Source organism: Pseudomonas sp. Marseille-QA0332, assembly GCF_054950175.1.
Genome location: NZ_CM143106.1, coordinates 3,202,489 through 3,259,925, shown reverse-complemented (window position 1 = coordinate 3,259,925; position 57,437 = coordinate 3,202,489). Strand labels below are relative to the sequence as shown.

General features: G+C 60.5%; 49 protein-coding genes, 1 tRNA gene and 3 pseudogenes (2 of these 53 only partly in view). 42 read left to right on the top strand and 11 right to left on the bottom strand.

Features of this window, described 5'->3' with window-relative positions; all coding sequences use genetic code 11:
- Positions 1-31 carry the 5' end (the start) of a TIGR02449 family protein gene (locus ACY8GK_RS15090; RefSeq protein WP_196180898.1) on the bottom strand. It extends 179 nt beyond the left edge of the window, so the window shows 31 of its 210 coding nt (coding positions 1-31); it begins with the start codon at positions 29-31; its stop codon lies off the left edge, out of view.
- A 153-nt stretch (positions 32-184) separates the two neighbouring features.
- Here ACY8GK_RS15090 and ACY8GK_RS15085 point away from each other — a divergent pair, with 153 nt between their 5' ends.
- From ACY8GK_RS15085 to gcvH, 9 genes and pseudogenes are all read left to right on the top strand, one after another.
- Positions 185-739 (top strand): YecA/YgfB family protein, encoded by a 555-nt coding sequence (locus ACY8GK_RS15085; RefSeq protein WP_196180896.1) that lies wholly within the window; start codon positions 185-187, stop codon positions 737-739.
- Positions 740-761: 22 nt separating this feature from the next.
- A complete protein-coding gene (gene pepP / locus ACY8GK_RS15080; protein ID WP_196180894.1) occupies positions 762-2,096 on the top strand; it encodes a Xaa-Pro aminopeptidase in 1,335 nt (444 codons plus the stop codon).
- Positions 2,093-3,292: a 2-octaprenyl-6-methoxyphenyl hydroxylase gene (gene ubiH / locus ACY8GK_RS15075; RefSeq protein ID WP_462401555.1), complete on the top strand. Its 1,200-nt coding sequence runs from the start codon at positions 2,093-2,095 to the stop codon at positions 3,290-3,292. Before pepP ends, ubiH begins: the two co-directional genes overlap by 4 nt.
- Positions 3,293-3,329: 37 nt before the next feature.
- Positions 3,330-3,497: pseudogene (locus tag ACY8GK_RS15070) on the top strand (tetrameric acyl-CoA thioesterase); the annotation flags it as partial.
- Between the two features lie 9 nt (positions 3,498-3,506).
- Entirely contained in the window at positions 3,507-4,745 is a 1,239-nt protein-coding gene (locus ACY8GK_RS15065; protein WP_462403028.1) for a 2-octaprenyl-3-methyl-6-methoxy-1,4-benzoquinol hydroxylase, read from the top strand.
- Positions 4,746-4,826: 81 nt separating this feature from the next.
- Positions 4,827-5,828 (top strand): extracellular solute-binding protein, encoded by a 1,002-nt coding sequence (locus ACY8GK_RS15060; RefSeq protein WP_462401554.1) that lies wholly within the window; start codon positions 4,827-4,829, stop codon positions 5,826-5,828.
- Positions 5,829-5,971: 143 nt separating this feature from the next.
- The gene (locus tag ACY8GK_RS15055; RefSeq protein ID WP_462403027.1) at positions 5,972-7,585 is read left to right on the top strand and encodes an ABC transporter permease; all 1,614 of its coding nucleotides are present in this window, start codon (positions 5,972-5,974) and stop codon (positions 7,583-7,585) included.
- Positions 7,586-7,708: 123 nt separating this feature from the next.
- Complete coding sequence (gcvT, locus tag ACY8GK_RS15050; RefSeq protein ID WP_196180888.1) at positions 7,709-8,791, top strand: glycine cleavage system aminomethyltransferase GcvT; 1,083 nt, start codon at positions 7,709-7,711, stop codon at positions 8,789-8,791.
- A 47-nt stretch (positions 8,792-8,838) separates the two neighbouring features.
- Positions 8,839-9,222, top strand: coding sequence for a glycine cleavage system protein GcvH (gcvH, locus tag ACY8GK_RS15045; RefSeq protein WP_462401553.1), 384 nt, complete (start codon positions 8,839-8,841; stop codon positions 9,220-9,222).
- Between the two features lie 269 nt (positions 9,223-9,491).
- On the opposite strand, the gene ACY8GK_RS15040 is transcribed toward gcvH, so the two are convergent.
- Complete coding sequence (locus tag ACY8GK_RS15040) at positions 9,492-10,454, bottom strand: LysR family transcriptional regulator (protein WP_462401552.1); 963 nt, start codon at positions 10,452-10,454, stop codon at positions 9,492-9,494.
- Between the two features lie 119 nt (positions 10,455-10,573).
- On the opposite strand from ACY8GK_RS15040, the gene ACY8GK_RS15035 reads away from it, so the two are divergent.
- Positions 10,574-11,821: an FAD-dependent monooxygenase gene (locus tag ACY8GK_RS15035; protein WP_462401551.1), complete on the top strand. Its 1,248-nt coding sequence runs from the start codon at positions 10,574-10,576 to the stop codon at positions 11,819-11,821.
- Positions 11,822-11,954: 133 nt separating this feature from the next.
- Here the strand turns inward: ACY8GK_RS15035 and ACY8GK_RS15030 are convergent.
- From ACY8GK_RS15030 to ACY8GK_RS15020, 3 genes and pseudogenes are all read right to left on the bottom strand, one after another.
- Positions 11,955-12,350: pseudogene (locus tag ACY8GK_RS15030) on the bottom strand (IS5 family transposase); the annotation flags it as partial.
- A gap of 7 nt (positions 12,351-12,357) precedes the next feature.
- On the bottom strand, positions 12,358-13,335 hold the full coding sequence (locus ACY8GK_RS15025; protein WP_462401550.1) for a D-2-hydroxyacid dehydrogenase: 978 nt from the start codon (positions 13,333-13,335) through the stop codon (positions 12,358-12,360).
- 62 nt (positions 13,336-13,397) lie between these two features.
- Entirely contained in the window at positions 13,398-14,588 is a 1,191-nt protein-coding gene (locus tag ACY8GK_RS15020) for a mandelate racemase/muconate lactonizing enzyme family protein (RefSeq protein ID WP_462401549.1), read from the bottom strand.
- Between the two features lie 93 nt (positions 14,589-14,681).
- Between ACY8GK_RS15020 and ACY8GK_RS15015 the strand changes: the two genes are divergently transcribed.
- From ACY8GK_RS15015 to ACY8GK_RS14970, 10 genes and pseudogenes are all read left to right on the top strand, one after another.
- Positions 14,682-15,395, top strand: a complete 714-nt coding sequence (locus ACY8GK_RS15015) for a GntR family transcriptional regulator (RefSeq protein WP_462401548.1) — start codon at positions 14,682-14,684, stop codon at positions 15,393-15,395.
- A gap of 71 nt (positions 15,396-15,466) precedes the next feature.
- The gene (locus tag ACY8GK_RS15010) at positions 15,467-16,669 is read left to right on the top strand and encodes a mandelate racemase/muconate lactonizing enzyme family protein (RefSeq protein ID WP_462401547.1); all 1,203 of its coding nucleotides are present in this window, start codon (positions 15,467-15,469) and stop codon (positions 16,667-16,669) included.
- A gap of 155 nt (positions 16,670-16,824) precedes the next feature.
- Complete coding sequence (locus tag ACY8GK_RS15005; protein WP_462401546.1) at positions 16,825-18,105, top strand: MFS transporter; 1,281 nt, start codon at positions 16,825-16,827, stop codon at positions 18,103-18,105.
- 77 nt (positions 18,106-18,182) lie between these two features.
- Positions 18,183-18,497 carry a carboxymuconolactone decarboxylase family protein gene (locus ACY8GK_RS15000; protein WP_462401545.1) on the top strand — a complete coding sequence of 105 codons (315 nt, stop codon included), beginning with the start codon at positions 18,183-18,185 and terminating at the stop codon, positions 18,495-18,497.
- Positions 18,498-18,649: 152 nt separating this feature from the next.
- Complete coding sequence (locus ACY8GK_RS14995; RefSeq protein WP_462401544.1) at positions 18,650-19,966, top strand: OprD family porin; 1,317 nt, start codon at positions 18,650-18,652, stop codon at positions 19,964-19,966.
- 324 nt (positions 19,967-20,290) lie between these two features.
- A pseudogene (locus ACY8GK_RS14990) lies at positions 20,291-21,486 on the top strand (IS256 family transposase).
- Positions 21,487-21,563: 77 nt separating this feature from the next.
- The gene (locus ACY8GK_RS14985) at positions 21,564-21,821 is read left to right on the top strand and encodes a nuclear transport factor 2 family protein (protein ID WP_196180881.1); all 258 of its coding nucleotides are present in this window, start codon (positions 21,564-21,566) and stop codon (positions 21,819-21,821) included.
- A 345-nt stretch (positions 21,822-22,166) separates the two neighbouring features.
- On the top strand, positions 22,167-22,694 hold the full coding sequence (locus ACY8GK_RS14980; protein ID WP_196180879.1) for a sigma-70 family RNA polymerase sigma factor: 528 nt from the start codon (positions 22,167-22,169) through the stop codon (positions 22,692-22,694).
- Positions 22,691-23,623: a FecR domain-containing protein gene (locus ACY8GK_RS14975; RefSeq protein ID WP_462401543.1), complete on the top strand. Its 933-nt coding sequence runs from the start codon at positions 22,691-22,693 to the stop codon at positions 23,621-23,623. Before ACY8GK_RS14980 ends, ACY8GK_RS14975 begins: the two co-directional genes overlap by 4 nt.
- Before the next feature lie 96 nt (positions 23,624-23,719).
- Positions 23,720-26,188 (top strand): TonB-dependent siderophore receptor, encoded by a 2,469-nt coding sequence (locus tag ACY8GK_RS14970; protein ID WP_462401542.1) that lies wholly within the window; start codon positions 23,720-23,722, stop codon positions 26,186-26,188.
- 210 nt (positions 26,189-26,398) lie between these two features.
- Here the strand turns inward: ACY8GK_RS14970 and ACY8GK_RS14965 are convergent, their stop codons facing one another.
- The 3 genes from ACY8GK_RS14965 to ACY8GK_RS14955 all read right to left on the bottom strand — a co-directional run bounded on the left by ACY8GK_RS14965 (position 26,399) and on the right by ACY8GK_RS14955 (position 29,089).
- Positions 26,399-27,259 (bottom strand): tyrosine-type recombinase/integrase, encoded by an 861-nt coding sequence (locus tag ACY8GK_RS14965; RefSeq protein ID WP_462401541.1) that lies wholly within the window; start codon positions 27,257-27,259, stop codon positions 26,399-26,401.
- Positions 27,260-27,488: 229 nt separating this feature from the next.
- Positions 27,489-27,565: transfer RNA gene (locus ACY8GK_RS14960), tRNA-Arg, on the bottom strand.
- A gap of 147 nt (positions 27,566-27,712) precedes the next feature.
- On the bottom strand, positions 27,713-29,089 hold the full coding sequence (locus tag ACY8GK_RS14955) for a glutamine synthetase family protein (RefSeq protein ID WP_462401540.1): 1,377 nt from the start codon (positions 29,087-29,089) through the stop codon (positions 27,713-27,715).
- Between the two features lie 663 nt (positions 29,090-29,752).
- Here ACY8GK_RS14955 and ACY8GK_RS14950 point away from each other — a divergent pair.
- The 15 genes from ACY8GK_RS14950 (at position 29,753) to ACY8GK_RS14880 (ending at position 47,685) form a co-directional block, all read left to right on the top strand.
- Positions 29,753-31,111, top strand: coding sequence for a glutamine synthetase family protein (locus ACY8GK_RS14950; protein ID WP_196180869.1), 1,359 nt, complete (start codon positions 29,753-29,755; stop codon positions 31,109-31,111).
- 45 nt (positions 31,112-31,156) lie between these two features.
- A complete protein-coding gene (locus ACY8GK_RS14945) occupies positions 31,157-32,518 on the top strand; it encodes an aspartate aminotransferase family protein (protein ID WP_196180867.1) in 1,362 nt (453 codons plus the stop codon).
- A 170-nt stretch (positions 32,519-32,688) separates the two neighbouring features.
- On the top strand, positions 32,689-33,786 hold the full coding sequence (locus ACY8GK_RS14940) for a polyamine ABC transporter substrate-binding protein (protein ID WP_196180865.1): 1,098 nt from the start codon (positions 32,689-32,691) through the stop codon (positions 33,784-33,786).
- 159 nt (positions 33,787-33,945) lie between these two features.
- Positions 33,946-35,040 (top strand): polyamine ABC transporter substrate-binding protein, encoded by a 1,095-nt coding sequence (locus ACY8GK_RS14935; protein WP_196180863.1) that lies wholly within the window; start codon positions 33,946-33,948, stop codon positions 35,038-35,040.
- A gap of 58 nt (positions 35,041-35,098) precedes the next feature.
- The gene (gene potA, locus ACY8GK_RS14930; protein WP_196180860.1) at positions 35,099-36,241 is read left to right on the top strand and encodes a polyamine ABC transporter ATP-binding protein; all 1,143 of its coding nucleotides are present in this window, start codon (positions 35,099-35,101) and stop codon (positions 36,239-36,241) included.
- Complete coding sequence (locus ACY8GK_RS14925; RefSeq protein ID WP_196180858.1) at positions 36,238-37,158, top strand: ABC transporter permease subunit; 921 nt, start codon at positions 36,238-36,240, stop codon at positions 37,156-37,158. The genes potA and ACY8GK_RS14925 overlap by 4 nt, the downstream gene beginning before the upstream one ends.
- Entirely contained in the window at positions 37,155-38,045 is an 891-nt protein-coding gene (locus ACY8GK_RS14920) for an ABC transporter permease subunit (protein WP_196180856.1), read from the top strand. The genes ACY8GK_RS14925 and ACY8GK_RS14920 overlap by 4 nt, the downstream gene beginning before the upstream one ends.
- Before the next feature lie 169 nt (positions 38,046-38,214).
- The gene (locus tag ACY8GK_RS14915) at positions 38,215-39,315 is read left to right on the top strand and encodes an efflux RND transporter periplasmic adaptor subunit (protein ID WP_462401539.1); all 1,101 of its coding nucleotides are present in this window, start codon (positions 38,215-38,217) and stop codon (positions 39,313-39,315) included.
- Entirely contained in the window at positions 39,312-40,388 is a 1,077-nt protein-coding gene (locus ACY8GK_RS14910; RefSeq protein WP_462401538.1) for an efflux RND transporter periplasmic adaptor subunit, read from the top strand. Before ACY8GK_RS14915 ends, ACY8GK_RS14910 begins: the two co-directional genes overlap by 4 nt.
- Entirely contained in the window at positions 40,385-43,423 is a 3,039-nt protein-coding gene (locus tag ACY8GK_RS14905) for an efflux RND transporter permease subunit (RefSeq protein WP_462401537.1), read from the top strand. Before ACY8GK_RS14910 ends, ACY8GK_RS14905 begins: the two co-directional genes overlap by 4 nt.
- Before the next feature lie 240 nt (positions 43,424-43,663).
- Positions 43,664-43,846 carry a sulfur starvation response protein OscA gene (gene oscA / locus ACY8GK_RS14900; protein ID WP_196180850.1) on the top strand — a complete coding sequence of 61 codons (183 nt, stop codon included), beginning with the start codon at positions 43,664-43,666 and terminating at the stop codon, positions 43,844-43,846.
- 46 nt (positions 43,847-43,892) lie between these two features.
- The gene (locus ACY8GK_RS14895) at positions 43,893-44,900 is read left to right on the top strand and encodes a sulfate ABC transporter substrate-binding protein (RefSeq protein WP_462401536.1); all 1,008 of its coding nucleotides are present in this window, start codon (positions 43,893-43,895) and stop codon (positions 44,898-44,900) included.
- Positions 44,901-44,986: 86 nt separating this feature from the next.
- On the top strand, positions 44,987-45,805 hold the full coding sequence (gene cysT, locus ACY8GK_RS14890; RefSeq protein WP_196180848.1) for a sulfate ABC transporter permease subunit CysT: 819 nt from the start codon (positions 44,987-44,989) through the stop codon (positions 45,803-45,805).
- Positions 45,806-45,819: 14 nt separating this feature from the next.
- Positions 45,820-46,692: a sulfate ABC transporter permease subunit CysW gene (gene cysW / locus ACY8GK_RS14885; protein ID WP_196180847.1), complete on the top strand. Its 873-nt coding sequence runs from the start codon at positions 45,820-45,822 to the stop codon at positions 46,690-46,692.
- Positions 46,693-46,695: 3 nt separating this feature from the next.
- Entirely contained in the window at positions 46,696-47,685 is a 990-nt protein-coding gene (locus ACY8GK_RS14880; protein WP_196180846.1) for a sulfate/molybdate ABC transporter ATP-binding protein, read from the top strand.
- A gap of 148 nt (positions 47,686-47,833) precedes the next feature.
- Here the strand turns inward: ACY8GK_RS14880 and ACY8GK_RS14875 are convergent, their stop codons facing one another.
- Positions 47,834-48,499, bottom strand: a complete 666-nt coding sequence (locus tag ACY8GK_RS14875; RefSeq protein WP_462401535.1) for a hypothetical protein — start codon at positions 48,497-48,499, stop codon at positions 47,834-47,836.
- Entirely contained in the window at positions 48,486-49,952 is a 1,467-nt protein-coding gene (locus ACY8GK_RS14870; RefSeq protein WP_230376186.1) for a M48 family metallopeptidase, read from the bottom strand. The genes ACY8GK_RS14875 and ACY8GK_RS14870 overlap by 14 nt, the downstream gene beginning before the upstream one ends.
- A gap of 456 nt (positions 49,953-50,408) precedes the next feature.
- Between ACY8GK_RS14870 and ACY8GK_RS14865 the strand changes: the two genes are divergently transcribed.
- From ACY8GK_RS14865 to bipL, 7 genes are all read left to right on the top strand, one after another.
- Positions 50,409-50,990 (top strand): alpha/beta hydrolase, encoded by a 582-nt coding sequence (locus tag ACY8GK_RS14865; RefSeq protein WP_196180844.1) that lies wholly within the window; start codon positions 50,409-50,411, stop codon positions 50,988-50,990.
- A 63-nt stretch (positions 50,991-51,053) separates the two neighbouring features.
- Positions 51,054-51,989 (top strand): sigma 54-interacting transcriptional regulator, encoded by a 936-nt coding sequence (locus ACY8GK_RS14860; RefSeq protein ID WP_196180843.1) that lies wholly within the window; start codon positions 51,054-51,056, stop codon positions 51,987-51,989.
- Between the two features lie 164 nt (positions 51,990-52,153).
- Positions 52,154-52,939, top strand: a complete 786-nt coding sequence (locus ACY8GK_RS14855) for a MetQ/NlpA family ABC transporter substrate-binding protein (protein ID WP_196180842.1) — start codon at positions 52,154-52,156, stop codon at positions 52,937-52,939.
- A 396-nt stretch (positions 52,940-53,335) separates the two neighbouring features.
- On the top strand, positions 53,336-54,745 hold the full coding sequence (locus tag ACY8GK_RS14850) for a PAAR domain-containing protein (RefSeq protein ID WP_462401534.1): 1,410 nt from the start codon (positions 53,336-53,338) through the stop codon (positions 54,743-54,745).
- Positions 54,738-55,124 (top strand): hypothetical protein, encoded by a 387-nt coding sequence (locus ACY8GK_RS14845; RefSeq protein ID WP_196180838.1) that lies wholly within the window; start codon positions 54,738-54,740, stop codon positions 55,122-55,124. The genes ACY8GK_RS14850 and ACY8GK_RS14845 overlap by 8 nt, the downstream gene beginning before the upstream one ends.
- A 441-nt stretch (positions 55,125-55,565) precedes the next feature.
- Complete coding sequence (locus ACY8GK_RS14840) at positions 55,566-56,132, top strand: sugar O-acetyltransferase (RefSeq protein ID WP_196180837.1); 567 nt, start codon at positions 55,566-55,568, stop codon at positions 56,130-56,132.
- Between the two features lie 80 nt (positions 56,133-56,212).
- Positions 56,213-57,157, top strand: coding sequence for a phospholipase BipL (bipL, locus tag ACY8GK_RS14835; RefSeq protein ID WP_462403026.1), 945 nt, complete (start codon positions 56,213-56,215; stop codon positions 57,155-57,157).
- On the opposite strand, the gene ACY8GK_RS14830 is transcribed toward bipL, so the two are convergent.
- Positions 57,158-57,437, bottom strand: partial view of a hypothetical protein gene (locus tag ACY8GK_RS14830; RefSeq protein WP_462401533.1) — the final stretch only. 473 nt of this gene lie beyond the right edge of the window; 280 of the gene's 753 nt are visible here — the last part of the coding sequence; its start codon lies beyond the right edge, outside the window — the gene reads right to left on this strand; it ends in the stop codon at positions 57,158-57,160.

The following is a 57,437-nucleotide window of genomic DNA, read 5'->3' as shown; positions in this document are numbered from 1 at the left end:
TCATCAGCGCTTGCAGGTCGTTCTCTTGCATGGGATGCACTCGCTCCGCTCCGTCGGTCACTTGCTGGCGATGATGCCCCGGCTCGAGCAAGGACGGCCAGTGCCGATGGTCTTGGCGCGCCTGCCGGTGCTAGGATACGAGGTCTCCATTCTAGTCATTGCGCCGCCTGGCGCCTAGCTGCCCATGCCCAATACCCAATCGCCCTATACCGCCTTCGCCGCCTTGCTCAGCAGCAACGGCCACCCCGTCTCCCCCGCCGAACTGCACGGCTTGCTGCTTGGCCGCAGTTGTGCCGGCGCCGGCTTCGATGCCCAGGCCTGGCTCGCCGATGCGGCCGGCCTGCTCGAAAGCGAGCCGGGCGACAGCGTACGCAACGCCCTGGTCGGACTGCAGGAAATGGTCAAGGCCGAGCTGACCGGCGACGACATCACCCTGGTCTTGCTGCTGCCCGGCGATGACGTGCCGCTTGCCGAGCGAGCCACGGCGCTTGGCCAGTGGTGCCAGGGTTTCACCGCCGGTTTCGGGCTCAATGCCGGCGGCAAGGAACTGAGCGCAGAGGCCAAGGAAGTGCTTCAGGACCTGGTGGCCATCTCCCAGGTCCAGGACGCTCTGGAAGAGTCGGAAGACGGCGAAAGCGACTACATGGAAGTCATGGAATACCTGCGGGTGGCCCCGCTGCTGCTGTATTCCGAACTGGCCAAGCCGGTCGAGCCTGAGCCCAAGCCATCGCTGCACTGATACCTCGAGGGTCCCTTTGTCCATGAGCCACATACCCAAGGCCGAATACGCGCGTCGGCGCAAGGCGCTGATGGCGCAGATGGTCCCCAACAGCATCGCGATCCTGCCAGCTGCCGCGCTGGCAATCCGCAACCGCGATGTCGAGCATGTCTACCGGCAGGACAGCGACTTCCAGTACCTGAGCGGTTTTCCCGAGCCCGAGGCGGTGATCGCGCTCATTCCAGGGCGCGAGCATGGCGAGTATGTGCTGTTCTGCCGCGAGCGCAACGCCGAGCGCGAACAATGGGAAGGCCTGCGCGCGGGGCAGGAAGGCGCGGTGCGCGAATATGGCGCCGACGATGCCTTTCCGATCGCCGATATCGACGAAATCCTGCCGGGCCTGATCGAAGGGCGCGAGCGAGTCTACAGCGCCATGGGCAGCAATCCGGAATTCGATCGCCGGTTGATGGACTGGATCAACGTGATCCGCTCCAAGGCTCGGCTCGGAGCGCAACCTCCCAATGAGTTCGTCGCGCTGGATCATCTGTTGCACGACATGCGCCTGTACAAGTCGGCCGCGGAAGTGAAAGTCATGCGCGAGGCCGCGGCGATTTCCGCCCGCGCCCACGTGCGGGCCATGCAAGCGTGCCGTGCCGGCCTGCGCGAATACAGCCTGGAAGCCGAGCTGGACTACGAGTTCCGCAAGGGAGGGGCGAAGATGCCGGCCTACGGATCGATCGTCGCTGCCGGGCGCAATGCCTGCATCCTGCATTACCAGCAGAACGACGCTCTGCTCAAGGACGGCGACCTGGTGCTGATCGACGCTGGCTGCGAGATCGACTGCTATGCCAGCGACATCACCCGGACCTTCCCGGTCAGTGGGCGCTTCTCTGCCGAGCAGAGGGCCATCTACGAGCTGGTCCTCGACGCCCAGCAGGCCGCGCTCGCCCAGATCGCCCCTGGCCGGCACTGGAACCATGCTCATGAGGCGACCGTCCAGGTCATCACCGAGGGGCTGGTGCGTCTTGGGATCCTCAAGGGCGAGGTGCAGGCGCTGATCGACAGCGAGGCCTACCGACCGTTCTACATGCATCGAGCTGGCCACTGGCTGGGCATGGACGTGCATGACGTGGGCGAATACAAGGTCGGCGGTCAATGGCGGGTGCTCGAGCCCGGCATGGCGATGACCGTGGAACCGGGCATCTACATCGCGGCGGACAACCCGTCCGTGGCCAGGAAGTGGCGAGGCATCGGTGTGCGTATCGAGGATGACGTGGTCGTGACCCGGCAAGGTTGTGAAGTCCTCACCCGCGGCGTGCCCAAGGCCGTCGACGAGATCGAGGCGCTGATGGCCCAGGCGCGCGAGGCGCTGGCATGAGTCGGGTGCAACTGGCAATCATCGGGGGTGGCCTGGTCGGCGCCAGCCTGGCCCTGGCGCTACAGGCCGGTGCGAAGGCCCGCGGCTGGAAAATCGTGCTGATCGAGCCGTTCGCGCCAGGGGACAGCTTTCAGCCCAGCTACGATGCGCGCTCCTCGGCGCTGTCCTTCGGTACCCGGCAGATCTACGAGCGACTGGGTGTCTGGCAGGCGGTCGGTCGACGCGCCGAGCCGATCACGCAGATCCAGGTGTCCGATCGGGGGCGCTTCGGTTCGACGCGCCTGGACGCACTGGAGGAAGGGGTTCCGGCGCTCGGCTATGTGGTCGAGAATGCCTGGCTAGGCCAGTGCCTGTGGAAAAGCCTGGATCCGGACGTGGTCAGCTGGCGCTGTCCCGCCGAGGTCACGACCCTGCAGCCGGTCGAGGATGGCTATCGGCTGCAATTGAACGACGACACCAGTGTCGAGTGCGACTTGGCAGTGCTGGCCGATGGCGGACGTTCCAGCCTGCGCGAGCAATTGGGCATCCATGTCCGCCAGCGGCCTTATGACCAGAGCGCGCTGATCGCTAACATCACACCAGGCGAGGCCCATCGGGGCCAAGCGTTCGAGCGTTTCACCGAGCAGGGCCCGATGGCCTTGCTGCCGCTGCCGGACAACCGCTGCGCGCTGGTCTGGACGCGGCTGGGCAACGATGCCAGGCGCCTGTTGGAACTGGACGAGCGCGGCTTCCTGCGGGAACTGCAGCAGGTATTCGGCTACCGCCTGGGCGCCTTGCGCCAGGTAGGCGTGCGTCACCTCTACCCGTTGGCGCTGGTCGAGGCCCAGGAGCAGGTGCGTCCTCACCTGGTGGTGCTGGGCAATGCTGCGCACAGCCTGCATCCGATTGCCGGGCAGGGCTTCAACCTTTCATTGCGCGACGTGCAATCGCTGGCCGAAGCCCTGCTGGGCGGTCCGCAGGTTCCAGGCGATCTTCAGACGCTGCTGGGCTACCATCAGCGCCAACGTCTGGACCAGGCCCTGACCATCGGCTTTTCCGACCAGGTCACTCGTCTGTTCGGCAGCACCCAGCCGCTTCTGGCAGCCGGGCGCAACCTTGGTCTGCTGGGGCTCGACCTGCTGCCGCCGGCCAAGCGCTGGTTCGCGCGCCAGGCGATGGGGCTGGGCGTCCGGGCAGACCTGCGGGGCAAGGCGTGAACCATCCGTGCAAGCTTGCGCGCCGGGCGCGCCTGGGTTCCACGTGGACGATGCCTTGCTGGAGGAGATTCGCCGGCAGACAGCCTGCGGCAGGAAGTACCTCCCCCGCCTGCAGGTCGATGTCGTCGATGAGACCGGCGAGCCAGTGGCTCGCATAGACAAAACCCTATATGTGCGGCTCAAGCCGCGAGCGAGGCAGGCGTAAGGCATGGAAATGCGCGCAGATCTGGTGATAGTCGGTGCCGGCATGGTCGGCAGTGCCCTGGCCTTGGCCCTGCGTCACAGCGGGCTGGAGATCCTTCTGCTCGATGGCGGGCCGTTGAAGGTGAGCCCTTTCGACAGCGCGGCGCCTTTCGAGCCGCGCGTCAGCGCCTTGTCGGCCGCCAGCCAGCGGATTCTGCACAGGCTTGGGGCCTGGGCGGGGATCGACAGGCGGCGCAGCTGCCCTTATGCCGACATGCAAGTCTGGGATGGCAGCGGTACCGGGCAGATCCACTTTTCCGCCGCCAGCGTGCAGGCCGATGTGCTGGGCCATATCGTAGAGAACCGGGTCGTGCAGGACAGCTTGCTCGAGTGCCTGCTCGACAGCGATGTGGGTTTGCTGGCCGATGCCCGGCTGGAGCAGATGCGCCGCTCCGCTGACGACTGGCTGCTGACCTTGGCTGATGGCCGCCGCGTCCGCACGCCCCTGGTGATCGCGGCCGATGGAGCCCGTTCGGCCGTGCGCCGCCTGACCGGCTGCGAAACCCGTGAGTGGGACTACCTGCACGAGGCGATCGTGACCAGCGTGCGTTGCACCGAGCCGCACCATGCCACGGCCTGGCAACGCTTCACCGACGAAGGACCACTGGCGTTCCTGCCCTTGTCGCCGGCAGGCAACGAGCACTGGTGCTCGATCGTCTGGTCGATCACCCCAGAACATGCGCGCCAGGTCATGGCGCTCGATGATGCAGGGTTCTGCAAGGCCTTGGAACGAGCCTTCGAGGGTCGCCTAGGCGAGATCCTGCACGCCGACCGGCGTCTGTGCGTGCCGCTGCGCCAGCGACATGCCAAGCGCTATGTCGACGAAGGGCTGGCACTGATCGGCGATGCCGCTCATACCATCCATCCTCTGGCTGGGCAGGGCGTCAATCTGGGCCTGCTCGATGCCGCCGTGCTGGCCGAAGAACTGGAGCGGGCCGGCTCGCGTGGCGAGCGTCTGGCCGATGAGCGTGTGCTGAGCCGCTACGAGCGGCGGCGCATGCCGCACAATCTGGCCCTGATGGCTGCCATGGAGGGCTTCGAGCGTCTGTTCCAGGCCGAGCCACTGGCGTTGCGCTGGTTGCGCAACACCGGCCTGAGGTGGGTCGACCAGATGCCCCAAGCCAAGGCCATGTTCGTCCGCCAGGCCCTTGGGCTGAGCGGCGACCTGCCTGCGCTGGCGCGTCCCGAGACTTGTCGCAACATCCAGTAACGGCTTGCACGGGTCGAATGCTTTGTCGAGCAAATGTGATTGACTACGATTTGCGATTCTGTGAATCGATGAGGAATCACCATGTTGTCGCGCAAGTCCCTGCTGGCCGCCCTGGTTCTGACCCTGTTCGGCGGTGCCGTCCAGGCGGATGACGAAGTGGTGGTGTATTCCTCGCGCATCGACGAGCTGATCAAGCCGGTATTCGATGCCTACACCGCCCAGACCGGCGTCAAGGTGAAGTTCATCACCGACAAGGAAGCCCCGCTGATGCAGCGCATCAAGGCCGAGGGGGAGAACGGCGTTGCCGACCTGCTGCTGACCGTAGATGCCGGCAACCTCTGGCAGGCCGAGCAGATGGGCATCCTCCAGCCGATCCAGTCGCAAGTGATCGACCGCAACATCCCGCCGCAATATCGCGCAACGTCCCATGCCTGGACCGGCCTGAGCCTACGCGCACGTACCATCGCCTACTCTACCGAGCGCGTGCGGCCCGAGGAGCTGAGCACCTACGAGGCCCTGGCCGACAAGCACTGGGAAGGGCGCCTGTGCCTGCGCACCGGCAAGAAGGTCTACAACCAGTCGCTGACGGCGACGCTCATCGAGAACCATGGCGAGCAGAAGACCGAAGAGATCATCAAGGGCTGGGTCGACAACCTCTCCACGGACGTGTTCTCCGACGATACCGCCGTGCTCCAGGCCATCGAGGCCGGCCAGTGCGATGTCGGGGTGGTGAACACCTACTACTACGGCCGCCTGCACAAGGCGCAGCCGGACCTGCCGATCAAGCTGTTCTGGCCGAACCAGGCCGACCGTGGCGTGCATGTGAACCTGTCCGGCATCGGCCTGACCCGGCATGCCCCGCATCCGCAAGCGGCCATCGCGCTGGTCGAATGGATGACTGGCGAACGGGCGCAGAAACTGTTTGCCGAGATCAACCAGGAATTCCCGGCCAATCCACAGGTCAAGCCATCCGGGGAAGTTGCTGCCTGGGGCAGCTTCAAGGCGGACGATATTCCCGTGGAAGTCGCTGGCAAGCGCCAGGCCGAAGCGATTCGCCTGATGGACCGTGCCGGCTGGAACTGAGCCAGGCAGGCCCGCTGTCGCCACGCCTGGCAGTGCATGCCAGGCGTGGCGCGTACTCGAGTATGCCGCTCTGCACCGCGTAGTGCTTCGTGCGCGTCCCTCCTGCCATCATCATTGCTGATCGAGATATCGTCTTGTCCCACATGCCGCAACGCCGCTGGTACCTGCCTGTCTGTCTGGCCAGCGCCCTGGTGCTCCTGCCGCTGGGTGTCCTGCTGCTGTCCTGGCAAGCCATCGATGTGCAGATCTGGTCGCATTTGCTCGAGACACAGATGGGCCGGCTGCTTGGCAACACCTTGACCCTGGTGCTCGGTGTTGGCATCGGCGTCACGCTGCTGGGCGTAAGCCTGGCCTGGCTAGTGAGCCTGTGCGAATTTCCTGGTCGACGCTGGCTCGACTGGGCCCTGATGCTGCCGTTCGCCGTCCCGGCCTATGTGCTGGCGTTCGTCTTCGTCGGGTTGCTGGATTTCGCAGGCCCGGTGCAGAGCGCCCTGCGCGAAGCGTTCGGGCCGATGCGCCTGCCAAGGGTACGCTCGACCGGTGGCGTCATCATCGTGCTGGTGCTGGTGTTCTACCCCTATGTCTACCTGCTTGCGCGCAGCGCTTTCCTGGCCCAGGGCAAGGGCCTCATGGAAGCGGCCAGGGTGCTGGGCCTGACACCCCTGCAAGCCTTCTGGCGCGTGGCGCTGCCAATGGCGCGCCCAGCCATCGGCGCCGGCGTGGCGTTGGCCTTGATGGAGACGCTGGCCGACTTCGGCGCCGTGGCGGTCTTCAACTTCGATACCTTCACCACGGCGATCTACAAGACCTGGTACGGATTCTTCAGCCTTGCCAGCGCGACCCAGCTTGCCAGCCTGCTGCTGCTGGCGGTGATGCTGGTGCTCTACGGCGAACGTCGGGCCCGTGGCGCCGTGCATGGCGCCAGCGAACGTCACCGCGAGCAGGCGCTCTACCGGCTGCGCGGAATCAAGGCCTGTGCAGCCAGTGGCTGGTGTACGCTGGTGTTCGCCTGTGCGTTCGTGATCCCGGTGGCGCAACTGCTGGCGTGGTTCTGGAAGCGCGGCAGGCACGACCTGGACGAACGTTACGTCGGCCTGGTCCTGCATACGCTGTATCTCGGTGCCATGGCCGCGCTGATCACCGTCTGTGTCGCCCTCGTGCTGGCTTTCGCCCGTCGTCAGGCCCCCACTCGGGGGATTCGCGCAGGTGTCGGCCTGGCCAACCTCGGCTATGCCTTGCCCGGTTCGGTCCTGGCCGTGGCGCTCATGCTGGCTTTCAGCTATCTCGATAACCACTGGGTCATACCCGTGTCCAGATGGTTGGGTGGCGCTGGGCAACCCCTGTTGCTGGGCAGCCTGACAGCCTTGCTGCTGGCCTACCTGGTGCGGTTCATCGCCGTCGCCTACGGGCCTCTGGAAAGCAGCCTGCAGCGCATCCGACCGTCGCTGCCACAAGCCGCCCGGAGCCTCGGCGTCGCTGGTCCGGGATTGTTTTTGAAGGTGTATCTGCCTCTCTTGCTGCCGGGGGTCCTTAGCGCGGCCCTGCTGGTATTCGTCGACGTGCTCAAGGAAATGCCTGCTACCTTGCTGATGCGGCCCTTCGGCTGGGACACCTTGGCCGTCCGGGTCTTCGAGATGACCAGCGAAGGGGAATGGGCGCGGGCCTCGCTGCCCGCCCTGACGCTGATCGTAGTCGGCCTGCTGCCGGTCATCGGGCTGATACGTCGCTCCGCGCGACGGCCGGGTCCTAGTCCATGAGGATGCCAGTCCGCGCCCTTGCGGCTACAATGCGCGGCATTCGCAGCGGCGGGTCCTGCAAGATCAGGTGACGGCATCGGCCGAACACCGCCGCAGCTTCGCCACGCCCGGAAGGAGAAACCCATGGGACAGCGCACGCCTTTGTATGACCTTCATCTGGCGTTCGGCGCCAAGATGGTCGATTTTGGCGGTTGGGACATGCCCTTGCACTATGGCTCGCAGGTCGAGGAACACAATCAGGTGCGCAGCGACTGCGGCGTATTCGATGTGTCCCACATGACGGTCATCGATATCGACGGCGAGGACGCGACGCCTTGGCTACGGTACCTGCTGGCCAATGACGTCCGGCGCCTGGAGCGCCCTGGCAAGGCCCTCTACAGCCCCATGCTCAACGAGCGTGGCGGCGTCATCGACGACTTGATCGTCTACCGCAACGAAGCAGGCTATCGCCTGGTAGCCAACGCCGCGACACGCGGCAAGGTCGTGGCTTGGTTGAGAAAGCGCAGCGTCGGCTTCCAGGTGGGTATCAGGATGCGTCCAGATCTGGCGATCCTCGCCGTGCAGGGCCCGCATGCCCGGGCCAAGGTGGCTGAGCTGGTGAGTGCCTCGCGGGCCACGATAATCCATGAACTGCGTCCATTCGAAGCGGCCGCGGACGGTGACTGGCTCATCGCCCGCACCGGGTATACCGGGGAAGACGGTCTGGAAATCATGCTTCCAGGTAGCGAGGCCCCGCAACTGTTCAACGACCTGGTCGGCGCGGGCATCGCCCCCAGCGGTCTCGGCGCTCGCGATACGTTGCGCCTGGAAGCCGGTATGAACCTCTATGGCCAGGACATCGACGAAGAACACAGCCCGCTGACCTCGAACATGGGCTGGAGTGTGGCCTGGGAGCCTGCCGAGCGTGATTTCATCGGCCGTAGCGGTTTGCTTGCCGAGATCGAGCACGGCGTGCAGGGCAAGCTGGTCGGCCTGGTCCTGGAAGAGCGTGGCGTACTGCGTGCGCACCAGGTGGTTCGGGTCGCCGGGGTTGGCGAAGGAGAGATCACCAGTGGTAGTTTCTCGCCTACGCTGAGCAAGTCGATTGCCTTGGCGCGCGTGCCGATGGCCGCGGGTGATCGCGCAGAAGTGGAAATTCGTGGCAAGTGGTACCCGGTGCGCGTGGTCAGGCCGACTTTCGTGCGCCATGGCAAGACCCTGATCTGAACCTATTCCGGCGGGCCAACCGCTGAGTCAAACGAGGAAGTAGAGACATGAGCGATATCCCCGCCGAATTGCGATTTGCCGAAAGCCATGAATGGGCGCGTCTGGAAAGCGACGGCACCGTCACCGTCGGTATCAGCGACCATGCCCAGGAAGCGTTGGGCGACGTGGTGTTCGTCGAGCTGGCGGAAGTGGGCAAGGTGTTCGCCGCTGGTGACCAGGCCGGCGTGGTCGAGTCGGTCAAGGCCGCCTCGGATATCTATGCTCCGGTCGGTGGCGAAGTGATCGCCGTCAACGAGGCACTGGCCGACGCACCGGAACAGCTCAACGAAGAGCCATACGGCGCCTGGATCTTCAAGCTCAAGCCTGCCGATGCCACGGAGCTCGGCAAGCTGCTGGATGCGGCAGGCTACAAGGCAGCGATCGGCGAGTAAGCTGATCGGACCACAGGCTCCCCGGTTCGCTGGGGAGCTCCATCTGTACCTTGGTGCCTCAGGCCGATGTAGAAGCGGCCCATCGCGGCCGGCCCGGCGCCTCAGTCGCCTGGCCGTGTGCTCAGCCAAGTACAGCGGGAGGGCCATTGCGTTTTGTGGCTTGCTTGAGGCTGAGCGGCAATTTTCAGCCATCGCGCCAACGAGGGCGCAAAGCGGAGCCTACCGCTGGCCATGGTTTTTGCTATCTCTCTGTGTACCTCTGTCTAGTGTCAGGTGCGGTCACTTCGATCCTGGACCGTCCCACAAGGTCTCGGTTCCATGGGCGGATTAACCGATCCAGCCAACCGTACTTGTATCAGTTCCAGCAGCGCGCGGACACGCGCAGTCACGGAGTGGCGATGGCTATAGGCTCCCAGCAGTTGCAGTGGCGCGGGGCACAGGTCCAGTGGTACCTCCTGCAATCGGCCCGTAGCAAGATCTTCCTGGCAGGGATAAGCCGCCACGATCGCGAAGCCGATGCCTTGCCGTGCGCCTGCCACGGCAAGTTCTCCGCTGTTGACGCGGTAGCGGCTGCGGACCGGCACCTTGACGATTTGACCCGAAGCGTCCTGAAACTGCCAGGGCTGGCCCTTCAGCGCACTGAGGGTAGTGATGCAGGGCAGAGATTTCAGTTCGCGTACATGGCGTGGCATGCCGGTTCTGGCCAGCAAGGAGGGGGCGGCAACCACGATGCTGGGCAGTGTGGCGAGTTCGCGGGTGATGAAAGCACTGTCCTCCTGATCGCCCCGGTGGAAGATGATGGAAAGGTCGACGTCCTCTCGAAGTATCTCCAGCCCGGTCATCCGAGTATCACATTCGAGCTCGATGCCTGGATGGAGGCTACAGAACTCGGCGAGGATGGGAGCCAGCAGCCTTGGTGCCTCCCCAGGCATGCACATCTTCAGAGGACCACACAGTTCGCGCTGTACCGCGCCCAACTCTTCCTGCGTGGCGAGCAGCGCGTCGAGCAGGGGCTTCGCTCGTTCGTAGAGTAGTCGACCGGCCTCCGTCATACGCAGGTGACGGGTGCTTCGCTCCAGCAGGCGTGTGCCGAGTTTGCGCTCCAGAGCGGCAACGTGGCGGCTGACGTTGGAGGACGGCATGGCCAAGAGACGCGATGCGCCAGCAAAGCTCTGCTCATCAACAACTGCCGCATAGACACGGACGGTATTCAGATCGAGTGCGTCGCGCATCGATTATCCCGTTTGAGATATGAAAACGTCCCATTTTTGCATGCTAGTTCTCCGTAGTGGCGAAATTTAAGATGCGCTTTTGCTCGATGTGACGCGGTGGGCCATGTGCCGGACACTGGATGAACAAGGAGAGCTTCAGCGTGGAAATTGGAATACTTGGCGGCGGCATTGCGGGCCTGAGCGTAGCACTAGCATTGCGCAAGCAGGGTTACCACCCTCGGGTCTATGAGTGCCGTGCGGTGCCGGCAACCATAGGGGCCGGCGTGACGCTCTGGCCCAATGCCAGCTTTGTGCTGGAAGAACTGGGACTGCTGCAAGACATTCAGGTCATTGGTGGCCGACCGTTGGCAATACGCCGCCAGGATGCTGCGGGAAATGCACTGGGGGGCCTCGATATCGGTGTGCTGGACCGGACGATGGGATACCCAACCTATACGGTGCTGCGCAGGCACTTGCTGGAGGTGTTGCTGGACCATGCGGCACGGGCGGGAATTCCGGTGGAGTTCGGGCGCCGGGCGGTGGCCATCGAGCTGGATGCTCACGGTAGGGCCGTGGCCCATTTTGAAAATGGTACGAGCATCCGCCCGGATCTGCTCATTGGCGCCGACGGCCGCATGGAGTCAGTGGCGCGCAAGTTTGTCGCGGGCGACAACACGCCAATCTATCAAGGCTTTGTGAACTGGGTCGGCGTGGCGCAGGGGCCTAATGCGCTGGTAGACGATATTTCGATTCAGGACTTCTGGGGCGCGGGCGAGCGCTTTGGTTGCGTGGCGATTCGACCGGAACTGGTATATTGGGCTGCGGCGCAGGCACGGCCCCTCAGTGAGGCCACCCCCACTGCAAATATGCACAAGGAGGTCGAGAAGCTGTTCGCGCAATGGCCTGGGCCGGTCTCACGCATCATCCGTGCCACGCCTGAGAATGCCATCCGGCTGATTGCGGTGCATGGCCTCGAGCCGCTGCATACATGGAGTCGGGCGAATGTCCTGCTGGTGGGAGATGCCGCACACGCGCCGTTACCGACGTCGGGGCAAGGAGCCTGCCAGGCGCTGGAGGATGCGTGGCATTTGGCGCGGTGTCTTGATGGCGCAAGTGGAGGCTTGGAAGAGATCTTCCAGGCGTTTGCGAAAATTCGCGCCCCCAAAACCGCAAGGCTGGCAGAACAGGGCCGGGTCATCGCACGCGGGTTGTTCGCAACGGATTCTGAAACCTGCCGCATCCGCAACGAGAGGGCCAAGGCCTCCGATCCCGTGCGTGACGTGCAGGTCTTGGCAGCCGGATGGGGACAGGGTTTACCGATGCCTGGTGGCGCTGACAGCACGTCATTGAACGAAGACGGCTTTGGCAGCCTGTACCGCACTGAATGAGGTGTGCTGGATTGCGCACGAATTGAAAGTCATGTCCCCAATGACGAAGCCGAGCGGCTGGTTGAGCTTACAGGCGCTGGACGCGGTTCATCGGGTCTTGAAATCATCCAGGAATTCATCAAGCCATTCGCCGGAGCTTGGTTGTCAGGCCGTCGCGGCTGCGGCCTAGAGCGTGATCGGCAGGCTCGTCAGGCCCTTTTTTTCCGAGCGCCAGATGAGGCTCGGGCTGCGCGTACTGCGGTTGAGACAATCAACTAGGTTTGCAGATCGATCAAGCCTTGCCCATTCAATCTCAGGGGTAAGTGTTGGTGCATCTGATCGAACGTCCCCTGATTTCGCCAGCCGCGAAACCGTTGAGACACTGTTGACCATGGGCCGAAACGCTCTGGCATGTCTCGCCACGTAGCGCCCGAGCAGAGCACCCAGAGCACGCCATCGAGCATCAGGCGGTCGCTCAGGCGTGACCGCCCTCGACCATGAGTTTCGAGAACAGATCGGAGACGACGTAAAGGCAACATCTAAACAAAATATTTGATTCAACTTAATACCAGGTGATTCAACGCCAAGCCGTTTCGAAGTCGTAATATATTATCAACCACAATATCGCGTATCTTGAACGGTACTAGGTCAGGTAGTGCGCCAGCAACATGCGGAGTAATAATCAAATTAGGAGCGTTCCAAAGCTCTGAGTCGGGAGGAAGGGGCTCAGGCATGGTTACATCAAGGGCGGCAGCACTTATCGCGCCCTTGTGGAGCGCTTGCTCTAAGTCGACAAGATTCACGGTATCCCCTCTACCTACATTAATAAATAAAGCGTCTGAACGGAACCGATCAAAGAGCTCCGCATCGAATATATTGATAGTTTTAGGAGCTGAAGGGAGAGTCGTAACAACAATGTGAGCCCGACTTACCGCACGCGAGAGATCTTCAAGGCTAACCACCTCTTTTACCAGCGAAGAAACGCGCGCCGAATTCGAAACTGCAATCACATGCATACTAAAGGCGCGAGCCAACTTGGCAATGCATTTTCCAATTCGACCATAGCCAACGATCAAAAGTGTTTTCCCGAACAGTGTAGTGCATCTTGCCGTGTAATCGCGACGCCAAAGTTTCTCCTGCTGTTGCTGGTACGCTTCAAAACTCCGGCGCGAGAGCTGTAGCATCATCGCTAACGAGTGCTCAGCTACGGCTTCGGACCAGGCATCAGGTGCGTTACAAACCGAAACACCAGCGGGAACACCATACCGCTGTATGTTTTCAAAGCCGGATGAAGTGAGCTGGACCAGCTGTAGCCGGCTGGACGATTTAACGCACAATGCTACATGTGCAGAGTAGTGTGGCCCTGTAATGACGAGAACGTCGGCGTCTGGGATGCAAAACTCAAGATCATCGATACTGTCGGCAGGGACAACTTTAAACTCATTTGCATCCAGATCGTTAGTCACATGAGATCTCGCCAGGTCTCCAAAAAATACGATCTTCATTAATAAAGCCTTATATTGTTTTTTGGTCATGTACTCTGCGGTTTAAAACGAGGCGCATGCATCAAGCTCAACCGCAGAGTGTTAGATTCAGCTTAGTTTAATTTTACGCTGGCTTTCGTCATTTTAGCTTCCGCATCATTTCTGATTGTCATGCCAAACCCTGGCTCCGTCGGGACGGCAAATTTTCCATTTACTGGCTGAAGCTCTTGTTCAAACAGCGCTTTGTTGCTGCGACGCAACGCGTAGGCATGATGCTCATGAATTTCAAAGTTCGGAATGCTCGCCTCGAACTGCAATCCAACTGCAGTTGCCAAAGGCGAACCACAAACATGTGCCTGGACGCCTACATCGAAAGTATGAGCGAGATGAGCAACTCTGTAAGCTTCAGCCACGCCCCCCACCAAGCCCACATCAGGCTGAATCATGTCAATAGACCCAGCTTCCAGATAGGGCAGATAGCCCCAGCGTGTGTAGAGGCGCTCGCCCGTAGCCACGGGGATAGACGACTTCTGGGCGGTTTTTATATGTGCATGAGCGTTATTATTATGCGTTGGCTCCTCCATGAAAAGTATGCCAAGATCTTTAACCATCTCGGCAAGCTGAAGCGCGCCTGCAGTCGAGGTAAGAGAATGCAGTTCCAGAATGATATCCACATCCGGGCCTAGGCCTTCACGCACTGCCTCCATTCGAGACCGGAAAAGCTTCCGTCGCTCCGGAGTGAAGATGCCACGCAGACCAGTCGCGCGACCACCGTCCTTGTCGATTTGGATAGGGTCAACCTTTACACAATCGAACCCGAGCGATTTAACCTGAGCGGCGACATCACGATACTGAGACGGATCACTCAGCCATTGAGCTTCTTCACCCCAGCCGAGATGTAACTGACTGGCATAACAGCGCAGCGGTTCTGGGGTGGCACATCCGAACAACCTATGAACAGGCTGGCCAAGCGCCCTGCCTTTGATGTCCCAAAGCGCTGTGTCAAGCGCGCTCATAGCTCCGAAGATGACCGGGCCACCCGCCTCAGCCCAGAAGGTTCGGCGCAGCATGTTCTCCCAAATAGTGTCCGATAGGAAGGGATCGTGCCCTAGCAGAAAACGCTCAGCCAGCGTCAGCACCATTGGCGCGCATGCGGGTGCACCGGTGCCGTATGCCATGCCTACCTCGCCAAGCCCAGTGATCCCATCATCGGTGTGAACGCGCACCAGGACTGGCCTCCAGGACGCGAAGCCATCCTGTCCGGAAAGATCAGCTTCCATCACCTCAACCTTTGTTACTTTCATCGCTAGCTCCAATCGGTTTGACTTGTGCATTGTGTACCGGTATACATTACACCATCAGCTTAGCGGCTACCCTTTCGAGGCGACAAGAAAAAAATGAAGAAATATGTGCGACAGTCCACTGCAGCCCAGGCCGCAGACGCGCTCCGAGATTCCATTGTCTTCGGCGATTTGGAAATGGGGGCTCCGTTGTCAGAGGCCACCCTCGCAGAGCAGTTCGGGATCAGCAGAACGCCGATCAGAGAAGCACTGCGAGAGCTTGCGCAGGAAGGTCTTGTACAGCTGCAGCCTTATCTGGGCGCCGCAGTATTTGTGCTGACAGAGTCAGAAATGAAAAATATGCTGACCTTCCGAGAAATGCTTGAAACCACTGCTTTGAGTCAGGCGATCGAGCTGAACAAAGCGAGCCTGATTGCCGACTTAAACTCGGTGGTATCCAGAATGAGGCTAGCCGTGGAAAATCACGATCCTCGGACATACCTTGCCTTGGACACTGAGTTTCATGATGTGATCATTGCAGCTTCGGAGAACTCATACCTCATAGATGCTTATTCGCTTATTTCGTCACAACTCTCCGTGCTGCGCACCAAGATCGCTAAAAACCCAGAGCGATTGCAGAACAGTCTCCGCAGCCACGTTGAGCTACTCGATACACTACAGTCAGGGGATTCCAATAGCTCATTGGCTGTACTTATCAAGCATATGTCTAGCGCTAAAAAAGCTTTTAATGACAATGCATCGCTTGTTAGCGCGCCTGTAAAAATCGGTAAGGTCAAACGAATTTTCAAAAAGGAATCCACTCAGTCATAATTCCTTGTGGTATCCGGCTGAGAAATGCCAATAGCACATACTTGCTCCTAAAACCAGACTAGAGACCTAAAATGAAGATAATAAAAGTCGAAATTTTTGACTGCGAAGTGAATCGTCGAGATCCCTCGATGACGCAGTTCAACCCGGTTTTGCTAAGAATTCACACTGACGAAGGTATAACCGGTCTCGGTGAGGTAGGGTTAGCGTATGGGGCAGGTGCTAAAGCAGCAGTTGGGATCTTGAGGGATCTAGTTCCATATGTAATCGGCAAAGATCCAATGCAGGTCGAAGCGATATGGGAACTCTTGTTTAGAGCCACGTACTGGGGAGCAGGCGGTGGTCCCGTGATATATGGGGGTATTAGCGCAATCGATATCGCACTGTGGGATATCCGCGGCAAAGCCATGGGTCAGCCTATCTACCAATTGCTTGGTGGTAAGACTAACGACAATTTGCGCACCTACGCGAGTCAGTTGCAGTATGGTTGGGGTGACAGCTATCAGCGTAACACACGCCCCGAGCAATATGCTGAAAGCGCACTCGTCGCGATAAATGAAGGCTTCGATGCACTTAAACTAGATCCACTGCAAATAAGCCGTGATGGTAAAAAAACAGGCGCTGAAAATCTTAATTTAAAAAACTATGGTCTTCTCAGGCACGAAGACCTTGAAATGGGGGCGGAGCGAATTGCTGCAATTCGTGAAGCAGTAGGGCCAAACGTTGATATTATTTGTGAAATCCACTCTCTTCTCGGGACGAACTCGGCAATACAATTCGCAAAAAAAATAGAGCCATATAATATCTTCTTCTACGAAGAACCCGTAAATCCTCTTAATCCTGTTAACTTTGAGAAAATTTCGGAAAAGACTTCAATTCCACTTGCGACCGGTGAACGCTCATACACGCGGTGGGGCTATCGGGAGTTCTTTGAGAAGCGTTCGCTTTCGGTGATTCAACCTGATCTGTGTTTAGTAGGTGGAATCACCGAAGGGAAAAAGATTTGCGACATCGCTCATCTCTATGATGCTACCGTACAAGTTCATGTTTGCGGAGGACCCGTCTCTACCGCCGCCGCTCTGCACGTGGAATCGGTAATACCTAATTTCATAATCCACGAGCATCACACATACGCGCTTAAGAAATGTATTCGTGAACTCTGCATTAATGACTACCAACCGATAGACGGCAAGTTCAAGGTCCCTGACGCGCCTGGCCTTGGTCAAGAGCTTAACGATGAAGTTGTCACTGAATACCTGGCATATACTATTAAATAGCAACATCAAATCTTGCTCTGAGCGCCATCTTTGAATGCGCCTGAGCAACAGAAGCTTAAAGTAATAATTAAAACAAACAAAGCAATCGCATCGAAGTCTTCAAGCGCACAATAATAACTAAGCGCGCGGGCGTCACTCGCGCGCATGGAGGCCCTATGAATACAAGAGTAGTTGATGGCGTCGCGTGCCTAAAACCAACTCGGCAGCGCCATGTTTTGTCGTTTATTCTGCTGGCAGTTTTGTTCTTCTCCTACATTGATCGAGTCAATGTATCAATCTTAGTAGTGGACCCTGCATTTCTCACGGATATGGGTATTGCCGATCAAGCTGTCCAAAAAGGCATGCTGATGACAATATTTCTCATAGCCTATGGCTTAGGTAACGTGATTTTAAGTCCTCTTGGTGATCTGTTAGGCGCCCGCAAGGCTATGGCCCTTTCAATCATCGGCTGGGGAGTCGCGTTGTGTATCGGTGGTTTTGCGTTGACCTTCACAGTGATGCTTCTCTCGCGCTTTATCCTGGGGCTGTTTGAGGGTATTCATTTTCCGATGCAAAGTAAGTATGTCAAAGAATGGTATCCATTAAGCGAACGAGGCAGAGCTAACGCAATGTGGCAGGCAGGTCTATCTGTTGCTCCAGCAATCTCAATGCCTCTTGTTGCGTTGATAATTCATTCTGGCGGGTGGAGAGCCAGTTTCTTCACTCTGGCGCTCTTTGGCCTCATTCCGTTAGTGCTCATTTGGTTCTTTACAACTGACACTCCCCGCCAACATAAACGAGTCAATAGCCAAGAACTTGAACACATCGAGAACGGGCTTGCGGTTGACTATGCTACCGCGGAGCCTCAAAGCTTTATTGAGCGCGTCAAATCTTTCGGCTCTAATTATCAGTATTGGATGATGGTAGGTTATTACTGCCTCCATTCATCAATTTTTTGGGGCGCTATAACGTGGCTACCATCCTACTTGAAAGAAGCTAGAGGCTTTAGCTGGGCTGAGATGGGCATGCTGGCATCCTTGCCCTATATCCTTTCGTTCATCGCTAAGTTTATATCTGGGTATCTTTGCGATAAGAGCGGCCGTAGAGCGCCGTACATTTTTGCATCTATGATCGTCGTGGTCTGCGGGGTCTACCTCGGTGCTAGTTTAACGAATCCTTATGCGTCGGCGATTAGCCTTTCGTTAGGAATCGGTGCGCTGGGCTTTGCCTACCCTCCCGTATGGACGCTCATACAAGATATGATCCCGAGTAACGCAATTGGTACCGGTACGGGCTTGCTTAACGGCTTGGCCAACGGCTTTTCCGCCCTGTCTCCTTTACTTATAGGCCTTATTATTTCTTTTGGGGGCGGATATAACTACGGGCTTTACATGCTGATGTCCTTCGCCGCCCTGGCCGGATGCTTGATGCTGGTTCTGTGGTCAAAGGGTCGATAATTATAAAGCTTTCACCAACCCCCGTAAGTTTAATCAAATATAGCGAAGGTGCTAAAATGTTAGATTGGGCTCCGTACATGAACAGCGTTAAAAACCATGTAGGCGAATATGCCGGGCTCGCTCCAGAGACGTTTCAAGGCTTTAGAGCGCTAAGCAACGTTCCTCCAAAATACCTTGACCTTAAGTTCCATGAGCTGATCGCGTTGTCAGTGGCCATTACCACTCGATGCGATGGCTGCATCGGGAGCCATGTCCAAGCGGCACTTAAACATGGCGCTACCAAAGAAGAGATCGCGGAGGCGCTTAGCGTCGCGATTGCCCTAAATGCCGGCGCGGCGATGGTTCACACAGCAAAAGTTTTCGAAGCGATCTCAGCTTTCGAATCGAAGTAATGTTTCAGGCCGCAGGGGACTAACCCTCCCCGTGCGGTTCTCTACTGACTCTGAACGTAACGCTTTCAATCTCAATAATAAATACGCTTTACCTTGGATTTAACAATAAATACAAAGGCTTATAGCCAATCCTTAAACGCCAGGACTCATCCATGAAGCACGCCACTCCGATCTTCTTGCTCTGTGCATTAGCTCCCCAAGCCCACAGCTCAACATTTATTGATAACAGTAATGCGAGCTTAAAACTCCGAAACTTTTATTTCAACACTGACAATCGCAACAGTGGAAGTTCTTCTGCGAATTATGTTGAGGAGTGGGGTCAAGGCTTTCAGTTTGAATTTTCTTCTGGGTTTACTGAAGGAATCGTAGGTGTGGGAATAGATGCGCTCGGCCTAGCTGGAGTCCGGCTAGACTCTGGTCGTGGTCGCCATGGTAATCCTAACAGCACATCATACGGGGGGGCGCTATTTCCCACAGATGGTGACGGACGTGCCGAAAATGAGTTTTCTCATTTAGGACTGACAGCAAAAGCGAAAATCGCAGCTACGGAACTCAAATACGGGACTTTAATGCCCAAGCTTCCGGTCATCTCATATAATGATGGAAGGCTACTCCCGCAAACCTACGAAGGGGTGGAAATAACATCTAAAGAGATCCATAACGCGACTATTGTTGGAGGACAAGTCAAGCGTTCAAAGGGACGCAATTCCTCTAACAGCTATCCCCTGTCAATCGCGGGCGCCAACAACCCTAATGGCGGAAAGTTTAGTAACAAATTTTATTACGCAGGTATAGATTACAAGTGGAATGGCAATCTGCTGATTCAATATTATTATGGGGAACTGGATCAGTTCTACAAGCAAAACTTTGTTGGCCTCAACTACAAGCATTCTATAGCTGGCGGAATCCTCACCACAGACCTACGTTCTTTTTACAGTTCCGCTGTCGGTGCTAACGATCGTGATCCAAGGTATTTCACAAGTGGCTGGTACGGTAACACTTCAACAGGTAAAGTCGATAATAGACTCTCCAGTGTGCTGTTAACTTACACAAATGCTGGGCATACGTTTGGCACAGGTTATCAGATCTCTCAAGGTAAAAGCGACTTTCCTTGGCTAAACCAAGGAGACGGGTCCACAAGCTATCTAATCACGGATATGCAAATCCAGAAGTTTGCTCGCGCAGGTGAGCGTACTTGGCAAGCCCGATATTCATTTGACCTAGCGGCAGTAGGATTGCCAGGGGCGAACTTCGGACTAGTCTATTTGAAGGGTAGTGATATCGATTCAAAGATATCGGATAGAAAAGAGTGGGAAAGGGATTTTACCCTGTCTTACACAATACAGTCTGGCCCTGTCAAAGGTCTGGGCCTTACTTGGAAAAACGCCACTTGGCGTAACAATATTCCGGGGGCTAATGATCAGGATGAAAACCGTTTAATCTTGAGTTACACCATCCCCCTTTTATGAATGTTGAGTCAAATGCTGTTGCGCGCCTCCTCCCTCCGAGCACTACGTCGCGGTGCGAACAGGAGGAGCCGCCGCTTGCAGATCCATCAGTCGACTCGTCTTATGTAGGAGAAATAAGGCTGATAGATCTGCTTGCCTGCTACACATATAGTCAGCTTGTGTACGCCGTCGCGTTGGCTTTACGCCGATCTGGTGTAAGGATCGTGTCCCGGGAAGTGGTGTAACTGAACCAGCCGAAGGCGCCCTGCGGGCGAAAGAGGATGGTCATCGTGGTTCTTGGCTAACGTTGAGTTTGCGGACTTAACCTTCACCAGAGAAACCACGATGACCAAGCCCACTATCGCATTGACCGAGTTGGTTGAGAAAGGGGCAGATGCTGATCTGCTCAAGCAAATGATCCAGTTCGTTGCCCAGCGCATGATGGAGTTCGATGTCGAAGGCCTGTGCAGTGCCGGCTTCGATGTCAAAAGCCCAGACCGGACAAACAGCCGCAACGACTACCGTGATCGCCTGTGGCAAACCCGCGCCGGCAATGTCGGCCTGAAGATCCCCAAGCTGCGCCAAGGCAGCTACTTTCCTGGCTTCCTCGAACCTCGACGCACCGCCGAGAAGGCCATGGCGGCGGTCATTCAGGAGGCCTACATCCAAGGCGTTTCTACACGCTCGGTCGACGAGCTGGTCAAGGCCATGGGCATGACCGGCATTTCCAAAAGCCAGGTGTCACGGTTGGCAGTCGAGATCGATGAACGCGTTCACGCGTTCCTTGATCGCCCGCTTGAAGGTGACTGGCCCTATCTCTGGATTAATGCCACCTACGTCAAGTGCGGGAGGCCGGGCGCATCGTCTCGGTCGCCGTAATAATCGCCGTGGCCGTGAACACTGACGGTGGCCGGGAAGTCCTGGGCATGCGGGTTGGGCCATCGGAGGCCGAGCCGTTCTGGACAGACTTCCTGCGTAGCCTCATGCGACGTGGATTGCGGGGCGTGAAACTGGTCATCTCCGACGCCCACGAAGGTCTGAAGGCGGTCGTTTCCAAGGTCTTCAATGCAACCTGGCAACGCTGTCGCGTGCACTTCATGCGAAACGCCATGGCCCACGTCGGCAAAGGTCAGCGCACCATGGTCGCGGCGCTGCTACGTACGGTTTTCGCCCAAGACAGCCGTGCCGAATGCCATCAGCAATGGCGTTTGGTCGCTGATCAGCTGCGCGAAAAATATCCCAAGATCGCGACGCTCATGGATGGCTGTGAGGATGAAGTATTGGCGCACATGGCATTTCCAAAGGCACACCGCCAGCAGTTGCACAGCACCAACCCACTCGAACGGCTCAACGCCGAGATCAAACGCCGCACCGATGTTGTAGGGATTTTTCCCAACGATCCGGCCATCACGCGTCTGGTAGGCGCGATGCTGCTGGAGCAGAACGACGAGTGGTGCCTGCAACGACGTTACATGCAGTTGGAGGCCTTTGAAGCAGTCAGCGATAATCCACAGGCCAAGCTGTCGGCCGTGATCAACTAAACGGTAAACTCAGTGGGCAGAGCCATGATGAGTTACACCACTTCCTGGGACACGATCCACGGAGAAACTGGCGAAAGATGCCGCATATGCATTACTGGATGTCCAGTCCCATGATTTGCATCGATAGGGAAATGGCCACAGCTTCCGTTGCCGCAAATTGCCTATTTCACGATGTTGAGAAAGGGCCGATACAAGTCAGTGGTCGTTATCATCACCAGTTTGAGCGCCGCCAAGGAGTATGGCGATTTCTGTCCCGGCGTTTCGAACTGCACTTTCTTACGCCGCTGGTGAATTGGCAGCCGGTTGCTGGTTTCGAAAAGTTCGAGCGGGTCTGATTAGACGTTTAGGGATTCAACGGTGTGGCGCTCTGCCAAGCGAGGAGGTTAGCGCCCGCTTGGCAAGGGCGGCAGGCCACGGAGCCTGTATCGTCAGTACGATGCGGAGTATCGAGACACCGATTGACCAGATTTCCATCAAAAATAGCAATTACGATCACCGCCCAAGTGCTGAGCCGATTAATGTCTTTAGCTGGGATGGTGGGAACTCAAAGCTCTCCAAGGCCTGGATCGTCCCTAGGGAGTAGAAATCAACGTGTAGGCGAGTTCTTTCGCATTTTTTCATTGGTGGTTACAATCGAGATCAATTCTTATCCGCATTGACTGAGATCAAGGAGTCCATGGATGCCTGATGTATCGCTGCCGCCAGCTTCGCTTGCCAGTGACATACATGGTCTCTACCGTGATCACAGCCAGTGGTTGCTGGGCTGGCTACGCAGACGGTTGGGCGATAGGGAACGTGCGGCCGACATCACCCAAGATACCTTCGTGCGCTTGATCAGCAGCGCAATGAACCGTGTACCACGAGAGCCACGTAGCTACCTCGCGACGGTTGCCAAGCGACTGATGATCGACCAGTTACGACGACACCAGCTTGAGCAAGAGTATCAAGAGTACTTGGCTAATGAGCCGCAAGCGCAGGCGTGCTCCCCGGAGCACCGCCTGATCATTCTCGAGACGCTGATGCAGCTGGATGCGATGCTCGACGGCCTGGGGAGCAAAGTACGCCAGGCGTTCTTCTACGTTCAGCTCGACGGCATGAGCTACGCCGAAGTTTCAGCACGCCTTCAGGTATCCGTCAGCTCGGTGACCAAGTACATGGCAAAAGCTACCGAACAGTGCCTGTTCTTCGAGCTGGACGCTGAAGCGTGAGCTTGTCGGATCGCCACCTGGCACTGCGTGCGGCAGCCCAGTGGCATGCCGGGCTAGGTGCCGCGCCGGAGTGCTTGGAGACTCGAAGGCAACAACAGGACTGGCTTCGACTCGACCCGCTGCATCAGTGGGCATGGGCAAGGGTCGAACGGTTACAGGTCAGCTTGAATAACGTGCCCGGTACGCTGGCTCGGCAAACCTTGAGCGGTACCCCGAGTATCATGGGGCGACGCACAATCCTCAGCGGGATGTTGCTTGGCCTGTGCACGGTGCCCCTGCTCGGTGGCGCCTATCTGCAGTCGAACGAGTGGTTTGCCGACCTTCGCACTCGTGTAGGTGAACGTCGAAATGTGACCCTGGCGGACGGCACCCAACTGTCTCTGAATACGGCTTCCGCGGTAGACATCCGCTACGACGCACGACAACGACTGATCGTATTGCACGCCGGCGAAATCCTGATCGAAACCGCAGCCGACGCACGTCCTTTGCTGGTACGCAGCCCACAGGGGGAGATGCGCGCCTTGGGCACCCGCTTCAATGTCCGCCTGTTTGCCCAGCACACCCGGCTGACAGTGCTGGAACACGCTGTGGCGGTACAAAACGCGAGTGTCGCCGGCCCGGTCATCGTCGATGCCGGCCTGGAAATGGACTTCGATGACGGGCCGCTGGGCGCCCCACGGCCTGCCGACATCAGCCAAAGTGAATGGAGCCAAGGCCGCTTGGTAGTAGACGGGTGGCGACTTGACCGCACCTTGCGGGAGCTAGAGCGTTATCGGCCCGGCTTCATACGGTGCACTGACGCGGTGGCAGGGGTGAGGGTTTCCGGGGTCTTCCCGCTGGACGATACGGACCGGACCTTGCAGGTCATCGCCCAGGCGCTGAAGCTGAAAATGGAGACACGCACCCGTTTTTGGGTTCGTTTTTCGTAGGCCGCACAAAAATAATCACAATGTCATTGTAGGTTTTCATAACTCGTCCGTGCTCTCTCTTCAAACCGCCTGCTAATGGCACTTGAAGGAGTAGTCATGCCCCGCCTCGCCCAAGCCGCTAACCCGCAAAAACGATCACTGCCCAGTTTAGTGCTCGGTGTTGCAGTCGTTGTCCAAACAGGGTTCATTCAGCCGCTTGTCTTCAGCGCCAGCCAGGCGCATGCCGAACAACCGACTCAGACCTACCTTATTGCCCCCGGCCCTCTGGGCGCGGCATTGAACCAGTTCGCACGCGCCTCCGGGGTCGTGCTGTCGTTCGAGACCGCGTTGACCGATGGCAGCCAGACGTCAGGCTTGCAGGGGCCCTACAGTGTGGAGCAAGGTTTTGCCGTGCTGCTCCAGGGAACAGGGCTCGAAGTACTGAAATCTGGCGACAACTATCTATTGACGAAAAAAGTCGGTACTGATTCCGCGTTGCAACTTGGTGCAACCAACGTCAGTGCCAATGAGCTGGTGGGCGCTTCGGAAGGGACTGGTTCCTACACCACAGGTTCGGCGCAGACAGCCACCAAGCTGCCGTTATCCCTGCGCGAGACGCCGCAGTCGGTCACGGTGATGACACGCCAGCGTCTCGATGATCAGGACATCGATGACATCAACGATGTGGTACAGAACACGCCGGGCCTGACCCTTCGTCGCACCGGGCCGAACCGCTCTTCGTACTATGCCCGCGGTTTCGCCCTGGACAACATCATGTACGACGGCCTGCCCACTAGCCTGGACAGCTCGCAGGTATCCCAGGACCTGCTGTCGGCCGATATGGCCATGTACGACCGTGTCGAAGTGGTGCGCGGCGCTACTGGCCTGACGCAAGGGGCTGGCAACCCATCGGCAGCGCTCAACCTGATTCGCAAGCGGCCGACCCACGAGTTCCAGGCCAGTATCGAAGGCAGCGCCGGAAGTTGGGACCGCTACCGCGCACAGACAGACATCTCCGGCCCGCTTAACGATACTGGTAGCCTGCGTGGCCGCATGGTCGCTGCCTACCGCAACGAGAATAGCTTCCGCGACGACCTCGAAAACGAACGCAACCTGTTCTATGGCATCCTCGAGGCCGATCTCAACGACAGCACCACCCTGACCTTGAGTGCTTCGCGTCAGCAGGACAACTACAACGGCAACGGCTGGACCGGCATACCCACGGGCTTTAACGGCGAAGACCTGGGGCTTTCTCGCTCCACCACCCTGAGCAACGACTGGGAATACTGGAACAAAGTCACCACCACCAGCTATGCGGCCCTGGAGCACGTGTTGGATAACGGCTGGAAACTCAACTTCGCCGCGACCAAGACCTGGGCAGACCTAGACATGCTTGGCACTTATCTGGTCGCCGTCCCTGCCACCGGGGTCTACAACCAGTTCGTTGGTGCCGGCCACTACCGCGAAAGTCAGAACAGTTTCGATGCCTATTCCAGCGGCCCATTCAACTTCGCAGGCCGCGAACACGAACTGGTGCTCGGCGCCAGCCATCGTCGCGTAGTACTCAATGGCGATGTGCCCAGCAACATCCTGCTCAAAGGCAACATCGATATCTACAACTGGGACTCGGGTGCAACGCCGAAGCTGCCCAGCCAGACCAAGTACGGCTGGCAGAATACCAACGCCAAGCTGAACAGCGCCTATGCGGCCACCCGCCTGAGCCTGGCCGACCCCTTGAAACTGGTCATCGGTAGTCGCCTGGATTGGTACGACAACGTCACCACCAACCCCTACCGCAACACTGAGTCGCATCTGCAGGTCACTCGCCACGTGACCAAGTACGCCGGACTGATCTATGACCTAGACGCTCATCATTCTGTGTACGTGAGCTACACCGATATCTTCAAGCCGCAGAGTTACGTCGATGCCAGTGGCGGGATCATCGCGCCCATCACCGGCAAAAACTATGAACTAGGCATAAAAGGTGAGTACTTCGATGGCGCCTTGAACGCCTCGGCGGCGATCTTCCAGATCGACCAGGAAAACCGCGCCAAGTCCGTGACCGATCGCGATCTATGCCCGACCTATCCGACCACCGCCTGCTACGAAGCGTCGGGCAAGGTCCGTAGCAAGGGTATCGAGCTGGAAGTTCAAGGCCAGTTGACACCCAACTGGGAGCTGGCGGCCGGGTATACCTTCACCGAGGCGAAATACGTCAAGGACAGCAACGCAGCCAATGAAGGGCGACTGTTCGATACCGACATCCCGCGTCACCAGTTCAAGATGAGCACCACCTACCACCTGCCTGGGCGATGGAACAAATGGCGCGTGGGCAGCTCGCTGTATGCGCAGAACCGTATCTACAACACCAACGCCACAAAGACGTTCATCATCGAACAGGAGGGCTACGCCCTGGTCGATTTCATGATCGGTTTCAAACCGACCAAACACATTGACACCCAGTTGAACCTGCACAATGCGTTCGACAAATCCTACTACAACTCCTTCAGCAACACGGTGACAGTACCAAGCAGCGTGTACGGCGATCCGCGTAATCTGATGCTGTCTGTAAAGTACTTATTCTAAACTTATGGACTCGACCCATTCGCGACGGCGGAGCTTTGCTTGCGGCTACCTATAGGTAGAGCTGTACTGAAGCGCGGTAACCTCCCAAAGCATTCGTTGACACGGCGAGGTGGCGTCACGCCAGCTTCGCTGCCAGCTCCTCCGCCGTAATGTTGGAATATCGCTTCAGCATGTTCACCTCCCGGTGCCCTGTCACGCTTGCCAGCTCAATCAGGTTCGGCAGCTTGGTCGCGAGCCTGCATGTAGCCTCATGCCGTAGATCGTGGAAACGCAGGTCGACCAGAAAGTCCTCCTGCGGCGCCACACATGCCTGATCGCAGTCGGCCAAGTATTTTGAGCGCGCGCGCTCCAGCCCCCGCACAACAGCTTTTTTGAGAGCATCAGTGGTGGTTGGGAATACTCGACCGCACAGGGAGCCGGTAGTCCTCTCAACAGTTTGATGGCGTTCGGTGAGAGCGGAATCGTCCTCGGCAGTCCATTCTTGGTCGCCGGTAAATGTGCGGTCCGGCGGTTCAGGTTCACGTGTTTCCAGCGCAGCTCGAAAATCTCGCCACGACGCATTGCTGTCTCGATCGCTAATTGGACGATGGGGCGTATTCGAGGGTTGTGAGAGGCATCAGCATAAGTCCCGTTCGCACGACGTTCGCAAAGCTCCAGCGCGCTGAGGATGTATTGCTCTTCTACCGGATCAAGCCGCCGCGAGCGTTCGTTGTTGTAGCTCGGGCGGCTCACTATCCTCACTGGATTCTCCGCTAGATGAATACCCCACTTGCGGCGGGCGACCTCGATCATACATTGGAACAAAGCAAGTTCACGCTTAACGGTATTACCTTTTCGGATCTTCAACCGCTCGTCACGGTAGCGGGCAAAGTCGGAGGAGGTGAGGGTAGCGACGATACGTGTCGCCAGCGGATAACGCTTAAGCGCTTCGAGTCGTTTGATTTCCGAGTACGCACCTTTGTGCTTCGGAACGATCTCGGAGATATAGCGATCAATGAGCTGATGAAAGGCGGTACGTTCAGCCTCGACCCGAGAGACAAAGATGCCTAGGTCGATTTCGCTTTCGATCATGAGTGCCCAGGCTTGGGCATCAGCTTTCGTTTCGAAGGTTTTGCGCTGGGCTGGATAGCCCTTACGGCGATTTGCGCTTCCCACTGATACTCGCCACGATTCCTGATTGTTGCCATTTCGACCATCCCCGCCACACTTGAGTGTGGCAAATTGTGGCAAAAACGACTTTCAGGACTAGGACAGGTTTCTGTCAGAAGCGCTAACCCCTTGTGATACAAGGGAAAGAAGATGGCGCACTCGGCGGGATTCGAACCCACGACCCCTGCCTTCGGAGGGCAGTACTCTATCCAGCTGAGCTACGAGTGCAACGGGGCACGATGATACCCATCTTGTCGGGCGACGTCCATCGCCTTGATGGGCATACGGTTTCTTCGCTGTCGCCTCGGACCGTCAGGCCGTCGGCTGACCCCCTGGAAGGCAGCCGACGACCCGAAAACCGGCCCTGCCACGGCCTCAGACCGTATGCAGGTACCAGTTGTACTCCAGGTCCGAGATCGAGTGCTCGAACTCTTCCAGCTCGCTTTCCTTGCAGGCCACGAAGATGTCGATGTACTTCGGATCGATGTACTTGTTGAGGATCTCGCTGTCGTCCAGCTCGCGCAGGGCATCGCGCAGGTTGTTCGGCAGGCTCTGCTCGAGCTGCTCGTAGGAGTTGCCCTCGATCGGCCTGCCCGGGTCGATCTTGTTGGTCAGGCCGTGGTGCACCCCTGCCAGCACCGCGGCCATCATTAGGTACGGGTTGGCGTCCGCGCCGGCCACGCGATGCTCGAGGCGCACCGCATCCGGGGTGCCGGTGGGCACCCGCAGGGCCACGGTGCGGTTGTCCAGACCCCAGCTCGGCGCGTTCGGCACGTAGAACTGCGCACCGAACCTGCGGTACGAGTTGACGTTCGGGCAGAGGAAAGCCATGGAGGCGGGCAGGGTCTCGAGCACACCGCCGACCGCGTGACGTAGCGCGGCGTTCTGCTCGGGATCCTCGCTGGTGAAGATGTTGTTGCCATCCTTGTCCAGCACGGAAATGTGTACATGCAGGCCGTTGCCTGCCTGGCCCGGATAGGGCTTGGCCATGAAGGTGGTGTCCATTTCATGGTCGTAGGCAATGTTCTTGATCAGGCGCTTGAGCAGCACGGCATAGTCACAGGCCTTGAGCGGGTCGGCGACGTGGTGCAGGTTGACCTCGAACTGCGCCGGAGCGCTTTCCTTGACGATCGCGTCGGCTGGAATGCCTTGTTCCTTGGCCCCCTCAAGGATGTCCTGGAGGCAGTCGGCGTATTCATCCAGGTCGTCGATCAGGTAGACCTGGGTGGATTGCGGGCGTTTGCCGGAAATCGGCGAGCGAGGCGGCTGAGGCCGGCCGTTCACGTTTTCCTGATCGATCAGGTAGAACTCCAGTTCGAACGCGGCGCAGATGGTCAGGCCCATTTCGTCGAACTTGCTCACGACCTGACGCAGCACTTCGCGCGGGTCGGCGAAGAACGGCGTGCCCTCGAGCTCATGCATGGTCATCAGCAGCTGCGCGGTGGGGCGTTTCTGCCAGGGTTCGTTGGACAACGTACCTGGGATCGGATAGCAGATGCGATCGGCATCGCCGATGTCCAGGCCCAGCCCGGTACTCTCGACGGTGGAGCCGTTGATGTCGAGGGCGAAAAGCGAGGCCGGCAGGTTGATACCTTTCTCGTATACCTTGTGGAGGCTGGTACGCTCGATGCGCTTGCCGCGCACCACGCCATTCATATCTGCGATCAGAAGGTCAACGTAGAGAACCTCGGGATGTTCCTTGAGGAACGCGTTCGCTTCGTTAAGCTGAACGGCACGCGGGGGTACCGACATGATGCAACACCTTTGTTGTTAAAAATATCAATCAAACGGGGCTTGCCAGTCCAGTCAATCGGAAAGCACTCGCCAAGTCAAGCCAGCGCCATGATGCCCTGAAATGGCATGCAAGTGGCATTTTTGCCGCAATTTGGGGCATCCGCAAGGCACCTGCCGAAGCGCTCTTGAAGAGTCCGCTTTGGGCGTAATCTATTTTTTACGCAATAGTTGTCTAAAAAAATGAACAAGGCTAAGCTCCAGTACGACCCATAACATCAATAATATCGGGGGTTGCATGTTTCGCCCGTCTTCGTCGGAAAAAGCCGTTTGCATCAGGCAGTCCGGTCGCTTGCGCCTGGCTGTCGCGACTCCGCAGTGTCGTTTTGGCAGGCTGGTCATGCCCGTGCTTGCCGCTGTCATGCACACCGCCATCGCGCCGGGGCGTAGCAGTTTACTGCACACCTGTACCCGTTTTCGTGGCGCGCCCGAATCTTCCCTTTCGTCCTCAGTCTATCTGGCGGTCCAGTGCCAGGAGCACTTTGCTTTCGTCATGTGCTCCATCCAGAATCAAGACAAAGGCAGGCCCCGCCCTGCTGGTCTGCCAGGCCAGCATCGGTCGATGCCTGCCGTCAGCAGCGCCCGGCCCGTGCGGGCCGGGTCAAATGACCACCTGAGGTACTTATGAGCACCAACCTCGACCAGCTCACCGATTGGTTGAAAGAGCACAAGATCACCGAAGTGGAGTGCCTGATCAGCGACTTGACCGGCATCACCCGCGGCAAGATTTCGCCTACCAACAAGTTCATCGCCGAGAAAGGCATGCGGCTGCCGGAAAGCGTCCTGCTGCAGACGGTCACCGGCGACTATGTGGATGACGACATCTACTACGAGCTGCTCGACCCGGCCGATATCGACATGATCTGCCGTCCCGATGAATCCGCGGTGTTCCTAGTGCCCTGGGCGATCGAGCCGACCGCCCAGGTGATCCACGACACCTACGACAAGAAGGGCAACCCGATCGAGCTGTCGCCGCGCAATGTCCTCAAGAAGGTACTTAAGCTCTACGCCGACAAGGGCTGGCAGCCCATCGTCGCGCCGGAAATGGAGTTCTACCTGACCAAGCGCAGCGAGGATCCGGATTTTCCGCTGCAACCGCCAGTGGGCCGTTCCGGTCGGCCGGAAACCGGTCGCCAGTCGTTCTCGATCGAGGCAGCCAACGAATTCGACCCCCTGTTCGAGGATGTCTATGACTGGTGCGAGCTGCAGCAGCTCGACCTCGACACCCTGATCCACGAAGACGGCACGGCGCAGATGGAGATCAACTTCCGTCATGGCAATGCCCTGCACCTGGCCGACCAGATCCTGGTCTTCAAGCGCACCATGCGCGAGGCGGCGCTCAAGCACAACGTGGCCGCCACCTTCATGGCCAAGCCCATGACCGGCGAGCCAGGCAGCGCGATGCACATGCACCAGAGCGTGATCGACCTCGCTACCGGCAAGAACATCTTCTCCAATGAAGACGGCAGCATGAGCGAGCTGTTCCTGCACCACATCGGCGGGCTGCAGAAGTTCATTCCCGAGGCCCTGCCGCTGTTCGCGCCCAACGTCAACTCGTTCCGCCGGTTCCTGCCCGACACCTCGGCGCCAGTCAACGTCGAATGGGGCGAGGAGAACCGCACCGTGGGCCTGCGCGTGCCCGATGCCGGGCCGCAGAATCGCCGGGTGGAAAACCGCCTGCCGGGCGCCGACGCCAACCCCTACCTGGCCATCGCTGCCAGCTTGCTGTGTGGCTACATCGGCATGGTCGAGGGCATCGCGGCCAGCGCCCCGGTCCAGGGGCGTGGCTACGAGCGACGCAATCTGCGCCTGCCCTTGACCATCGAGGATGCCCTCGAGCGCATGGAGCAAAGCCGGGCGCTCGAGCAATACCTGGGCAAGAAATTCATCTGCGGCTATGTCGCGACCAAGCGTGCCGAACATGAAAACTTCAAACGCGTGATCAGTTCCTGGGAGCGCGAATTCCTGCTGTTCGCAGTGTGATCAACCTGCGGCCGCCTGGGCGGCCGCCGGCCATCGGAGAGCCTCATGAGCGTCAACAATCCACAGACACGTCAATGGCAGTCCCTGAGCGGCGAGCACCACCTGGCGCCTTTCAGCGACTACAAGCAACTGAAGGAAAAAGGCCCGCGCATCATCACCAAGGCCCAAGGTGTGCATTTGTGGGACAGCGAGGGGCAGATGATTCTCGATGGCATGGCCGGCCTTTGGTGCGTGGCGGTCGGTTACGGTCGCGAGGAGCTGGTCCAGGCGGCAGAGAAGCAGATGCGCGAGCTGCCTTATTACAACCTGTTCTTCCAGACCGCCCACCCACCGGCGCTGGAGCTGGCCAAGGCCATCGTCGACATCGCGCCCAAGGGCATGAGCCATGTGTTCTTCACCGGCTCCGGTTCCGAAGGCAACGATACGGTACTGCGCATGGTCCGCCACTATTGGGCACTCAAGGGCAAGCCGGGCAAGCAGACGCTGATCGCACGGCACAATGGCTACCATGGTTCGACGGTGGCCGGTGCCAGCCTGGGCGGCATGAGCGGCATGCACGAGCAGGGCGGCTTGCCGATCCCGGGCATCGCGCACATTGCGCAGCCCTACTGGTATGGCGATGGCGGCGACATGACGCCAGAAGCGTTCGGCATCTGGGCCGCCGACCAGCTGGAACGCAAGATCCTCGAGCTTGGCGAGGACCAGGTCGCTGCGTTCATCGCCGAGCCCATCCAGGGCGCCGGTGGGGTGGTCATTCCGCCAGAAACCTATTGGCCGCGAATCAAGGAAATCCTCGCCAAGTACGACATCCTGTTCGTCGCCGACGAGGTGATCTGCGGCTTCGGTCGTACCGGCGAGTGGTTCGGCTCGGACTACTACGATCTGCAGCCGGACCTGATGACCATCGCCAAGGGGCTGACTTCGGGGTACATCCCCATGGGCGGTGTGATCGTGCGGGATACGGTCGCCCAGGTCCTGGCCGAAGGCGGCGATTTCAATCACGGCTTCACCTACTCCGGCCATCCGGTAGCTGCGGCCGTCGGCCTGGAAAACCTGCGTATCCTGCGCGAGGAGAACATCGTCGAACATGCTCGAACGCATACGGCACCGTATTTGCAAGCGCGTCTGCGTGAGCTGCAGGACCACCCGTTGGTGGGCGAGGTGCGCGGTCTGGGTCTGCTCGGGGCGATCGAACTGGTACGCGACAAGGCCACCCGCAGCCGCTACGAGGGCAGGAACCTGGGCATGGTCTGTCGCAACTTCTGTTTCGACAACGGCCTGATCATGCGCGCCGTGGGGGACACCATGATCATCGCGCCGCCGTTGGTCATCAGCCACCAGGAGATCGACGAGCTGGTGGAAAAGGCGCGCAAGTGTCTCGACCTGACGTACGAAACGGTCAAGTGACGGTCTGCTAGGCTGGCAAGGTGACATTAAGTCGTGGCAAGGCTCTGCTTTTCTTGAAACAGCGCCTTGTAACTTGCCAGACTACCGATCGTTTCAGTCGACCGGCACCTGTCACTGTGGGACCTGGCTGCTGAACAGAAGGCTTGATGATAAATTCTGGAGCATTACGCATGAAGAAAATGGGCAAGACGCTGCTGGCCGCCGCCTTGATGGGCGCGGTGGCGACCGCTGTTCAGGCTGAAGACAAGGTGTTGAACGTCTACAACTGGTCGGACTATATCGCGCCGGACACCATCGCCAAGTTCGAAAAGCAGACCGGTATCAAGGTCAAGTACGACGTCTTCGACAGCAACGAAACCCTGGAAGCCAAACTCCTGGCCGGCAGGTCCGGCTACGACATCGTCGTGCCTTCCAACAACTTCCTCGCCAAGCAGATCAAGGCGGGCGTGTATGAAGAGCTCGACCGCTCCAGGCTGCCCAACTGGAAGAATCTCGACGAAGACCTGCTCAAGGCCGTCGGTGATGCCAGCGACCCGGGCAACAAGCACGCCTTCCCCTACATGTGGGGATCGATCGGCATCGGCTACAACCCGGAGAAGGTGAAGGCCGCGCTGGGCGTGGACAAGATCGACTCGTGGGACGTGGTCTTCAAGCCGGAGAACATCGCCAAGCTCAAGAGCTGCGGCGTGAGCTTCCTCGACGCGCCGACCGAGATGCTTCCGGCCGCGCTGCACTACCTGGGCAAGCCTAGCAACAGCACGAGCAAGGAAGACCTCAAGGCAGCCGAGGACCTGTTCCTCAAGATCCGTCCTTCGATCACCTACTTCCACTCTTCCAAGTACATCGGCGACCTGGCCAACGGCAACATCTGCGTGGCCGTCGGTTACTCGGGCGACCTGGAACAGTCCAAGGCACGTGCCCACGAGGCCGGTGACAAGGTCAAGCTGGACTACATCATTCCGAAAGAAGGCGCCGGTACCTTCTACGACATGGTCGCCATGCCGAAGGATGCCGAGCACAAGGAAGCCGCCTACAAGTTCATGGACTTCCTGATGCAACCGCAAGTCATGGCCGAGATCACCAATGCCGTGCGCTTCCCGAACGGCAACAAGGCCGCGACCGCGTTCGTCGACAAGGACATCACCAGCGATCCGAGCATCTATCCGCCAGCCGAAGTGAAGAAGCAGCTGTACGCGATCGCCGCACCGGAAGCGGCCGCCCAGCGCGTCATCACTCGCAGCTGGACCAAGATCAAGGCGGGCAAGTAAGCCTTTGTAGCGGTCCCTGGGCCGGGATTGCCCGGTCCAGGGCTTGAGCAGGACAAATAAGTTTGCGGCATAGAGGCTGCGAAGGTAAGTTGCGCGCCGGTTTAGCGTGTGCGGCAGCGTCCGGCCGTTATCACGGGTACATAAAGTGAGGACCACCCCTTGTCCATATCTGCATTTCGCAAGGCCATCCTGGCCGGAGCGGGTCTGACGCTGGCTCTCGGCGTCCAAGCGGCGCCCACGGTGCACATCTACAACTGGTCCGACTACATCGGCCCGACGACGCTGGCCGACTTCGAGAAGGAAACCGGCATCAAGGCGCAGTACGACGTCTTCGACTCCAACGAAACCCTGGAAGGCAAGCTGCTGGCCGGTCGTACCGGCTATGACGTGGTCGTGCCGTCCAATCACTTCCTCGGCAAGCAGATCAAGGCCGGCGCTTTCATGAAGCTCGACCGCGGCCTGCTGCCCAACCATGGCAATCTCGATCCGGCGCTGATGAAGCGCCTGGAGCGCAACGATCCGGGTAACCAGTACGCGGTGCCGTACCTGTGGGGCACCAATGGCATCGGCTACAACGTCGAGAAGGTCAAGGCGGCCCTGGGGGTCGACAAGATCGATTCCTGGGCCGTGCTGTTCGAGCCGGAGAACATGAAGAAGCTTTCCAGCTGCGGCGTGGCCTTCCTCGACTCGGCCGATGAAATGCTGCCGGCGGTGCTGAACTACCTGGGCCTCGATCCCAACAGCAGCAACCCCAAGGACTACCAGAAAGCCGAGCGGAAGCTGCTCGCCGTGCGCCCCTACGTCACCTATTTCCATTCGTCCAAGTACATCTCGGACCTGGCCAACGGCAATATCTGCGTGGCTGCCGGTTTCTCCGGCGACGTGTTCCAGGCCAAGGCCCGCGCGGAAGAAGCCGGCAAGGGCGTCGAGCTGGCCTACGCGATTCCCAAGGAAGGCGGCAACCTCTGGTTCGACGTGCTGGCGATCCCCAAGGACTCCGCGCACGCGGAGCAGGCGCATGCCTTCATTAACTATCTGTTGAAACCTGAAGTCATCGCGCAGGTCAGCGACTATGTCGGTTATGCCAACCCCAACCCCAAGGCGGGCGACCTGATGGATCAGGATGTGCGCAACGACGAGGCGGTCTATCCGCCGCAGGACGTGCTGGACAGGATGTTCGTCAACGCCGAGTTGCCACCCAAGGTGCAACGACTGATGACCCGCAGCTGGACCAAGGTCAAGTCAGGCAAGTAATCATCCAGGCCCGTCGCCGCAGAGGCGGGCCATAGCAAATTTGTTGGGAGTTTCATTCATGGCAGTTGCCTCCGGTGCCTCCAAGAACGCCCTCGAAGCTGGCCAGCCGCCCAAGCAGGTGCTGATCAAGATCGACCGGGTCACCAAGAAGTTCGACGAAACCGTCGCGGTCGATGATGTCTCGCTGGAAATCCGCAAGGGCGAGATCTTCGCCCTGCTGGGCGGCTCCGGCTCCGGAAAATCGACGCTGCTGCGGATGCTGGCCGGCTTCGAGCGGCCGACCGAAGGGCGGATTTTGCTCGATGGCGTGGATATCACCGACCTGCCGCCGTACGAGCGGCCGATCAACATGATGTTCCAGTCCTATGCCTTGTTCCCGCACATGACCGTGGAGCAGAACATCGCCTTCGGCCTGCAGCAGGACAAGATGCCCAAAGCCGAGATCCAGGCGCGGGTGGCGGAGATGCTCAAGCTGGTGCACATGACCCAGTACGCCCGGCGCAAACCGCACCAGCTGTCCGGTGGCCAGCGTCAGCGTGTGGCCCTGGCGCGCTCATTGGCCAAGCGCCCCAAGCTGCTGCTGCTCGACGAGCCTATGGGTGCGCTGGACAAGAAGCTGCGTTCGCAGATGCAACTGGAGCTGGTGGAAATCATCGAGCGGGTCGGCGTGACCTGCGTGATGGTGACCCACGACCAGGAAGAGGCCATGACCATGGCTCAGCGCATCGCCATCATGCATCTGGGCTGGATCGCCCAGATCGGCAGCCCGGTGGATGTCTACGAGACGCCGACCAGCCGCCTGGTCTGCGAGTTCATCGGCAACGTCAACCTGTTCGAAGGCGAAGTCGTCGACGACGCCGAGGGCCACGCGCTGATCGCCAGCCCTGAGCTGGAGCGCAACATCTTCGTCGGCCACGGCGTGTCCACCTCGGTCGAGGACAAGCACATCACCTACGCGCTGCGTCCGGAGAAGCTGCTGGTCACCACCGAGCAGCCGACCGACGACTACAACTGGTCACGGGGCAAGGTACACGACATCGCCTACCTCGGTGGGCACTCGGTGTTCCACGTGCAGCTGCCTGGCGGCAAGATCGTCCAGTCGTTCGTGGCCAACGCCGAACGCCAGGGCGCCCGTCCGACCTGGGGCGACCAGGTGTTCGTCTGGTGGGAGAACGACAGCGGCGTGGTACTGCGCTCATGAAGATCCGCAAGCTCAAGCGAGCGCTTCACCGGATCACGCCCGGCGGTCGCCACCTGGTGATCGGCGTCCCGTTCATCTGGCTGTTCCTGTTCTTCCTGTTGCCGTTCTTCATCGTCCTTAAGATCAGCTTCGCCGAAGCCGACGTGGCGATCCCGCCGTACACGGAGATCTACAGCTACGTCGAGGACAAGGTCCAGCTGGTGCTCAACCTGGCGAACTATGGCCTGCTCACCGAGGACGAACTGTATCTGTCGGCGTACCTCGGATCGCTGCAGATCGCTTTCTTCAGTACCTTGCTCTGCCTGCTGATCGGCTACCCCATGGCCTATGCCATCGCCAACGCGCGCAAGGAAAGCCAGACCGTGCTGCTGCTGCTGATCATGATGCCGACCTGGACGGCGATTCTGATCCGGGTCTATGCCTGGATGGGCATCCTCAGCAACAACGGGCTGCTCAACAGCTTCCTCATGTGGCTGGGCCTGATCGATCAGCCGCTGCAGATCCTCAACACCAACCTGGCGGTGTACATCGGCGTGGTCTATTCCTATCTGCCGTTCATGATCCTGCCGTTGTACGCGAACCTGGTGAAGCATGATCCAAGTCTGCTGGAGGCTGCCTCCGACCTTGGCTCGAGTACCTTCAACAGCTTCTGGAAGATCACCGTGCCGCTGTCGAAGAACGGCATCATCGCCGGCTGCATGCTGGTGTTCATCCCGGTGGTCGGCGAGTTCGTCATTCCCGAATTGCTGGGCGGTCCGGAAACCTTGATGATCGGCAAGGTGTTGTGGCAGGAGTTCTTCAACAACCGCGACTGGCCGGTAGCTTCCGCCCTGGCGGTGGTGATGCTGGCGATCCTGATCATCCCCATCCTGCTGTTCAACCGCAGCCAGGCCAAAGAGATGGAGAGCAAGGCATGAAGCGCTTCGGATTCTCCAAGCTGATGCTCGTGCTCGGCTTGCTGTTCATCTACCTGCCGATGCTGATCCTGGTGATCTATTCGTTCAACGCCTCCAAGCTGGTGACCGTGTGGGGCGGCTGGTCGGTGAAGTGGTACGTCGGCTTGCTCGACAACACCCAGCTGATGGGTTCGGTGATGCGCTCGCTGGAAATCGCCCTGTACACGGCGATCGCCGCCGTGGCGCTGGGCACCCTGGCCGCCTTCGTCCTGACCCGGATCAGCCGGTTCAAGGGGCGCACGTTGTTCGGCGGCCTGGTCACCGCGCCACTGGTCATGCCCGAGGTGATCACCGGTCTGTCGCTGCTGCTGCTGTTCGTGGCCATGGCGCAGACGATCGGCTGGCCGCAGGAGCGCGGGGTCGTGACCATCTGGATCGCCCACACCACCTTCTGCTCGGCCTATGTGGCGGTGGTGGTGTCGGCGCGCCTGCGCGAGCTGGACCTGTCGATCGAGGAGGCGGCCATGGACCTTGGCGCGCGCCCATGGAAGGTATTCTTCCTGATCACCATCCCGATGATCGCGCCTTCGCTGGCCGCGGGCGGCATGATGTCCTTCGCCCTGTCGCTGGACGACCTGGTACTGGCGAGCTTCGTCTCCGGACCGGGCTCGACGACCCTGCCGATGGAAGTGTTCTCTGCCGTGCGCCTGGGCGTGAAACCGGAGATCAACGCGGTGGCCAGCCTGATCCTGCTGTCGGTATCGCTGGTGACCTTCCTGGTCTGGTACTTCAGCCGCCGGGCCGAAGAGCGCCGCCGCCGGGCCATTCAGCAGGCGATCGAAGAAGGCGCCGCGGCGCACTTCGTCCAGCCGGCGCAGGCCAAGCGTGCGGAACAGGTGTCCGCGTGATCGCTTGAGCCGTTGAGGCCCATCGTGGCCATGGTTGCAGGGCCGCCTACGCCGCCCTGCAAACATCCATTGCTCAACACCGACGCTACCCCTCGCTTTGTCCCTCGCGGAACCCTGACCCGCTATCATCAGTCCATCTTCAGATCATCGATACCTGCAAGGAGCTGGCATGACGGTAGCGCGTACGCTATGGGGCATGGGCCTCGGGGTACTGTTCGTGCTGACCGGCTGCGACAAGCAGGCTGCCGAACCACAACATCCACGAGTTGGCGTGATGCAGGCCGAGTCGGGCAATTTCGCCGCCGCGGCCACGCTCACTGGGGACATCCAGGCGCGGGTCCAGACCGACCTTTCATTTCGCGTCGGTGGCAAGATCATCTCCCGCGAGGTCGACGTCGGCGATCATGTCAAGGCCCGGCAGGTACTGGCCAGGCTCGATCCCAAGGACCTGCGCAACAATGTCGCCTCCGCCAAGGCCGAGGTGTTCGCGGCCCAGGCCCGGGTCACCCAGTCCAGTGCCGCGTTCGTGCGCCAGCAGAAACTGCTGCCCAAGGGCTACACCAGCAAAAGCGAATACGATTCGGCCGAAGCGGCACTGCGCAGCAGCCAGAGCGCGCTGAAGGCTGCCCAGGCCCAGTTGGCCAATGCTCAGGAACAACTTGGCTACACCGCGCTGGTCTCCGAGGCCGGTGGCGTCATCACCGCCCGCCAGGCCGAGGTGGGGCAGGTGGTGCAGGCCACCGTGCCGATCTTCAGCCTGGCGCGCGATGGCGAGCGCGACGCGGTGTTCAATGTCTACGAGTCACTGTTGCTATCGCAGCCGAGCGACAAGACGGTCGTGGTCAGCCTGCTCGACGACCCGAGCGTGCGCGCCGAGGGTCGTGTCCGCGAGATCACCCCGACGGTCTCTGCGCAGAGCGGTACGGTGCAGGTCAAGGTCGCCCTGCGCGATGTGCCCGAACGCATGCACCTGGGCTCGCCGGTGATCGCGACCACTAACGGTCAAGGCAGGCCCAGCATCGAGCTGCCTTGGTCGGCCCTGAGCAAAACCGTGCACAAGCCAGCGGTATGGGTGGTTGGCGATGGCGACAAGGTCGAGCTGCGCGAAGTGCGGGTAGCGCGTTACCTGACCGGCAGCATCGTCATCGACGATGGACTGCGAGGGGGCGAAGAAGTGGTGGTTACCGGCGGGCAGTTGCTCCATCCTGGCATGCAGGTCGAGAAGGTGGCGGCTGGCGATGCCGAGCGGCGTGGAGGGTTGGCGCCATGATGCGGCTGGTCTGGTTGCTGGGCCTGGGGGCATGCGCGGTGCTGGCGGGGTGCTCGAAGGAGGAACAAAAAACCAGGCCGGTGCGGCCGGTGCTTTCCGTGACGGCCGAGTCGCAGGTGCAGTCCCAGCTGGGCCGGTTCGCCGGCACGATCCAGGCTCGCTACGAAAGTACCTTGGGTTTCCGGGTACCTGGACGTATTGCCCGGCGCTGGGTCGATGTCGGTGACCGGGTCAAGGCCGGCCAGGTACTGGCTTCGCTCGACCCGACCGACCAGCAGAACCAGCTGCGCGCGGCCGAAGGTGACCTGGCGCGGGTCCAGGCGCAATGGATCAACGCCCAGGCCAATGCCCGGCGCCAGCAGGAACTGTATGATCGCGGCGTGGGCGCGCAGGCGCAGCTGGACATCGCGCAGACCGACTTCAAGACCGCCAACGCCTCCCTGGAGCAGGCACGCTCCTCCGTCAGCCAGGCCCGGGACCAGCTGAGCTACAGCGAGCTGCGCAGCGACCACGCCGCCATCGTGACCGCCTGGCAAGCCGAGGCCGGCCAGACGGTCGCCGCCGGACAGGCCGTGGTGACCCTGGCGCGCCCCGATATCATGGAGGCGGTCATCGACCTGCCTGCCTCGCTTGCCGAGCAACTGGCGCCCGACCTGGTCTTCACCGTGGCGTCGCAGCTCGAACCGGATATCGCGACCACCGCCACCTTGCGCGAACTCGAACCGCAGGCCGATGCCACGACCCGCACGCGCCGTGCACGCCTGACGCTGGCCGAGACGCCGCAGGCCTTCCACCTGGGCACGGCAATCAGTGTCCGGCTGACTTCGGCCGTCTCGCCGCGTACCCAGCTGCCCGCCACCGCCCTGCTCGAGCGCGATGGCAAGACCCAGGTCTGGATCGTCGATCCGCAGCAGCATACCGTGGGCCTGCGCGAGGTCAGCCTCATCGAGCGGCGCGCCGACGTCATCGTCGTCGCCGCTGGCGTGCAGCCTGGCGAGCGTGTGGTGACGGCAGGCGTCAACAGCCTGGAGCAAGGACAAAAGGTCATCGTCGACGAGGAATCCACTCGATGAAAGGCAGCTTCAACCTCTCGGAATGGGCGCTGAAGCACCAGTCCTTCGTCTGGTACCTGATGTTCGTCGGCCTGCTGATGGGGGTGTTTTCCTATCTCAATCTGGGACGCGAGGAAGATCCATCCTTCACCATCAAGACCATGGTGATCCAGACCAACTGGCCCGGCGCGACCCAGGACGAGACGCTGCTGCAGGTCACCGACCGCATCGAGAAGAAGCTCGAGGAGCTGGACTCGCTCGACTATGTGAAAAGCTACACCCGGCCTGGCGAGTCCACCGTGTTCGTCTACCTGCGCGATACCACCCAGGCCGAGGACATTCCGCAGATCTGGTACCAGGTACGCAAGAAGATCCAGGATATCCGTGGCGAGTTTCCGCAAGGGATCCAGGGGCCAGGCTTCAACGACGAGTTCGGCGATGTGTTCGGCTCGATCTATGCCTTCACCGCCGATGGCTTGTCGCTGCGCCAGTTGCGTGACTATGTCGAGCAAGTCCGCGCCGAGGTGCGCCAGGTGGAGAACCTGGGCAAGGTCGAACTGGTCGGTATCCAGGATGAAGTGCTCTACCTGAACTTCTCGACGCGCAAGCTGGCGGCGCTGGGCCTCGACCAGCGCCAGGTGATGCAGGCGCTGCAAGCACAGAACGCCGTCACGCCGGCCGGGGTGATCGAAGCCGGCCCGGAGCGTATCTCGGTGCGTACCACCGGACAGTTCGCCTCGGAAAAGGACCTCGAAGCAGTCAATCTTCGCCTCGACGACCGCTTCTTCCGGCTGGCCGACATCGCCGACATCGAGCGTGGCTACCAGGACCCGCCGGCACCGATGTTCCGCTACAACGGCCAGACCGCCCTGGGCCTGGCCATTGGCATGAAGAAAGGCGGCAACATTCAGGAGTTCGGTACCGCGCTCAAGGAAAAGATGCAGCAGATCGAAGCCAGGCTGCCGGTCGGGGTGGGTGTGCATACCGTGTCCGACCAGTCCCTGGTGGTCAAGGAAGCGGTCGGCGGCTTCACCAGCGCACTGTTCGAGGCCGTGGTCATCGTGCTGGTGGTCAGCTTCGTCAGTCTCGGCATCCGGGCAGGCCTGGTGGTCGCCTGTTCGATACCGCTGGTATTGGCGATGGTGTTCGTGTTCATGGAGTACAGCGGCATCACCATGCAGCGCATCTCCCTGGGCGCGTTGATCATCGCGCTCGGCCTGCTGGTCGACGACGCGATGATCACCGTGGAAATGATGGTCACGCGCCTGGAGAAAGGCGAAAGCAAGGAGCAGGCCGCCACCTACGCCTATACCTCGACCGCCTTCCCGATGTTGACCGGGACCTTGGTGACGGTGGCCGGCTTCGTGCCGATCGGTCTCAACGCCAGTTCCGCTGGCGAGTACACCTTTACCCTGTTCGCGGTGATCGCCGTGGCGTTGCTGGTCTCCTGGGTCGTCGCGGTATTCTTCGCGCCGGTGCTGGGCGTGCATATCCTGAGCAGCAACCTGAAGAAGCACGACGAGAAGCCTGGACGCATAGGCCGGGCCTTCGAGCACAGCCTGGTATGGTGCATGCGGCATCGCTGGCTGACCATCATCGGGACGGTGCTGCTGTTCGTGCTGGCCCTGTTGAGCATGCGCTTGGTGCAGAACCAGTTCTTCCCTTCCTCGGACCGCCCGGAGATTCTAGTCGACCTGAACCTGCCGCAGAATGCCTCGATCCAGGAGACCCGGCGTGTGGTGGATCGCTTCGAGGCGACCTTGAAGGATGACGAGCAGATCGCCCACTGGAGCACCTACATAGGCCAGGGCGCGGTACGCTTCTACCTGCCGCTCGACCAGCAGCTGCAGAACCCTTACTACGCGCAGCTGGTGATCGTCAGCACCGGGCTGGAGGAACGCAACGCGCTCATCGTCAGGCTCAAGGAGCGCTTGCGCAAGGATTTCGTCGGCATCGGCAGCAACGTCCAGTCGCTGGAAATGGGCCCGCCGGTCGGCCGGCCGATCCAGTATCGCCTCAGCGGCGAGAGCATCGACCAGGTGCGCAAGCATGCGATCGAGCTGGCCACCTTGCTCGATGGCGACCCGAACATCGGCGAGATGATCTATGACTGGAACGAGCCGGGGAAGGTGCTGCGCATCGATATCGCCCAGGACAAGGCACGTCAGCTGGGGTTGTCCTCCGAGGACGTGGCCAACGTGATGAACAGCATCGTCACCGGCGCCCCGGTGACCCAGGTCAACGACGACATCTACCTGATCGATGTGGTCGCGCGTGCCCAGGACAGCGAACGTGGCTCGCCGGAGACCTTGCAGAACCTGCAGATCGTCAACCCTAGTGGCGTCTCGATTCCATTGCTGGCGTTCGCGACCGTGCGCTACGAAATGGAGCAGCCCCTGGTCTGGCGGCGTGACCGCAAGCCCACGATCACCATCAAGGCCTCGGTCAATGGCGAGATCCAGCCCACCGACCTGGTGGCCCAGCTCAAGCCGAAGATCGACGAATTCGCCAGCAAGCTGCCGGCCGGCTACCACGTGGCCACCGGTGGCACGGTGGAGGAGAGCGGCAAGGCCCAGGGGCCGATCGCCAAGGTCATTCCGTTGATGCTGTTCCTGATGGCGACCTTCCTGATGATCCAGCTGCACAGTGTGCAGAAGCTGTTCCTGGTGGTCAGCGTGGCACCGCTGGGCCTGATCGGCGTGGTCCTGGCCCTGGTGCCCACCGGCACGCCCATGGGCTTCGTGGCGATCCTCGGGGTGCTGGCGCTGATCGGCATCATCATCCGCAACTCGGTGATTCTCGTGACCCAGATCGATGCCTTCGAAGGCGAAGGCTATTCGCCCTGGCAGGCCGTCCTGGAAGCGACCAACCATCGCCGCCGGCCGATCCTGCTGACCGCCGCCGCGGCGAGCCTGGGCATGATCCCGATTGCCCGTGAAGTGTTCTGGGGACCGATGGCCTACGCCATGATCGGCGGCATCATCAGCGCCACCCTGCTGACGCTGCTGTTCCTGCCGGCGCTGTACGTGGCCTGGTACAAGATTCGCGAAACATAAGGTTGGCAGGGCGCACGCCACAAGCTCCAAGCCACGAGCCGATCGTGGTGATTTCGCCGGCGTGCTTGCCAAACGTATCACCGCGAACCACTTGCAGCTAGCAGCTTTCCTCTCGCTTTGTTATATAAAAATTCTTAAATATTATTTTTAAGAATAAGTGAGCCTGGCTACCATTGGCCGCAAGCCAGGCGTGATCCTTCCATCCTTTGCCCGGCGCTTTCAACTCCAGGGAGAACGAGCATGAGTGCATCACTGCGTAGCGTCGATGGCCAGGACGAGGCCGCCATCCTGCGGGAAATCCAGAGCGCCTTGCGCGATCTGCGGTTCGGCGCGGTGGAGATCACCGTGCATAACGCCCAGGTGGTCCAGATCGAGCGCAAGGAGAAGTTCCGCCTGCAACAGCCGGGAACCAAGTCTGGCTGAAAACGCACCACGTCCAATTAGAAAAATGCCAATCGGGAGCTTCACCATGTCCATCCGCCGTTATGCGCTCGCCGCCCTGGTCAGTGCCGTTCTCGCCGGTTCCGCGTTCGCCAGGGATCATGAACTGCTGAACGTTTCCTACGACCCGACTCGGGAGCTGTACCAGCAGTACAACGCCGAGTTCATCAGGCACTGGCAGGCGAGCCACCCGGATGACAAGGTCAAGATCCAACAGTCCCACGGTGGCTCCGGCAAGCAGGGTCGCGCGGTCATCGATGGCCTGCGCGCCGACGTGGTGACCCTGGCCCTGGCAGGGGACATCGACGAGATCGCCAAGCTCGGCAAGACCCTGCCAGCCGACTGGCAGAAACGTCTGCCGCAGGCCAGCACGCCCTATACCTCGACCATCGTCTTCCTGGTGCGCAAGGGCAACCCCAAAGGCATCAAGGACTGGGGCGACCTGATCAAGCCGGACGTCTCGGTCATCACTCCAAATCCCAAGACCTCCGGCGGTGCTCGCTGGAACTTCCTGGCCGCCTGGGCCTATGGCCTCAAGAGTGGCGGTAGCGAGGAAAAGGCCAAGGAATATGTCCAGGCGCTGTTCAAGCATGTCCCGATACTCGACACCGGCGCCCGGGGCTCGACCATCACTTTCGTCAACAACGGTCAGGGCGATGTCCTGCTGGCCTGGGAGAACGAGGCTTTTCTGGCGCTCAAGGAAGACGGCGGCGCCGAAAAGTTCGAGATCGTCGTGCCTTCGCTGTCGATCCTTGCCGAGCCGCCGGTGGCGGTGGTCGACAGGAATGCCGAGAAGAAGGGCAATACCGAGATCGCCAACGAGTACCTCAAGCACCTGTACAGCCCTGCCGGGCAGAGGATCGCCGCGGAAAACTTCTACCGTCCGCGTGACGAGAAGGTCGCGGCAGAGTTCGGCAAGCGGTTTCCCAAGCTGGAGCTGGTCGCCATCGACAAGGACTTCGGCGGCTGGAAGACTGCGCAACCGAAGTTCTTCAACGACGGCGGCGTGTTCGATCAGATCTATCAGGCACAATGAGCGTGCCTGACGGCAGCGACACCCTCCAGTAGCCTGCACCGGCCCGGGACATGTCCCGGGTTTCGTGCGTTCAACCAGGGACTTTTATGTCACGACGCATTTCCCCCGTCATACCCGGCTTCGGGCTGACGCTGGGCTACACCTTGGTGTACCTCAGCCTGATCGTTCTCATCCCGCTGGGCGCCATGTTCGTGCATGCCGCGCAGCTCACCTGGGACCAGTTCTGGGCCATCGTCAGCGCGCCGCGGGTACTCGCCGCGCTCAAGCTGAGTTTCGGCACTGCCTTGTGCGCCGCGCTCATCAACGGAGTCATCGGCACCCTGCTGGCCTGGGTGCTGGTGCGCTACGGCTTCCCAGGGCGCAAGGTCATCGACGCGATGATCGATCTGCCGTTCGCCCTGCCCACCGCCGTGGCCGGCATTGCCCTGACTGCCCTGTACGCGCCAGCGGGCTGGGTCGGCCAGTTCGCCACCGAGCTGGGCTTGAAGATCGCCTACACCCCGCTGGGCATCACCCTGGCGCTGACCTTCGTCACCTTGCCGTTCGTGGTGCGCACCGTGCAGCCGGTGCTGGCCGACATCCCGCGCGAGGTCGAGGAGGCGGCGGCCTGCCTTGGGGCGAAACCCTGGCAGGTATTTCGCCATGTACTGGCACCAGCCTTGCTGCCCGCCTGGCTGACCGGCTTCGCCCTGGCCTTCGCCCGAGGCGTCGGCGAATACGGCTCGGTGATCTTCATCGCTGGCAACATGCCGATGAAAACCGAGATCCTGCCTTTGCTGATCATGGTCAAGCTCGACCAGTACGACTACACCGGCGCCACTGCCATCGGCGTGCTCATGCTGGTCGTGTCCTTCATCCTGCTGCTGCTGATCAACCTGCTGCAGCGCCGTATCGAAACCCCTTGAAGGAGGCCCCGAGCATGTCTACGTCATCCCTTGGCGCGGCCGCCGCGGCCAACGCCGCGCGCCGTGGCAGCACTGCTTCGCGACGCGTGCTGGTCTCGCTCGCCTGGCTGGTGTTCGTGCTGTTCCTGCTGTTGCCACTGGCCATCGTGGTGTCGCAGGCCTTGAAGAGCGGTCTTGCGACCTTCTTCGAGGCGATCTTCGAGCCTGATGCCCTGGCAGCGCTGCGCCTCACCCTGCTCGCCGTGGCCATATCGGTGCCGCTGAACCTGGTGTTCGGCGTCTGCGCGGCCTGGTGCGTGAGCAAGTACGACTTCGCCGGCAAGAGTATCCTGGTCACCTTGATCGACCTGCCGTTCTCGGTCTCGCCGGTGATCGCCGGCCTGGTCTACGTCTTGATGTTCGGCGCCCAGGGCCTGCTCGGCCCTTGGCTGATCGACCACGACATCCAGATCGTCTTCGCCCTGCCGGGCATCGTCCTGGCGACCATCTTCGTCACCGTGCCGTTCGTGGCCCGCGAACTGATCCCGCTGATGCAGGAGCAAGGCACCCAGGAAGAAGAGGCCGCGCGCCTGCTGGGCGCCAACGGCTGGCAGATGTTCTGGCATGTGACCCTGCCCAACATCAAGTGGGGCCTGATCTATGGCGTGGTGCTGTGCACCGCGCGGGCGATGGGCGAGTTCGGTGCCGTGTCGGTGGTCTCCGGACATATCCGTGGAGTCACCAACACCTTGCCGCTGCATGTCGAGATCCTCTACAACGAGTACAACCATGTCGCGGCCTTCAGCGTGGCCAGCCTGCTGCTGATCCTGGCGCTGTTCATCCTGCTGCTCAAGCAGTGGAGCGAATCCCGAATCAACCGTCTGCGCCACGACGCGGCGGAGGAATGAATCATGTCGATCGAAGTTCGTAACGTCAGCAAGCGCTTCAACACCTTCCAGGCCCTGGACAACATCAACCTGGACATCAACAGCGGCGAGCTGGTGGCCTTGCTAGGCCCGTCGGGTTGCGGCAAGACCACCCTGCTGCGCATCATCGCCGGCCTGGAGACACCCGACCAGGGCAACATCGTGTTCCACGGCGAGGACGTGTCGCGTCATGACGTGCGCGATCGCAACGTCGGTTTCGTATTCCAGCATTACGCTCTGTTTCGTCACATGAGCGTGTTCGACAACGTCGCCTTCGGCCTGCGCATGAAGCCCAAGGGCGAACGGCCCAGCGAGGCCCGCATCGCCGAAAAGGTCCATGAACTGCTCGACATGGTCCAGCTCGACTGGCTTGCCGACCGTTATCCCGAACAGCTGTCCGGCGGCCAGCGCCAGCGCATTGCCTTGGCCCGGGCCTTGGCGGTCGAGCCCAAGGTGTTGCTGCTCGACGAACCCTTCGGTGCCCTCGATGCCAAGGTACGCAAGGAACTGCGTCGCTGGCTGGCGCGCCTGCACGAAGACATCAACCTGACCTCGGTCTTCGTCACCCACGACCAGGAAGAAGCCATGGAAGTGGCCGACCGGATCGTGGTGATGAACAAGGGCGTGATCGAGCAGATCGGCTCGCCAGGCGAAGTCTACGACCGGCCGGCCAACGATTTCGTCTACCACTTCCTGGGCGACTCCAACCGGCTGAGCCTGAGCGAGGATCAGCACGTGCTGTTCCGCCCGCACGAAGTGTCTTTGTCCCGCCACGAGATCGAGGGGCATCATTCGGCGCAAGTCCGCGACATCCGCCCGCTGGGCGCCACCACGCGGGTGACCCTCAAGGTCGCAGGGCAGAACGAGCTGATCGAGGCCGAAGTGGTCAAGGACCATGACAGCCTGAGCGGGCTGGCGCGAGGCGAGACGCTGTTCTTCAAGCCGAAGGTGTGGCAAAAGATGGTGGATATCTGAAGGCAGCGGCCTTGCAAACATCCACCGATGATGCTGAAAGCACGAGTGCATGTGGCGGCCGGTCCGGTGTCCCGGCGGCGGCCGCTCACGGCCAAGCCGTGCCTAGGGATTAGGCCGCTGCGCGCCTTTTCACAGGTACGGGCGTCACTCAGCCGTCGACCTGGCTGGTCTTGAGCGCTTGCAGTTCGGCATGGGCATGGGCTGCGTGGCCATAGGCCAGGAGCAGCTGCATCATCTGCTCTTCACCGAGGATCTTGCCGTTCAGTTCCATGCCCAGCATGGAAAAGCGTACCTGCGGTGTCCGCGAGCGCTTGATCTTGACGTGAGGCATGAGCGGGCCTGCCGGGTTGTGGCTGCCAGGCAGCGGGGCGCCTTCGCGCAGGGTGAGGGTGATCCGCAGCTGGCGACCGTCCTGTACGCTGGCCTGTGTGACATCGCGCAGATCGATCTCGGCATCCAGGTTGCGGAACCATACATGGGTGTGGGTCAGGCGCATCAGCACTTCTTTTCCGGCATGACGGTGCAGCCAGATGCTGGCGAAAAAGATCAATCCCGCCAGGACGAAGATCACACCTAGCACCCAGCTCTTGCCGTCGGCCACGCAGAACCCGCCCAGCGCGAGCATGAACAACGCATAGAGCGCCAAGGTGCGGCGCACCTTGTGGGTGTAAGTCAGCTCGGTGACTTGGGGAATGTTCTGCAGCAGGTGCTCACGTTCCTCGACGGCTGTCTGCACCTGTTCGGTGGTCCGCTGGTTGAAGTCCTCGGTCAGGGACTGGGCCAGACTGGCCAACGGATCGTCAGGACGGTTCATGCGGATGCTCCATTGCAGGGGTGACGGCCGAAGGCGTGCCGCTGGTCAGCTGGCCGAACCAATGACGGTCGCTATCGGTAGGTCTACGTGTGGCCTGGGCCAGCAGTTCGTCATCCGCCGTCACGCCCAGTTGCTGCAAGCGTAGGGCGGTAGGCGGGTGGGTATCGAACGGGTGGGCGATCGCCCGGCCCAGAACTGTCTCGCTCAAGCTCATGGGGGTCTGGCGCAGGTGCTCGGCCAGGGCCTGGATCAGGTTGCCAGCGCGGCGCTCGGCCAGCAGCTTGTCGATTTGTGCTTCGAGGGCGATGACCCGCAGCAGGGCCTGACAGAACACTCTCTCGCCTGCCACTTGCGCGCCGGCGCGGTCGGCGACGAATTCCTGGGCACGGCTCCAGTGATGCACCGCCACCTGGAAATGATGCAGGAAGCGCTCCGCCATCCAGATGGCCGGACGCTCGATCCAGGATGGATTCGCATCCTCGGCGCTGATGATCGCGAAATGCAGGCACATCAGGCTGAAGCGCGCGCTGGTCTCGCTGCCGCGCTCGGTATCGCGGCTGCTGAAGTGACCCAGCTCATGTCCGATGACCGAAGCGGTTTCTTCCTGGCTCATGGCCGACAGGTACGTCAGCGGCAAGTACAGTGTCCGCCCTTGGAGCACTTCTTCGCTGGGTTGAAGGATTACCTGCACGCTGGTGACGAAGAACGATTGGTCGATACCCGCAACGATGTGATCGGGCACCGGAGCGCCCAGTTGCCTGGCCAGACTTTCGATCCAGGCCCACAAGCCCGGCGCGTCGTCACGGCTCAAGGCGCGTCCCAGAAACGCCGAGCAAGGCGCCTCTAGGGCCTGCCATTGCTGGCGCAGACGCTGGATCAGCATGATGCCCAGACACATGACGCAGGCCACCGGCAGAGCCGGCACCAGAATGGCCCAGCCGCCGTCCTTGATATGACTCCAGCCCCAGCTCAGCTCATAAAGCAGCACCAGCCCCAGCGAACCGACCAGCAGTCCGGTGTAGGCCACCAGCCAGTGGCCCAGCGCATGCCAGCTGCGGGCGAGGCGCTCATGCAGGAAGTCCCTCGAAGCCAGCGCCCGCCAGGCGTCCAGGCGCAGCTTCAACCAGATGATCGGCCCGGCCAGCAACGCCGCGACGGCCAGCCAGTAGCTCAGGCCAGCCAGTACCTGGCGCACGCGCAGCCAGGCGTGGTCCGCATCCACCTTGGCGACCCGCCATTGGAAATTATCGCGGCGACCTTGCTCGGTGATCACTTCCTTGCGGTCCCTGTCGGACAAGCCTTCGAGCAACGCATCGCTCGGTGCGGCCAACCATTGACGCATCACCTGCGCCTCTTCCAGGACACTGTCGGCGCGCCAACCTTGAAGACTGCTCCAGCCCATCAGCGCCAGCGGCAGCAACAGCATCGTCAGCGCCCAGCGTAGATTCCTCATGCGTCCCACCGTCTGCCCTGCCTCGCAATGAACGATCGATACTGCTCAGGTATCACCGGGGCGCTCCCGGATCCAGTCGCCCCTGCTGGCCAGCGGTTTTCGGCATCAGCCAGGCCAGGCGGCGAGGCAAGCCTGGCGGCGAGCAGCGCGACGCCACCACGGAACATCCACATCGTTCGTGATCCTCATCGAAAAAGGACCCATTGAAGTGTCTACCTGGCTGCATGCCAAGCGTGATGATCGCGGCACACAACAACCAGCGTCCCGGTCACAACTCGTCGACGACTGTTCGAACCGAGGGTGTCGCGTTTCCCGATCTTGGCCAAGCCGCCGGAAGCGGCAGGGCGCGGATACGCTCAATATTTTAGTTATTACCAAATAGCTTCTTATTCCTTTAAGTATATAGACCAGTCCTTATACTGGACGCCAAGCACGCAATTTCCTGGAGGCGCCCCCATGCGCACTGAAACCATCCGTTACCTGATTGTGCCGGGCTGGCAAGGATCGCCAGACAATCATTGGCAAAGCCACTGGCAGCGCAGCCTGCCCAACAGCGCCAGGGTAGAGCAGCAGGATTGGCTGATGCCCAAGTGCCAGGACTGGGTCCGCGAGCTAGGTACGGCGATCGAGGCCGACCCCGCGCCGGTCATCCTCATTGCCCATAGCCTTGGCTGCATAGCTGTCGCACATTGGGCGGCACAGGCCAGCCCGGGTCTGATGCGTCGCGTCCGGGGTGCCTTGCTGGTCGCTCCGGCAGACGTCGAGCGTCCGGCCTGTTCGGCGGCCTTGCGCGACTTCGCACCGATCCCGCTGCAGCGCCTGCCATTCCCGAGCCAGGTGGTGAGTTCGGACAACGACCCGGCCGTCAGCGTGCCACGGGCGCTCTACCTGGCACGTGCCTGGGGCTCGGAGAGCGGGTTGCTGTCGCGCGCCGGGCACATCAATGTCAAGTCCGGCCATGAACGCTGGGAGCAAGGCTTCGCCTACCTCTACCGGTTGCAAGGCCGTATCGAGCAGCGCAGCCTGCGTCGCGCCTGAATGGTCGAGCATCGTTCGATTGTCACGACGTCCAGATGCGCGGTGTCTGGACGGGAGTTCGCCATGAGTTCGCACAACGCCTTCGGTCAGCCTCTGCTGACCTTTCCTGACCCGGACAAAAGTCCGCTGAGCATTCGCGCCAAGGCGCTGGTGTTCGTCGATCCACGTTCGCGCAAGTTGCGCGAGGCGGTCGAGCATTTGGCCCCGTTGCCGCTACCGGTGCTGATACGAGGGGAGAGCGGCACCGGCAAGGAGCTGCTGGCTCGCCAGATCCATCGTTCCAGCGACCGCGGCGGCCTGTTCGTCTCGGTCAATTGCGCGGCGATCAGCCCTACCTATGCCGACGCCGAGCTGTTCGGCTACAGTGCCGGTGCCCACGGCGGGACTGCCGGCAGCCGGGCAGGCTGGTTCGGCTCGGCCAATGGCGGCACGCTGTATCTGGACGAGATTGCCGACCTGCCGTTGCCGATCCAGGGCAAGCTGCTCACGGCGCTGGAGACCCGCGAAGTCAGCCGGGTCGGAGCCGCCCATGCGCAACCGGTGGACGTGCGCCTGGTTGCAGCGTCGAGCATCGACTTGGCCAAGGTCGTCGAGGCAGGCCGGTTCAACGAGCGCCTGTACCGTTATCTGCACGAAGGCGAGCTAGAGCTGCCGGCCTTGCGCGAGCGCGTCGGCGACATCCTGCCGCTGGCCGAATACTTCGTCGGCATCTACGGCATGCGGCTGGACCGTCCGCTGCCACTGATCAGCGAGGCGGCCCAGCTGGCCCTCGAGGCTCACCCCTGGCCTGGCAATACCCGGGAGCTGGAAAACGTCATCCACTTCGCCTTGCTGGTGGGGCAGGGCAAAGAGGTACTGCCCGAGCACCTGGGGCTGCCCGACCCCGACCCCTTGGCCAGTCTCGCGGCACGGCTCGACCAGCTGACACACGCACAGGAGCCGGCGAACATCGAGGCGCTACGCAAGCTGCTGCACATGACCTTGGCGCGATTGACCTGAGCCGAGCCGGAGCCTGTGATCTCCAATCCGAAATGCATAAAGATCTAATCAAAAGATATTGTTCTGGAATAAAAAATCCCGGTATCTTCTGCCAATGCCGGGCCGGTTGACGACCTGGCGCCTGTCATTGCCGCCTTGGCGGCTCCTGAGTGCAAGGATCCTTCATGAAAAAAGCCTTATTGTCGACCGCTCTGGCCGCCGCCCTGTCACTGACCGGCCTCGTCCAGGCCGCCGAGAAACTGATCGTGGCCGCCACCCCCATTCCGCACGCTGAAATCCTCGAGCTGGTCAAGCCAACCTTGGCCAAGCAAGGCGTGGACCTGCAGATCAAGGTGTTCACCGACTACGTCCAGCCGAACGTGCAGGTCGACCAGAAGCGCCTGGATGCCAACTATTTCCAGACCAAGCCGTACCTGGACAGCTTCAACGAAGGCAAGGGCACCCACCTGGAAACCGTGGTCGGCGTGCACGTCGAGCCCTTTGGCGGCTATTCGAAGAAAGTCAAGAGCCTGGACGAGCTGAAGGAAGGCGCGACCGTCGCCATCCCTAACGAAGGCAGCAACAGCGGCCGCGCCCTGATCCTTCTGCAGAAGGCTGGCCTGATCACCCTGAAGGATCCGAACAACGCCCTGGCCACGCCCAAGGACATCGCCGAGAACCCCAGGAAGCTCAAGTTCCGCGAACTCGAATCGGCCATGCTGCCGCGTGTGCTCGACCAGGTCGACCTGGACATGATCAACACCAACTATGCCTTGGAAGCTGGCCTGAATCCGGCCAAGGATGCCCTGGTGATCGAAGGCAGCGACTCGCCCTACGTGAACTTCCTGGTGGCGCGTCCGGACAACAAGGACAGCGAAGCCATCCAGAAGCTGGCCAAGGCACTGACCAGCCCGCAAGTGAAAGCCTTCATCGAGAAGAAATACAGCGGCGCGGTGCTGCCGGCGTTCTGATGCGCGCTGGCTGCTCTTGCTCGCTTGAGCGCCCTGCTGGCGCGACATGTTTCCAGGCGTCGCCGGATCGGAAGCGCCCCGGCCTCCGATCCGGCCAGCGCGGGGCCTCTGCCCTGCGCCAGCCCCACGGCCGGGCACCGGCACATCGTTGAAGTTCGTTCCGAAGCCGCTGACCTTCCCAAGGGGCTGCTCGAATTGTTCATGGCTGGATGCCACAAGCCTGTCCTGGCTGGAAATGAGCGGCCAGGCTCAGCCCTGGCGGCTGGATCGCCATGTTGGCGGCATGTTTCGGAGGCTTCCGAAATTTGCGTAGGACGTTTCCCAAACTGATCCAGACGGCAAGATTTCCTGCTCGAAGCTGCTAGTTTCCAGCTCCTTCGTACAGGGAGCTTGCACATGTCGCGTATCAGCCTCAACGGCAAAGGCCAGGCGCTGGACGGTGATCTCACCACCAGCGGCGCCGTCTGCATAGCCACGACCACCACCACGCAGGGCAACGAACGACGCGTGCTGCGCGAGGGCGATCCCACCACCGAATGTCCCGCGTGCGGCAAGACCGGCACCGTTGCCGAAGGCGTGCCGTTGTTCCGTTGCGAAGGCCGACCGTTGACGTTCGACGGCGCACTGGTCGCCTGTGGCTGTTCGCATGGCAGCAATCGGGTCATCGCGCCGTTGGAGCCGGCCACCCGGGCGATGCCGACAGCCGCGACCGGCTCGCCCGGCAGGGCGGCCCTGGCAGCACTGCCCGAGGGGGAAACTGCTGCCACCCTGCCCGCATCCGCCGACGCCATGGTCATGGCTCCTTTGGGCACCCTGGAGCCAGGCTTCTTCATCGTCCCGCACAGCATGTCCGGGCCTCGGGTGCTGCGCTATCTGACTGGCGAAGGGCTGCAACTGCCGCTCAGCTACGTGATGCGACTTAACCCGACCTTCGATGAAGGCTACAAGGCCGGCGAGATCTTCGTTCTCGCCGACCCCGACAGCCATCACGCCTGCAGCCGTATGGAGGCCCAGTTGATGGCAGCTGCGCAGCAGGTACGCGATGCCCTGAAACCGCTGTCGGAGGACGAGGCCAACTTCATGCGGCGATATCAGGCGCAGATTGCCGGATTGCTGGGAGAGGTCAGCCTGTCGATGGGTGTCGTGCAGGCAATGATGGGCAAGATTCTGAGTGACGTGAGCAAAAGCCTGAAGGCGCTTGAGCAGTTGCATCAGCGCGAGTACCAGCGCCACGGCCATCTCCGAAGCCCCGAATTCTTCGAAACGCGCAGGCGACTGTTCAAGGATCTGGATGCGCAGTTGAAAGTCGGCCTCCTGAACAAGCAGATGAACCTGGGCAGCCATGACACCTTGCGACGAGACCTCGGCCTATCGTCCAAGAGCCTTGTGCATCACTGGAACAAGGCGGGTGGGCCAGGCGAGATTCCAGGCTATGCGACGCACATGGACAAGGTGGCGAAGATGTCGAAGTACCTGAGCGCAGGTGGGTATGTGGGAATCGGGATAGGAGGGGTTTCGTCAGGCTTGAAAGTCCAAGAGGTTTGTCGAGCCGGTGAGACCCAGGAGTGCAAGAGGATTCGCTTTACCGAAGCTGGAAACTTTGGCGCCGGAGTGGCTGGAGGTACGGCTTTAGGCATTATAGGAAAAAGGGCTTCGGCAAAAATTTGTATTGGAAGGTCGCTCTATGGATCAATCATCTGTGGCTTGGCCATGGTTGGGGCAAGTGCGTGGGGAGGCACCTCGGTAGGCATGATGGCTGGGGAACAATTCGGCGAGTTTGTTTACGATCATACGCTCAATGACTAAGCTCGAGAGATTGTGGTGGCTTTTCTTTTTTGGTGCGCCTTTTTTGATAACCGGCGTTTCCCTTGGGATCGAGGCCTACATAGCGTGCTCGCGTCATTTTGAGGTTTTGCTGAAAAGTTTGAGCGGTAGTCGTGCAGTACCTCGATGCGTGGCCATGTGTGGTACGGCCGGTCTGAAAGCTCGTATTTCTTTGATTGCGATGCTGAGCACTTTTCTTCTTTGGCCAAGGCACTTCATTCGAAAAGGCTGGTTGAGCGAGGTTGATTATAAGTTGTTTCCAGCCAAGTTAAAGTTCTGGATAAATTTTGCCGCTTGCCTAAATATTGTGGCAGGTGTTTGGCTTCTGCTCACGTATGTCGTGATAAAGCTCTTTAGATGACAGGTCTGTTTAATGCTTGGCGCTGGCGAGGGTGGCATCGTCCAAGACGATTTGCGGTGTGGTCTGATGGAAAGTAGCTTTATGGCATGTTGACGGGCACTGATGATCGTACTCTTCGGCCTGTTTATGCGGGAGCTGCATCGCTCGCTATGTCTTGCTGCTAGGAAAGTGGCGATATTGACCACGTGAGTTTCCAGGCTAGTCATGCTCCTGAGGCGCCGGCTGGATCGAGAGCTGGGCCGCGCTTGCCCTGACGTATCCCGACCGGCGCGGGCAACTCGTCGATGAGCTGATCGTCACCGCGTCGCGCCGGCAGTGGCGGCACGGGCGAGGCAGGCGATATCGAGCTGCGCCTTCTCGAAAATCCTTGTGCAAACGATGAGAATCGATGGTCCGATCTTCGACGCTTTCTTCATCCGAGAACAGCCCGAAGGATCGATCATGAACCTCAGCGAAAAACAGAAGATGCTCAGTGGACTGCTCTACCACCCGACCTGTCCCGAACTCCTGGCCGAGCAAGCCGCCAACGGGCAATGGATGCAGCATTACAATGCCAGCGACGCGCTGAACCATGATGTCCGCAGCGGCCTGCTGGATGCGCATCTGGCCAGCGTCGGGGAGGGCGTGGTGATTCGCCCGCCGTTCCATTGCGACTACGGCTACAACATCAGTATCGGTGCCCGCACCTTCATCAACTTCAACTGCACGATCCTGGACGTGGTGCCTGTACACATAGGCGAAGATTGCCAGATCGGACCGAACGTGCAGATCTATACCCCCGAGCATCCATTGCAAGCCGAAATCCGTCGCACCGGACTGGAAAGCGGCCGCCCGGTAAGCATCGGCAACAATGTGTGGATCGGTGGCGGGGCCATCATCCTGCCCGGCGTGACCATCGGCGACGATGCAGTGATCGGTGCAGGCAGCGTGGTTACCCGTGACGTACCCGCAGGGGCCGTGGCGATGGGCAATCCGGCGCGTGTCCAGGCATCGGCCGAGGCGCCATAGCCTGTCGACGCTAGGCCGATCGGCCGGCGCCTTGCCAGGCGCCGTGCAAGGGCGGAATATCAGCGCATCAACCCATGCGGATGCTGTCGATGTCGTGCTCCTTTCAGCCAGAATGCCTGCGTACCGGCCTCGGCCCCTTGGCCGAGCGCCAGCCGTTGTCCAGCCAGGGCGAGCAGTACCGACGCTACTACGGTCTGACCTGGCCCGGAGAAAGCTGGCTGGGCAGCTTCAGGGTCGAAGGCTTCGACCTGGTCGGCCAGGTCTGGTTGCCGCCAGGACCGGCCAGGCCGCAGAGCACGGTGTTCCTGCTGCACGGCTTCTACGATCACATGGGGCTTTACCGGCATGTGATCGACTGGGCGCTGGCGCGTGGCCAGGCAGTGATCAGCTGCGATCTGCCGGGGCATGGACTGTCGAGCGGGGCGCGAGCCAGCATTGCCGATTTCGCCATTTACCAGCGCGTGCTGGATAGCTTGTTCGAGCAGGCTGTCGCGCTCGACCTGCCGCGCCCATGGCACCTTTGCGGGCAGAGTACCGGTGGCGCGATCGCGGTCGACCATCTGCTGCACCAGGGCGCGCGCAGCCCCGTCGATGGCCAGGTGGTGCTGCTCGCGCCTCTGGTCCGGCCACGCGCCTGGCACTGGTCGAAGCTGAGCTACAACGTGCTCCGGCATTTCGTCGACGGCATCGATCGACGCTTCACCGAAAACAGCAACGACCCCGGGTTTCTGTCGTTCCTGCAGGCCGACCCGCTACAGCCACGGCGCCTGCCCACGGCCTGGGTCGGTGCCCTGGTGAGCTGGGTCCGGCGGATCGAGGCGGCGCCCGGCTGCTCGCGCGCGCCGCTGATCGTGCAAGGCCAGGCCGATGCAACGGTGGACTGGGCCTACAACCTCAAGGTTCTGAAGGCCAAGTTCGCCGAGCCGCAGGTGCTGATGCTGCCGCAGGCTCGTCACCACCTGGCCAACGAGTTGCCCGACATCCGCCAGCGTTACTTCAGCTTCATCGATCAGCGCCTGCGCTGATCAACGCAGGCCGGCGCTGGGCTGGCCGACGGCAAGTCCCGCGCGGATCGCGGCCAGGGCCGCCTTGTAGTACGCCTGCCCGGCCGGCGACTCGGCGAACGTGGCGAACTCTTCGAGTTCGACATCCGACAGCTCGCGGTAGACATACAGCAGGGTATTGTTCAGGTCGCTGCCGATCTGCTCCATCAGCCGCTGGCGCTGCCCGTCGAGCAAACCCTGGGCCTGGCTGGCGCCGAACAGGCCGGGGATCATCGAGCTGAGGCTGTCGGCCGCCACGCCG

What these genes read in the sequence shown, in the direction of transcription:
- ACY8GK_RS14845 (WP_196180838.1), top strand. Translation starts at nt 54,738, where the DNA reads ATGACTAAGCTCGAGAGATTGTGGTGGCTTTTCTTTTTTGGTGCGCCT.
- ACY8GK_RS14920 (WP_196180856.1), top strand. Translation starts at nt 37,155, where the DNA reads ATGAAGCGCTTCGGATTCTCCAAGCTGATGCTCGTGCTCGGCTTGCTG.
- ACY8GK_RS14875 (WP_462401535.1), bottom strand. Translation starts at nt 48,499, where the DNA reads ATGAACCGTCCTGACGATCCGTTGGCCAGTCTGGCCCAGTCCCTGACC.
- ACY8GK_RS15065 (WP_462403028.1), top strand. Translation starts at nt 3,507, where the DNA reads ATGCGCGCAGATCTGGTGATAGTCGGTGCCGGCATGGTCGGCAGTGCC.
- ACY8GK_RS14995 (WP_462401544.1), top strand. Translation starts at nt 18,650, where the DNA reads ATGAAGCACGCCACTCCGATCTTCTTGCTCTGTGCATTAGCTCCCCAA.
- potA (WP_196180860.1), top strand. Translation starts at nt 35,099, where the DNA reads ATGGCAGTTGCCTCCGGTGCCTCCAAGAACGCCCTCGAAGCTGGCCAG.
- ACY8GK_RS14910 (WP_462401538.1), top strand. Translation starts at nt 39,312, where the DNA reads ATGATGCGGCTGGTCTGGTTGCTGGGCCTGGGGGCATGCGCGGTGCTG.
- ACY8GK_RS15025 (WP_462401550.1), bottom strand. Translation starts at nt 13,335, where the DNA reads ATGACCAAAAAACAATATAAGGCTTTATTAATGAAGATCGTATTTTTT.
- ACY8GK_RS14895 (WP_462401536.1), top strand. Translation starts at nt 43,893, where the DNA reads ATGTCCATCCGCCGTTATGCGCTCGCCGCCCTGGTCAGTGCCGTTCTC.
- ACY8GK_RS15010 (WP_462401547.1), top strand. Translation starts at nt 15,467, where the DNA reads ATGAAGATAATAAAAGTCGAAATTTTTGACTGCGAAGTGAATCGTCGA.
- ACY8GK_RS14860 (WP_196180843.1), top strand. Translation starts at nt 51,054, where the DNA reads ATGAGTTCGCACAACGCCTTCGGTCAGCCTCTGCTGACCTTTCCTGAC.
- ubiH (WP_462401555.1), top strand. Translation starts at nt 2,093, where the DNA reads ATGAGTCGGGTGCAACTGGCAATCATCGGGGGTGGCCTGGTCGGCGCC.
- ACY8GK_RS14970 (WP_462401542.1), top strand. Translation starts at nt 23,720, where the DNA reads ATGCCCCGCCTCGCCCAAGCCGCTAACCCGCAAAAACGATCACTGCCC.
- ACY8GK_RS15085 (WP_196180896.1), top strand. Translation starts at nt 185, where the DNA reads ATGCCCAATACCCAATCGCCCTATACCGCCTTCGCCGCCTTGCTCAGC.
- ACY8GK_RS14840 (WP_196180837.1), top strand. Translation starts at nt 55,566, where the DNA reads ATGAACCTCAGCGAAAAACAGAAGATGCTCAGTGGACTGCTCTACCAC.
- ACY8GK_RS14945 (WP_196180867.1), top strand. Translation starts at nt 31,157, where the DNA reads ATGAGCGTCAACAATCCACAGACACGTCAATGGCAGTCCCTGAGCGGC.
- ACY8GK_RS14870 (WP_230376186.1), bottom strand. Translation starts at nt 49,952, where the DNA reads ATGAGGAATCTACGCTGGGCGCTGACGATGCTGTTGCTGCCGCTGGCG.
- cysW (WP_196180847.1), top strand. Translation starts at nt 45,820, where the DNA reads ATGTCTACGTCATCCCTTGGCGCGGCCGCCGCGGCCAACGCCGCGCGC.
- ACY8GK_RS14955 (WP_462401540.1), bottom strand. Translation starts at nt 29,089, where the DNA reads ATGTCGGTACCCCCGCGTGCCGTTCAGCTTAACGAAGCGAACGCGTTC.
- gcvH (WP_462401553.1), top strand. Translation starts at nt 8,839, where the DNA reads ATGAGCGATATCCCCGCCGAATTGCGATTTGCCGAAAGCCATGAATGG.
- ACY8GK_RS15015 (WP_462401548.1), top strand. Translation starts at nt 14,682, where the DNA reads ATGAAGAAATATGTGCGACAGTCCACTGCAGCCCAGGCCGCAGACGCG.
- ACY8GK_RS14915 (WP_462401539.1), top strand. Translation starts at nt 38,215, where the DNA reads ATGACGGTAGCGCGTACGCTATGGGGCATGGGCCTCGGGGTACTGTTC.
- ACY8GK_RS14855 (WP_196180842.1), top strand. Translation starts at nt 52,154, where the DNA reads ATGAAAAAAGCCTTATTGTCGACCGCTCTGGCCGCCGCCCTGTCACTG.
- ACY8GK_RS14965 (WP_462401541.1), bottom strand. Translation starts at nt 27,259, where the DNA reads ATGATCGAAAGCGAAATCGACCTAGGCATCTTTGTCTCTCGGGTCGAG.
- ACY8GK_RS14905 (WP_462401537.1), top strand. Translation starts at nt 40,385, where the DNA reads ATGAAAGGCAGCTTCAACCTCTCGGAATGGGCGCTGAAGCACCAGTCC.
- ACY8GK_RS14850 (WP_462401534.1), top strand. Translation starts at nt 53,336, where the DNA reads ATGTCGCGTATCAGCCTCAACGGCAAAGGCCAGGCGCTGGACGGTGAT.
- gcvT (WP_196180888.1), top strand. Translation starts at nt 7,709, where the DNA reads ATGGGACAGCGCACGCCTTTGTATGACCTTCATCTGGCGTTCGGCGCC.
- cysT (WP_196180848.1), top strand. Translation starts at nt 44,987, where the DNA reads ATGTCACGACGCATTTCCCCCGTCATACCCGGCTTCGGGCTGACGCTG.
- ACY8GK_RS15040 (WP_462401552.1), bottom strand. Translation starts at nt 10,454, where the DNA reads ATGCGCGACGCACTCGATCTGAATACCGTCCGTGTCTATGCGGCAGTT.
- ACY8GK_RS14950 (WP_196180869.1), top strand. Translation starts at nt 29,753, where the DNA reads ATGAGCACCAACCTCGACCAGCTCACCGATTGGTTGAAAGAGCACAAG.
- ACY8GK_RS15035 (WP_462401551.1), top strand. Translation starts at nt 10,574, where the DNA reads ATGAACAAGGAGAGCTTCAGCGTGGAAATTGGAATACTTGGCGGCGGC.
- ACY8GK_RS14985 (WP_196180881.1), top strand. Translation starts at nt 21,564, where the DNA reads ATGCCGCATATGCATTACTGGATGTCCAGTCCCATGATTTGCATCGAT.
- ACY8GK_RS14980 (WP_196180879.1), top strand. Translation starts at nt 22,167, where the DNA reads ATGCCTGATGTATCGCTGCCGCCAGCTTCGCTTGCCAGTGACATACAT.
- bipL (WP_462403026.1), top strand. Translation starts at nt 56,213, where the DNA reads ATGCTGTCGATGTCGTGCTCCTTTCAGCCAGAATGCCTGCGTACCGGC.
- ACY8GK_RS14940 (WP_196180865.1), top strand. Translation starts at nt 32,689, where the DNA reads ATGAAGAAAATGGGCAAGACGCTGCTGGCCGCCGCCTTGATGGGCGCG.
- ACY8GK_RS15005 (WP_462401546.1), top strand. Translation starts at nt 16,825, where the DNA reads ATGAATACAAGAGTAGTTGATGGCGTCGCGTGCCTAAAACCAACTCGG.
- ACY8GK_RS14880 (WP_196180846.1), top strand. Translation starts at nt 46,696, where the DNA reads ATGTCGATCGAAGTTCGTAACGTCAGCAAGCGCTTCAACACCTTCCAG.
- oscA (WP_196180850.1), top strand. Translation starts at nt 43,664, where the DNA reads ATGAGTGCATCACTGCGTAGCGTCGATGGCCAGGACGAGGCCGCCATC.
- ACY8GK_RS15020 (WP_462401549.1), bottom strand. Translation starts at nt 14,588, where the DNA reads ATGAAAGTAACAAAGGTTGAGGTGATGGAAGCTGATCTTTCCGGACAG.
- ACY8GK_RS15060 (WP_462401554.1), top strand. Translation starts at nt 4,827, where the DNA reads ATGTTGTCGCGCAAGTCCCTGCTGGCCGCCCTGGTTCTGACCCTGTTC.
- ACY8GK_RS14865 (WP_196180844.1), top strand. Translation starts at nt 50,409, where the DNA reads ATGCGCACTGAAACCATCCGTTACCTGATTGTGCCGGGCTGGCAAGGA.
- ACY8GK_RS15055 (WP_462403027.1), top strand. Translation starts at nt 5,972, where the DNA reads ATGCCGCAACGCCGCTGGTACCTGCCTGTCTGTCTGGCCAGCGCCCTG.
- ACY8GK_RS15000 (WP_462401545.1), top strand. Translation starts at nt 18,183, where the DNA reads ATGAACAGCGTTAAAAACCATGTAGGCGAATATGCCGGGCTCGCTCCA.
- pepP (WP_196180894.1), top strand. Translation starts at nt 762, where the DNA reads ATGAGCCACATACCCAAGGCCGAATACGCGCGTCGGCGCAAGGCGCTG.
- ACY8GK_RS14925 (WP_196180858.1), top strand. Translation starts at nt 36,238, where the DNA reads ATGAAGATCCGCAAGCTCAAGCGAGCGCTTCACCGGATCACGCCCGGC.